This is a genomic window from Burkholderia sp. Bp8991 (assembly GCF_003853795.1).
GTDB lineage: Bacteria > Pseudomonadota > Gammaproteobacteria > Burkholderiales > Burkholderiaceae > Burkholderia.
This window is the reverse complement of sequence record NZ_QTQJ01000003.1, coordinates 230,687-288,357: the sequence shown is the minus strand read 5'-3', so window position 1 is coordinate 288,357 and position 57,671 is coordinate 230,687. Positions and strand designations below refer to the sequence as shown.

Annotated in this window: 46 protein-coding genes (2 of these 46 running past the window's edge); 20 read left to right on the top strand and 26 right to left on the bottom strand. The window is 66.2% G+C overall.

The genetic code is table 11. From position 1 onward, the window contains the following. On the bottom strand, positions 1-1,525 hold the beginning of the coding sequence (locus DIE02_RS05030) for a DEAD/DEAH box helicase (RefSeq protein ID WP_124484992.1). It extends 2,981 nt beyond the left edge of the window; 1,525 of the gene's 4,506 nt are visible here — the first part of the coding sequence; its start codon is at positions 1,523-1,525; the stop codon falls past the left edge of the window. 291 nt (positions 1,526-1,816) lie between these two features. Beyond that, a complete protein-coding gene (locus DIE02_RS05020; protein WP_044842922.1) occupies positions 1,817-2,341 on the bottom strand; it encodes a metal-dependent hydrolase in 525 nt (174 codons plus the stop codon). A gap of 401 nt (positions 2,342-2,742) precedes the next feature. On the opposite strand from DIE02_RS05020, the gene ggt reads away from it, so the two are divergent. After that, on the top strand, positions 2,743-4,464 hold the full coding sequence (ggt, locus tag DIE02_RS05015) for a gamma-glutamyltransferase (RefSeq protein WP_124484990.1): 1,722 nt from the start codon (positions 2,743-2,745) through the stop codon (positions 4,462-4,464). A 124-nt stretch (positions 4,465-4,588) separates the two neighbouring features. On the opposite strand, the gene DIE02_RS05010 is transcribed toward ggt, so the two are convergent. Then, complete coding sequence (locus DIE02_RS05010; RefSeq protein ID WP_124485085.1) at positions 4,589-5,512, bottom strand: alpha/beta fold hydrolase; 924 nt, start codon at positions 5,510-5,512, stop codon at positions 4,589-4,591. Positions 5,513-5,847: 335 nt separating this feature from the next. On the opposite strand from DIE02_RS05010, the gene DIE02_RS05005 reads away from it, so the two are divergent. Beyond that, positions 5,848-6,297, top strand: coding sequence for a helix-turn-helix domain-containing protein (locus DIE02_RS05005; protein ID WP_124484989.1), 450 nt, complete (start codon positions 5,848-5,850; stop codon positions 6,295-6,297). Between the two features lie 212 nt (positions 6,298-6,509). Continuing rightward, a complete protein-coding gene (ppk2, locus tag DIE02_RS05000; RefSeq protein ID WP_124484988.1) occupies positions 6,510-7,460 on the top strand; it encodes a polyphosphate kinase 2 in 951 nt (316 codons plus the stop codon). Positions 7,461-7,515: 55 nt separating this feature from the next. Here the strand turns inward: ppk2 and DIE02_RS04995 are convergent, their stop codons facing one another. Then, positions 7,516-7,803 carry an H-NS family nucleoid-associated regulatory protein gene (locus DIE02_RS04995; protein WP_124485084.1) on the bottom strand — a complete coding sequence of 96 codons (288 nt, stop codon included), beginning with the start codon at positions 7,801-7,803 and terminating at the stop codon, positions 7,516-7,518. 221 nt (positions 7,804-8,024) lie between these two features. Next, a complete protein-coding gene (locus DIE02_RS04990) occupies positions 8,025-8,612 on the bottom strand; it encodes a YigZ family protein (RefSeq protein WP_124484987.1) in 588 nt (195 codons plus the stop codon). A 785-nt stretch (positions 8,613-9,397) separates the two neighbouring features. On the opposite strand from DIE02_RS04990, the gene DIE02_RS04985 reads away from it, so the two are divergent. Continuing rightward, positions 9,398-10,459 (top strand): porin, encoded by a 1,062-nt coding sequence (locus tag DIE02_RS04985; RefSeq protein WP_409362217.1) that lies wholly within the window; start codon positions 9,398-9,400, stop codon positions 10,457-10,459. Positions 10,460-10,579: 120 nt separating this feature from the next. Further along, positions 10,580-11,500, top strand: a complete 921-nt coding sequence (locus tag DIE02_RS04980; protein ID WP_124484985.1) for a LysR family transcriptional regulator — start codon at positions 10,580-10,582, stop codon at positions 11,498-11,500. A gap of 156 nt (positions 11,501-11,656) precedes the next feature. Here DIE02_RS04980 and DIE02_RS04975 read toward each other — a convergent pair whose 3' ends face one another. From DIE02_RS04975 to DIE02_RS04940, 8 genes are all read right to left on the bottom strand, one after another. Beyond that, a complete protein-coding gene (locus DIE02_RS04975) occupies positions 11,657-11,950 on the bottom strand; it encodes a putative quinol monooxygenase (protein ID WP_124484984.1) in 294 nt (97 codons plus the stop codon). 133 nt (positions 11,951-12,083) lie between these two features. After that, on the bottom strand, positions 12,084-13,256 hold the full coding sequence (pqqE, locus tag DIE02_RS04970) for a pyrroloquinoline quinone biosynthesis protein PqqE (RefSeq protein ID WP_185702585.1): 1,173 nt from the start codon (positions 13,254-13,256) through the stop codon (positions 12,084-12,086). After that, a complete protein-coding gene (gene pqqD, locus DIE02_RS04965) occupies positions 13,228-13,503 on the bottom strand; it encodes a pyrroloquinoline quinone biosynthesis peptide chaperone PqqD (RefSeq protein ID WP_044842933.1) in 276 nt (91 codons plus the stop codon). Before pqqD ends, pqqE begins: the two co-directional genes overlap by 29 nt. After that, positions 13,500-14,252, bottom strand: a complete 753-nt coding sequence (gene pqqC / locus DIE02_RS04960) for a pyrroloquinoline-quinone synthase PqqC (protein WP_044843142.1) — start codon at positions 14,250-14,252, stop codon at positions 13,500-13,502. The genes pqqD and pqqC overlap by 4 nt, the downstream gene beginning before the upstream one ends. Positions 14,253-14,355: 103 nt before the next feature. After that, positions 14,356-15,267 carry a pyrroloquinoline quinone biosynthesis protein PqqB gene (gene pqqB / locus DIE02_RS04955; protein WP_124484983.1) on the bottom strand — a complete coding sequence of 304 codons (912 nt, stop codon included), beginning with the start codon at positions 15,265-15,267 and terminating at the stop codon, positions 14,356-14,358. An 84-nt stretch (positions 15,268-15,351) separates the two neighbouring features. Continuing rightward, positions 15,352-15,423 (bottom strand): pyrroloquinoline quinone precursor peptide PqqA, encoded by a 72-nt coding sequence (pqqA, locus tag DIE02_RS04950; protein ID WP_124485082.1) that lies wholly within the window; start codon positions 15,421-15,423, stop codon positions 15,352-15,354. A gap of 399 nt (positions 15,424-15,822) precedes the next feature. After that, positions 15,823-18,024, bottom strand: a complete 2,202-nt coding sequence (locus tag DIE02_RS04945; protein WP_124484982.1) for a glycoside hydrolase family 3 C-terminal domain-containing protein — start codon at positions 18,022-18,024, stop codon at positions 15,823-15,825. 508 nt (positions 18,025-18,532) lie between these two features. Beyond that, on the bottom strand, positions 18,533-19,792 hold the full coding sequence (locus tag DIE02_RS04940; protein WP_124484981.1) for an oligosaccharide flippase family protein: 1,260 nt from the start codon (positions 19,790-19,792) through the stop codon (positions 18,533-18,535). A 575-nt stretch (positions 19,793-20,367) separates the two neighbouring features. Between DIE02_RS04940 and DIE02_RS04935 the strand changes: the two genes are divergently transcribed. Further along, the gene (locus DIE02_RS04935; protein ID WP_124484980.1) at positions 20,368-22,224 is read left to right on the top strand and encodes a serine aminopeptidase domain-containing protein; all 1,857 of its coding nucleotides are present in this window, start codon (positions 20,368-20,370) and stop codon (positions 22,222-22,224) included. Positions 22,225-22,385: 161 nt separating this feature from the next. Here DIE02_RS04935 and DIE02_RS04930 read toward each other — a convergent pair whose 3' ends face one another. Continuing rightward, a complete protein-coding gene (locus tag DIE02_RS04930) occupies positions 22,386-22,946 on the bottom strand; it encodes a hypothetical protein (protein WP_260427230.1) in 561 nt (186 codons plus the stop codon). On the opposite strand from DIE02_RS04930, the gene DIE02_RS04925 reads away from it, so the two are divergent. From DIE02_RS04925 to DIE02_RS04890, 8 genes are all read left to right on the top strand, one after another. Continuing rightward, positions 22,933-24,159 carry a polysaccharide biosynthesis/export family protein gene (locus DIE02_RS04925; RefSeq protein ID WP_124484979.1) on the top strand — a complete coding sequence of 409 codons (1,227 nt, stop codon included), beginning with the start codon at positions 22,933-22,935 and terminating at the stop codon, positions 24,157-24,159. The two genes, DIE02_RS04930 and DIE02_RS04925, sit on opposite strands and share 14 nt — an antisense overlap. Before the next feature lie 58 nt (positions 24,160-24,217). After that, positions 24,218-26,491, top strand: a complete 2,274-nt coding sequence (locus DIE02_RS04920) for a polysaccharide biosynthesis tyrosine autokinase (RefSeq protein WP_124484978.1) — start codon at positions 24,218-24,220, stop codon at positions 26,489-26,491. Beyond that, complete coding sequence (locus DIE02_RS04915) at positions 26,488-27,822, top strand: oligosaccharide repeat unit polymerase (protein ID WP_124484977.1); 1,335 nt, start codon at positions 26,488-26,490, stop codon at positions 27,820-27,822. Before DIE02_RS04920 ends, DIE02_RS04915 begins: the two co-directional genes overlap by 4 nt. Positions 27,823-28,202: 380 nt before the next feature. Then, a complete protein-coding gene (locus DIE02_RS04910) occupies positions 28,203-28,448 on the top strand; it encodes an acyl carrier protein (RefSeq protein ID WP_059666713.1) in 246 nt (81 codons plus the stop codon). A gap of 55 nt (positions 28,449-28,503) precedes the next feature. Continuing rightward, complete coding sequence (locus tag DIE02_RS04905) at positions 28,504-30,447, top strand: HAD family hydrolase (protein WP_124484976.1); 1,944 nt, start codon at positions 28,504-28,506, stop codon at positions 30,445-30,447. A 237-nt stretch (positions 30,448-30,684) separates the two neighbouring features. Continuing rightward, positions 30,685-31,605, top strand: coding sequence for an SGNH/GDSL hydrolase family protein (locus DIE02_RS04900; protein ID WP_221623412.1), 921 nt, complete (start codon positions 30,685-30,687; stop codon positions 31,603-31,605). 52 nt (positions 31,606-31,657) lie between these two features. Continuing rightward, entirely contained in the window at positions 31,658-33,088 is a 1,431-nt protein-coding gene (locus DIE02_RS04895) for an MBOAT family O-acyltransferase (protein WP_124484974.1), read from the top strand. 111 nt (positions 33,089-33,199) lie between these two features. Further along, positions 33,200-34,369 (top strand): acyltransferase, encoded by a 1,170-nt coding sequence (locus DIE02_RS04890; protein ID WP_124484973.1) that lies wholly within the window; start codon positions 33,200-33,202, stop codon positions 34,367-34,369. Between the two features lie 59 nt (positions 34,370-34,428). Here DIE02_RS04890 and DIE02_RS04885 read toward each other — a convergent pair whose 3' ends face one another. The 3 genes from DIE02_RS04885 to DIE02_RS04875 form a co-directional block, all read right to left on the bottom strand. After that, positions 34,429-35,508, bottom strand: a complete 1,080-nt coding sequence (locus tag DIE02_RS04885; protein WP_124484972.1) for a glycosyltransferase family 1 protein — start codon at positions 35,506-35,508, stop codon at positions 34,429-34,431. Positions 35,509-35,535: 27 nt separating this feature from the next. Further along, complete coding sequence (locus DIE02_RS04880) at positions 35,536-36,684, bottom strand: glycosyltransferase (RefSeq protein ID WP_124484971.1); 1,149 nt, start codon at positions 36,682-36,684, stop codon at positions 35,536-35,538. Positions 36,685-37,123: 439 nt separating this feature from the next. Beyond that, positions 37,124-38,173 (bottom strand): glycosyltransferase family 2 protein, encoded by a 1,050-nt coding sequence (locus tag DIE02_RS04875; RefSeq protein WP_124484970.1) that lies wholly within the window; start codon positions 38,171-38,173, stop codon positions 37,124-37,126. Between the two features lie 434 nt (positions 38,174-38,607). Here DIE02_RS04875 and DIE02_RS04870 point away from each other — a divergent pair, with 434 nt between their 5' ends. After that, on the top strand, positions 38,608-39,897 hold the full coding sequence (locus tag DIE02_RS04870) for a right-handed parallel beta-helix repeat-containing protein (RefSeq protein WP_124528841.1): 1,290 nt from the start codon (positions 38,608-38,610) through the stop codon (positions 39,895-39,897). A 114-nt stretch (positions 39,898-40,011) separates the two neighbouring features. Here DIE02_RS04870 and DIE02_RS04865 read toward each other — a convergent pair whose 3' ends face one another. Both DIE02_RS04865 and DIE02_RS04860 read right to left on the bottom strand, forming a co-directional pair. After that, a complete protein-coding gene (locus tag DIE02_RS04865) occupies positions 40,012-41,586 on the bottom strand; it encodes a mannose-1-phosphate guanylyltransferase/mannose-6-phosphate isomerase (RefSeq protein WP_124484969.1) in 1,575 nt (524 codons plus the stop codon). Continuing rightward, complete coding sequence (locus DIE02_RS04860; RefSeq protein WP_124485079.1) at positions 41,583-42,167, bottom strand: drug:proton antiporter; 585 nt, start codon at positions 42,165-42,167, stop codon at positions 41,583-41,585. Before DIE02_RS04860 ends, DIE02_RS04865 begins: the two co-directional genes overlap by 4 nt. Before the next feature lie 1,297 nt (positions 42,168-43,464). Between DIE02_RS04860 and DIE02_RS04855 the strand changes: the two genes are divergently transcribed. Beyond that, a complete protein-coding gene (locus DIE02_RS04855; RefSeq protein WP_185500279.1) occupies positions 43,465-44,856 on the top strand; it encodes a sigma-54 dependent transcriptional regulator in 1,392 nt (463 codons plus the stop codon). 63 nt (positions 44,857-44,919) lie between these two features. Here DIE02_RS04855 and DIE02_RS04850 read toward each other — a convergent pair whose 3' ends face one another. The 6 genes from DIE02_RS04850 to DIE02_RS04825 all read right to left on the bottom strand — a co-directional run bounded on the left by DIE02_RS04850 (position 44,920) and on the right by DIE02_RS04825 (position 51,806). Continuing rightward, positions 44,920-47,391: a glycosyl hydrolase 2 galactose-binding domain-containing protein gene (locus tag DIE02_RS04850; RefSeq protein WP_185702581.1), complete on the bottom strand. Its 2,472-nt coding sequence runs from the start codon at positions 47,389-47,391 to the stop codon at positions 44,920-44,922. Beyond that, positions 47,391-48,446, bottom strand: coding sequence for a DUF1839 family protein (locus DIE02_RS04845; RefSeq protein WP_124484966.1), 1,056 nt, complete (start codon positions 48,444-48,446; stop codon positions 47,391-47,393). Before DIE02_RS04845 ends, DIE02_RS04850 begins: the two co-directional genes overlap by 1 nt. After that, positions 48,443-49,414 (bottom strand): amino acid--[acyl-carrier-protein] ligase, encoded by a 972-nt coding sequence (locus tag DIE02_RS04840; RefSeq protein WP_124484965.1) that lies wholly within the window; start codon positions 49,412-49,414, stop codon positions 48,443-48,445. The genes DIE02_RS04845 and DIE02_RS04840 overlap by 4 nt, the downstream gene beginning before the upstream one ends. Next, positions 49,411-50,607: an acyl-CoA dehydrogenase family protein gene (locus DIE02_RS04835; protein ID WP_124484964.1), complete on the bottom strand. Its 1,197-nt coding sequence runs from the start codon at positions 50,605-50,607 to the stop codon at positions 49,411-49,413. The genes DIE02_RS04840 and DIE02_RS04835 overlap by 4 nt, the downstream gene beginning before the upstream one ends. Then, positions 50,604-50,855 (bottom strand): acyl carrier protein, encoded by a 252-nt coding sequence (locus tag DIE02_RS04830; RefSeq protein WP_044842951.1) that lies wholly within the window; start codon positions 50,853-50,855, stop codon positions 50,604-50,606. The genes DIE02_RS04835 and DIE02_RS04830 overlap by 4 nt, the downstream gene beginning before the upstream one ends. A gap of 168 nt (positions 50,856-51,023) precedes the next feature. After that, the gene (locus tag DIE02_RS04825) at positions 51,024-51,806 is read right to left on the bottom strand and encodes a Crp/Fnr family transcriptional regulator (RefSeq protein WP_185702579.1); all 783 of its coding nucleotides are present in this window, start codon (positions 51,804-51,806) and stop codon (positions 51,024-51,026) included. 904 nt (positions 51,807-52,710) lie between these two features. On the opposite strand from DIE02_RS04825, the gene DIE02_RS04820 reads away from it, so the two are divergent. Both DIE02_RS04820 and DIE02_RS04815 read left to right on the top strand, forming a co-directional pair. Continuing rightward, positions 52,711-53,493 carry a Crp/Fnr family transcriptional regulator gene (locus tag DIE02_RS04820; protein WP_124484962.1) on the top strand — a complete coding sequence of 261 codons (783 nt, stop codon included), beginning with the start codon at positions 52,711-52,713 and terminating at the stop codon, positions 53,491-53,493. A 32-nt stretch (positions 53,494-53,525) separates the two neighbouring features. Continuing rightward, positions 53,526-54,917, top strand: a complete 1,392-nt coding sequence (locus DIE02_RS04815; RefSeq protein ID WP_185702577.1) for an undecaprenyl-phosphate glucose phosphotransferase — start codon at positions 53,526-53,528, stop codon at positions 54,915-54,917. Between the two features lie 73 nt (positions 54,918-54,990). On the opposite strand, the gene DIE02_RS35415 is transcribed toward DIE02_RS04815, so the two are convergent. Then, positions 54,991-55,164 (bottom strand): hypothetical protein, encoded by a 174-nt coding sequence (locus DIE02_RS35415; protein WP_185702575.1) that lies wholly within the window; start codon positions 55,162-55,164, stop codon positions 54,991-54,993. A gap of 342 nt (positions 55,165-55,506) precedes the next feature. Between DIE02_RS35415 and DIE02_RS04810 the strand changes: the two genes are divergently transcribed. Together DIE02_RS04810 and polX are read left to right on the top strand one after the other, a co-directional pair. Beyond that, complete coding sequence (locus DIE02_RS04810) at positions 55,507-55,899, top strand: TraR/DksA C4-type zinc finger protein (RefSeq protein ID WP_124484959.1); 393 nt, start codon at positions 55,507-55,509, stop codon at positions 55,897-55,899. A 167-nt stretch (positions 55,900-56,066) separates the two neighbouring features. Then, on the top strand, positions 56,067-57,671 hold the 5' portion of the coding sequence (gene polX / locus DIE02_RS04805) for a DNA polymerase/3'-5' exonuclease PolX (RefSeq protein WP_124484958.1). 189 nt of this gene lie beyond the right edge of the window; 1,605 of the gene's 1,794 nt are visible here — the first part of the coding sequence; the start codon lies at positions 56,067-56,069; its stop codon lies off the right edge, out of view.

The window sequence follows — 57,671 nt, the reverse complement described above, 5'->3', positions numbered from 1 at the left end:
CGGGAATCGTGCCGCCCGACGTCGTCGCGGTCATCATCGCGTTGCGGCGCCCGCGCACCGTGCCGCCGACCACGTCGCGATGCAGGTATGCACCGCGCACGCCGCGACGGCTCGTGAAGCCTTCGGCGAGCATCTTCATCACGTCGTCGAAGCGTTCGCGCGACAGGCGTGCGTAGGGCGCCGCGCGCGTGAAGCTCGCGTACAGCGCGTCCTCCTGCCATTCCGCGCAGGCGACTTCGGCGACGATCTGCTGCGCGAGCACGTCGAGCGGTGCCTCGGGAATCCGCAACGCGTCGAGCTCGCCGCGTTGCACGCAATCGAGCAGCGCCGCGCATTCGACCAGCTCGTCGCGCGACAGCGGGAACAGGCGGCCCTTCGGCACGCCGCCGACATGGTGCCCCGAGCGTCCGACACGCTGCAGGAACGGTGCGATCCCGCGCGGCGAACCGACCTGGCACACGAGATCGACGTCGCCGATGTCGATGCCGAGTTCGAGCGACGCGGTCGCGACGAGCAGCTTCAGCTCGCCGCGCTTGAGCCGCTGTTCGGCGTCGAAGCGATGCTCCTTCGCGAGACTGCCGTGGTGGGCGGCGATCGCGTCCTTGCCGAGACGGTCGGCGAGATGGCGTGCCATGCGTTCCGCAGTGCGCCGCGTGTTCACGAACACGAGCGTCGTGCGATGCGCGGCGGCAAGCGCGGCGATCCGGTCGTACACCTGTTCCCACACGTCGGTCGCCATCACCGGCTCGAGCGGCACGTTCGGCAGTTCGAGCGCGAGGTCGCGTTCGCGGGTGTGACCGGTATCGACGATCGTGCAGTCGCGCGGCGCATCGGCCGGGCCGCCGACCAGGAAGCGCGCGACCGCGTCGATCGGTTTCTGCGTGGCCGACAACCCGATGCGCGGCAACGCGCGGCCCGTCAACGCGTCGAGGCGTTCGAGCGACAACGCGAGATGGCTGCCGCGCTTGGACGACGCAAGCGCGTGGATCTCGTCGACGATCACCGAACGCACGTTCGACAGCATTTGCCGCCCCGACGTGGACGACAGCAGCACGTACAGGGATTCGGGCGTCGTCACGAGGATGTGCGGCGCGCGCTTGCGCAGCGCCGCGCGTTCGGCCTGCGTGGTGTCGCCGGTGCGCACGGCGGTGCGGATCGCCGGCACCGGCAGGCCGAGCTGCGCGAGCGAGTCGGCGATGCCGGCGAGCGGCGCGTCGAGGTTCACGTGGATGTCGTTCGACAGCGCCTTCAGCGGCGACACATAGACGACGAGCGTCGCGTCGGGCAGCGCGCCGTCGTGCGCGAGCGCATCGCGCACGAGGTCGTCGAGTGCGCACAGGAACGCGGTGAGCGTCTTGCCGGAGCCGGTCGGCGCGGCGACGAGCGTCGACCGGCCGGCCTTGATGTGCGGCCATGCGAGTGCCTGCGCGCCGGTCGGCGCGGCAAACGTGCGGCGGAACCACGCGGCGACGGCCGGGTGGAACACGTCGAGCGCGTGGGCGGGGCGGGTGGCGGTGACGTCCATCGGAGCGTTGAAATGGGGTGCGAGCGCGCGGGCGGCCGCGTGCGAATCGTCAGTGTGCCAGACGTCGCGTGCGCGTGCCGGGCACCGCGCGCGGCGGGAATGCGCGCGCCGGAGATTCAGATGAGGCGCGGCGCCGGCATTTCAACGGGCGTGCGTGCGTAACGGAACCCGCTCGTTCGCGGGTGCTGGATCGAGGAGAGAAGGAAGTCGGGTTCGACGCGCGCCGGGCGGGTGCGGAGCACGAGTCGTGACGACATGTATCGGCGCGCGACTATGCGCTACGACGTGTCACTACACGCGATGCAGCCAGCCGAGCCAGTGCTCGAGGAACGGCGCGCGCGTCCACAGCGATTGCGCGAGCCACAGCGTGCCGCCCCAGGCGGCGGCCACGACGATCAGGTCGCAATGTCCGCTGTTCCACAGGTTCAGCGAATGGCGCCGCCAGATCCACGGCACGCCGAGCGGATTCGGCCAGTCGGCGAGCAGGTGCATCACGCCGCCGCACGCGAAGCCGAACAGCGGCGCCGCCCACAGCGGATGCGGATGATGCGTGAGCCCGTGCCAGCCGAGCGCGAGCAACGCGATCCAGCCGATGCCCCAGTGCGTGATGGTGCGGTGCGTGATCCACAAGCGGCGCTTGCGGGTCCACCACGCGACTTCGAGCCAGTCGGGCGCGGTGCCGCCCGCGACGCCGGCCGCGAACGCGGCGAGCAGGCCCGCGTGCCAGGGGCCGGTCGCGCCGGTTTGCGCGACGAGGACGGCGGCGGCGACGCCGGCCGCGAAGCCGGACGCGTGATGCGCATTGTGTGATGCCATAGGAAACGAGACGAAGAAGCGTGAAGCGGCTGCGGACGAGCGCGAACAATCGGGCGCGAAAGCGGGGCGCTATCTTCTCAGATCGGCCTGCTCAGCGGGCGGTTCGATCGCATTTTTTTACATGTGCCGGAGCCGCGCATGCGGCGCGTGCCGTGATTTCCGATCGCGCGGGTGCGCTGCGAATCCGCCGCATGCCATTTCGACTGATCCGCCGGCTCATTTTTTGCTCCGCCGTGTGACCGACCGTACACGATCCACGGCAATTCGTAGTGTGCCGCGAGTTTTCCGGCCGCATTCCCCGATTCACTACGAAACCGGCATAGGGCTGACCGTGCGCCAGCGGCTATAAGCGGATCAGGGGCTATTTCCAGCCCGCCGGAGACCTACATGGGGGACATGCAATGTCTATGCTGAATCGCTTCAAATCATCCGCCGTCGTGCTCGCGACGATGGCCGGCATCGGCTTCCTGCCGAACACGCCGGCCTACGCGAAAGGGCCGCAGCCGGCGGTCCTGACGAGCTCGGCGGTCGCGGTGGCCGACAAGTACAGCGCGGACGCCGCGGAGCGGATCTTCAAGGAAGGCGGCAACGCGATCGACGCGGCCGTCGCGATCGCGTTCACGCTCGCCGTCACGTACCCGGAAGCCGGCAACATCGGCGGCGGCGGTTTCATGACGATCTACAAGGACGGCAAGCCGTATTTCATCGACTATCGCGAGCGCGCGCCGCTCGCCGCGACGAAGGACATGTATCTCGACAAGGACGGCAACGTCGTCAAGGGCATGAGCCTGTACGGCCCGCGCGCGGCCGGCGTGCCGGGTACGGTCGCCGGCATGTGGGAAGCGCAGAAGCGTTTCGGCAAGCTGAAGTGGAAGCAGGTGCTCGCGCCGGCGATCCACTATGCGCGCGACGGCTTCGTCGTCGACGAGCAGCTGGCGCAGCGCGGCGTCGACGCGTCGAAGGAATTCGGCGGCAAGACCAACTTCGACAAGTACTTCGCGTCGATGAAGGCCGGCACGAACTTCAAGCAGCCCGATCTCGCGGCGGTGCTCACGCGCATTGCGGATGGCGGCGCGGAAGGATTCTACAAGGGCAAGACGGCCGAGTTGATCGCCGCGTCAATGAAGACCGGCGACGGCAACGGGCTGATCACCACCGAGGATCTCGCGCAATACCGCGCGGTGTGGCGCCAGCCGGTGCAGGCGAAGTGGAACGGCTATGACGTGATCACCGCGCCGCCGCCGAGCTCGGGCGGCATCGGCCTCGTGCAGCTGCTGAAGATGAAGGCCGATCTCAAGCAGGAGTTCGAGGGCGTGAAGCTCAACTCGCCGCAATACATCCACCTCGTCGCGGAAATCGAGAAGCGCGTGTTCGCGGATCGCGCGCAGTATCTCGGTGACCCCGACTTCTACAAGGTGCCGGTCGCGCGGCTGACCGATGACGCGTACATCGCGAGGCGCGCAGCCGAAGTGAGCCCGACGCAGATCGCCGACACCAAGAGCGTGCAGCCGGGCCTCGGCACGTCGATGCCGGAGAAGGCGGAGACGACGCACTTCTCGGTCGTCGACAAGTGGGGCAACGCGGTGTCGAACACGTACACGATCAACGGCTATTTCGGTTCGGGGGTGGTCGCCGACGGCACCGGGATCGTGCTGAACGACGAGATGGACGACTTCTCCGCGAAGCCGGGTGTCGCGAACATGTTCGGCGTCGTCGGCAGCGACGCGAACGCGATCGAGCCGAAGAAGCGTCCGCTGTCGTCGATGTCGCCGACGATCATGACGAAGGACGGCAAGGTGTCGCTCGTGATCGGCACGCCGGGCGGCTCGCGGATCTTCACGTCGATCTTCCAGGTGATCAACAACATCTACGACTTCGGGATGCCGTTGAAGGAGGCGGTCGGCGCGATGCGTTTCCACCATCAGCTGCTGCCGCCGAACACGATCTTCTGGGAGCCGTACCACCCGATCGAAGGCGAACTCGCGAAGCAGATCGAGGCACGCGGCTACACGCTGACGGGGCAGGACTTCAGCGGCGACATCCAGGTGATCAAGATCGACGGCAGGACGCCGGAGGCGATGGCCGATCCGCGTGGGCGCGGGGTCACGCGGATCATTCGGTGACGTCGAGTAGCGGGTGAGTGACGCGTGCGCGAAAGCGGTCGCGCACGCGGTTCCGCGGCCGGCATGCAGTCCGGTGCCGGGCGGGCAGCCGCGTCGGATGGCTCGGACGCGCGGTGCAACGCGCTCAGGCGGTGGCGCGGATGAATCCGGCGATCCGGTCGGTCACCGCGTCGGGCGCATCCTCGAAGCAATAGTGCCCGACGCCGGCCAGCCGCTCGACGGGCGCCGACGGAAACAGCGCAGTGAACAGCGGCAGGAAGTGCTCGGCGCCGAGGGTGCGATCGGCGTCTCCCCAGATCGCGAGCGCGGGCTTGTCGCGTATCGCGCGTACCGCTGCAGCATCGGGCTCCTCGAATCGATGCGTGCCGTCGGCAAATCCGCGCGCCCATCCGATTGCGCCGATACAGTCGGCCGGTTGCGCGAACGGCGCACCGTATGCGGCGATCCAGGTATCGTCGATGACGGCATGATTCTCGAAACCGTTGAGCTTCAGCGTACTCAGGATGTTGAAGCCTAGCTGCCCGAGCACCGTTTCGAGTGTGTCGTCTGCCGCCGCGCGCACGATCCACTGGAACCACGGTGCGTCGCGACCGTTCGCGGTCACGCGCTCGACCAGATCGGGCTGGCCGAACGGCGTCGGCCCGTTCGCCGACACGATGCGCCGGATCCGGTCAGGGCGCCGCGCGGCGAGCCCCATGCCGACCGGGCCGCCGAAGTCGTGCATCACGAGCGTCAAGCGCTCGAGGTCGAGCGCGAGAACGAAGCGCTCCAGGTTGTCGATATGGTCCTGCAACCCGTAGTTGCGATCCTGCGGCGTCGCGCTTTTGCCGAATCCCATGTGGTCGGGCACGACGATGCGGTGTGTCGGGCTCAGTGCCGCGATCAGGTGGCGGAACAAGTAACCCCAGGTGGGTTCGCCATGCAGGCACAGAACCGTTTCGCCGTCGCGCGGGCCTTCATCCACGTAGTGCATCTGGAAACCGGGCGCGTCGCTGAAGTGCGGAGCGAATGGAAAGGTGCCGTCGAACGTGGCATCGGATGAAATCATCGAGCGCTCCTTCGTATGGTCGTGGATAGTGGTTTCATGTTGAAACCATTTGGAGCGTAGGACATGAGGTTTCAAGTTGCAACTGAATGAATGATCAGGACACGATCGAACGCCTCGACGACGGGATGACTTCAGGTAAGAAAAATCGAAAATTCGGCAATTTTTGGCATCGAAATGCATGACCAGACTAACCCCGACTAACCAATTCCGATGAGGAACCCGGTTTCGTTCGTGCTCCTCGAACAATGGACGCACGGCGATTGATTTTCAGTATTGTTGGTTTTATATTGAAACCTTAATTGCCCATGGCACCATCCGCCGTTCGACCTCCATCGATGAGCAGACGAACCACCCACGAAGATTCCCTTTGCGGCGTTGCCCGCCCGCTGGATGCGATTGGCGACTGGTGGTCGCTGCTGATCGTCCGCGACGCATTCGACGGGCTGCGCCGTTTCGGCGAATTCCAGAAAAATCTCGGCCTGGCGAAGAACATCCTCGCCGCGCGTTTGCGCAACCTCGTCGCGCACGGAATCATGGACATGGTGCCGGCCGCGGACGGCGGCGCACATCACGAATACGTACTGACCGAAAAGGGGCGAGGCCTGTTTCCGCTGCTCGTCGCGCTGCGGCAGTGGGGCGAGGATTTCTTCTTCGAACCGGACGAGGCGCACGTGCTTCTCGTCGACCGCAAGACCGGCTTGCCCGTCAGGAAACTGGAGCTTCGCTCGCAGGACGGCCGCGTGCTCGGGCCCGAGGACACGGTCGTGCTGCCGCCGCCCGGTTGATGCATCGCCAGCGGGCGGGCGTCACCGCGTCAGCGGCGCATGTGCGCTCCCGTTCTGCTCGGGAGCGGTTAGACCGCGTTCAAGTACGCTCTCGGCGAGCGCGGCCCGGATTCCGCTTCTGAGGGGCGGATCGACCCCTTTTTCATCAATTTGACGCGAGACGCTGGGATAATGGTGGTGTTTGGCTGCGCCAATTGAAGGAAGGAGGCCCCATGGGCGATAACGATACCCGCACCGAGTCCGACGACTTCACCGATACGGCATCGCTCGAATCGCGCCAGCGCCGTTTTGAGGAAGACCTCGTCGACGCGTACGACGAAGAACTCGAAATGGAGCTCGACGACCGCCGCTTCGACAACGACGAGGATCTGCTGTTCTCGCCGGAGCGCCGCGAAGCGCGCAAGCAGTATTTCCGCGAGCTGTTCCGGCTGCAGGGCGAACTCGTGAAGCTGCAGGACTGGGTCGTGAGCACGGGGCACCGGCTCGTCGTGATTTTCGAGGGGCGCGACGCGGCAGGCAAGGGCGGTGCGATCAAGCGCATCACGCAGCGCCTGAACCCGCGCGTGTGCCGCGTGGCGGCGCTGCCGGCCCCGAACAATCGCGAACGCACGCAATGGTATTTCCAGCGCTATGTCGCGCATCTGCCGGCCGGCGGCGAGATCGTGCTGTTCGATCGCAGCTGGTACAACCGCGCAGGCGTCGAGCGCGTGATGAATTTCTGCACCGACGACGAATACGAGGAGTTTTTCCGCTCGGTGCCCGAGTTCGAGAAAATGCTCGTGCGCAGCGGGATCCAGATCGTCAAGTACTGGTTCTCGATCACCGACCATGAGCAGGAGCTGCGCTTCCAGAGCCGGATCGAGGATCCGTTGAAGCAGTGGAAGCTGAGCCCGATGGATCTCGAGAGCCGCCGCCGCTGGGAAGCGTATACGGCCGCGAAGGAAGAGATGATGCTGCGCACGCACATCCCCGAGGCGCCGTGGTGGGTCGTGCAGGCGGTCGACAAGAAGCGCGCGCGCCTGAACTGCATCCATCACCTGCTGACCCAGGTGCCGTATCACGAGGTGCCGCGGCCGACGATCGATCTGCCTCAGCGCGAGCATCACGAGGACTACATTCGCCGTCCGACGCCGGACAGCATGATCGTCCCGGACGTTTATTGAGCGGTTCGGGTCGACTGCATCGACCACGGAGGCGCGCCGTGCAACGCGGCGCGCGTTAATCCCGGATCAGGAACGCGGCGCGGTCGCGCCCGGCGATCCAGGCGGGCGCACGACCGCGGCCGCTCCAGGTCGCGCCCGTCGCCGGATCGCGATATTTCGTGCCCATCGTGAACAGCTTTACGCGATCGCTGTAACCCTGCCCGAAGATTTCCCGCGCGGTCAGCGCATGGTCCGTCACGAGCTGGCGTACCTGCACCAGTGCCGCTTGGCGTTCGCGGCGGCGCGCCACCCGGATGCGTCGATCGAGTTCCGCGAGCTGGGCTTGCAGTTTTTGCAGTTGCATGCGTCCGATATCCCCGTAGCTGAATTCTGATTGTTGGCGATCGTTGGCGACGCGCGGTGTGCCGCATGTCTGCACGCCCGGCCAGGCGTTTGCAGGACGCGTCGCGAGGAACACGGGGGAGATTAAGCTTCGGCGCGCGGGTTTTCTATCGGACGCATCTGAATTTTCACGGGAATCTGTGTGAAACCCGTGGCGGCGAGGCCGGGCGGGTTGCCCGATCCTCACAGGTCGGGGAAGCCCGAGCGCCCCTGCGTCAGGTCGAACAGTTCGGTCTTCGCTGCTGCCTCGGCCGTTTCCGGCAGCTTGATCACGAGCTTCACCGTCATCCCGTACGCGCTGTCCACCAGCGCGTAACCCGCCTGCTCGATCCAGCGGCGCACCCGCGCTTCGTCCGGGTAGCCGATTTCGATCGCGATCCGCGTGTGGCGAATGCGTTCGACGCGCTCGGCGTCGAGCAGCGCCGACGCGATCGCATCGGTATAGGCGCGCACCAGGCCGCCCGCGCCGAGCTTCACGCCGCCGTAGTAGCGGACTACCGCGCCGAGCACGCCGTCGAGATCGTGATGACGCAGCACTTCGAGGATCGGTCGGCCGGCAGTGCCCGACGGTTCGCCGTCGTCGGACATGCCGGACTGGCCGCCGGCGAGCAGGGCCCAGCACACGTGGGTGGCCGCCGGGTGTTCGTCGCGCAGGCGCTGCAGCGCCTGCATCGCGGCATCGCGGTCCTCGACGGGGATCGCGAACGCGATGAAGCGGCTCTTGCGGATCTCGAGTTCCCGGGTGTAGAGGGTGGCAAGCGAGTAAGTCATGTTCCGGGAAACGGTGAATGTATAGGAATCAAGGAGATAGGGGCTCCTGTGCGGCGCGCTTCCGATGGCAGGCGATGCATGCCGCAGCAGGCCCGGCAGGGCGCCTGAACGGGATGAGCAACGGGGCACGACGGAATTTTACCGTGGCGCGCGTCGAGAGATTCGGCGCGGTTGCCGCGCCGGCCGCTCCGGAGCGTGAAAACGCGTGCGACGAACGCGACCGCCGGGTGACGATCGCTTAATGGAGCGCTTCGCCCGGGTTCAAACATCGGACGTGACGCGCGGTCTGGACTTTCCGGAGGACGAAAGCCGGAGGAAGGAGTTCCGGGCCTGGCAAGTGGGGACCTGGCGTGCGCCGGTCGGCTCGACCTGAGCGCGAAGCATCGGGCGCGGCGGAGGGTGTCGCGATCGCATGCGCAATCGATTCTCGTCGGCGACGGATCGCGGCTCGGATCGTGGCTCGAATCGCGGCTCGGATGGCGGCTCGAATCGCGGCGCATCTGCCGATGCACCGAACGAGTGTAGGCGAACCGCGATGCATTGCGTAGCCGGGAGATGCAGAACATTGTGTTCTCGCGGGCCGAACGTCGAAGCGTCATTCCGTGCGCTAGACTCGTGCCGTCGATGCGTGCCGCCTGTCGCGCGATCGGGCATGACGGCGGCGTGCGCGTGCGTACCTGCATTGCGCGGGATGATTGAAAGGTCCGGTCGTTGTGATTCGGATTGCGAAGCAATGAAGAAGGCGGTTCATGTTCGGAAAGCGTCTCTATGCCCCGGCCCTGTTGATGATTGCGCATGTGCCGATCGCGTGCGCGCAGAGCAGTGTCACGTTGTTCGGCGCGCTCGACGTGGGACTGAGTTACGTCAGTAACGAAGGTGGCCACGGCAATGCGAAATTCGACGACGGGATTTTTACGCCGAGCCTGCTCGGCTTGCGCGGAAGCGAAGATGTCGGTGGCGGCTCAAAGGTCATTTTCCAGCTGGTCAGCCAGATTTCACCGGGTACCGGCGCGCTGATCGGCAATGGCCTGTTCGCGCGTACCGCGTACGTCGGTGTGCAGAACGACCGGCTGGGCACGCTGACGTTCGGCAACCAGTATGAATTCATGGCCGATACGCTGTTCTTCAGCGGCACTGACGCGGCGGCCGATGTCGCCGGACTGTACAACCTGCGCAACGGACCCTTTCGCAAGCTCGCGCTGCCCGGCAACCCGACCGGCGCGTTCGACTGGGACCGGATGGCGGGCAGTCAGCGTGTAGCGAACGCCGTCAAGTTCGTGAGCTCGGTCATCCATGGGCTGAAGGCGGGCGCGCTTTATGCGTTCGGCGGCGTGCCGGGCTCGATCGGCGCGGGCAATACGGTGAGCGCCAGTCTCGACTACGAGGCCGGACCGTTCGGCGCCGCCGCCGCGTACACCAACGAGAAATATGGCGCACAGCCGGGCTCCGTCGCGACGAGTGTGCGTAACTCGGGCGCAGGGGCGCACTACCGGATCGGACGGGCGAACCTGAGCGCGCTGGTGACGACCGTTCATAACGCTGCGTCCGGTGGCTCGGTGTGGATGGCCGAGTCGGGCGGTACCTGGCAACTCTCCGGTCCGGTCAGGATCGGCGCGGATTACATATACATGAAGGGCAATGCGGCGCTCGACAACGACCACGCTCACCAGGTCACGGCGACGGTGCAGTACACGCTGTCGAAGCGAACGATGGTGTACGCGACCGGTGTGTGGCAGCGGGCAAGCAGCGGTGCCCGGGCGCAAATCAACGGTGTGATGGATCCGGATGGCGCGTCGTCCGGCGCGAACCAGGCCATTGCCCGCATCGGCCTTCATACGCTTTTCTAGCGGTGTGCACGTCGCGCAGCCGGTATCGGCGGCGGTGCTCATGCAGCGCGAACGCTGCAGGGCGCGGCACCGGTATCGGCAGGAACCGGCCGGATCGGCCAACCGGAGGCTTGCTGTCTGATGCAGATACTTCCTGACCTCGAGGCGTGGGCGATTTTCGCGCACGTGCTCGAAACGGGCTCTTTCGTCAGGGCCGCGGAGGCGCTCGACCTCTCGCAGCCGACCGTGTCGAAAGCCATTTCCCGACTCGAACGCCGGCTCGGCACGGCGCTCTTTTATCGAAACTCGCGTCAGGTTTCGCTGACGGCCGCCGGCGAAATCGCCAAATCGCGAGCGATTCGCATTCTCAGCGAAGCCGCGGCGGCGGAGACCGAGGCGTCGTCGCACGCGACGGAACTGCGCGGTCTGGTGCGCGTTGCCGTGCCGATGTCGTTCGCGAGCCGCCACGTCGCGCCGTTGATCCCCGCCTTTCTCGAACGCTATCCGCAGGTGGAGATCGACCTTTGCGTCACCGACCGCATCGTCGATGTGGTCGGCGGCGGGTTCGACGTGGCGGTGCTCATCGCGGAACTCGCCGATTCGTCGCTGCGGGCGCGCCGGCTCTGTGCGGTGAATCACCCGCTGGTGGCTTCGCCGGCCTATCTGAAACGTTGGGGGCGACCGACGCATCCCCGCGACCTGGCCCGGCATGCGTGTCTCGTCTACACGGGGTTGGCGACGCCCGAGCTATGGCAATTCCGTCATGCGTGCGGAGACGCGTTCGCGGTCACGGTGCGCGGCATCATCCGCAGCAACAGCGCCGACGTGATCGTTCCCGCGCTGCTGGCTGGCCGGGGCGTCGCGTTGCAACCCGAGTTCGTCGTCAGGGACGCGTTGATGCGAGGCGAACTGGTGGACGTATTGCCCGAGTGGCGGATCGATCCGGTGGGCGTGAATCTCGTGACGCCGCCGAGCAGCTTGCGGCCGTTGCGCGTGACCGCGTTCCTGGACTATCTGGCGGAGCGCCTCGCTGCCGCGCCATGGGCGGTAGCCGGCGCGTGACGGGCCGTCGGTGCGGAACGTTGCAAAAACGGATTCGATGGGTTGCCGGACACCGCGTCGCTCCTCGCTGAATCCGGGGCGACGACGCGGCGCGCGGCGAGATGTCCGGCGTCGCACGCACGCGCACGAAACGGTGGTCAGCGCGGGAAAGGAGGGTCAGGCGAGGCGAGACAGTTTGAAGACTTCCGAGCGCTCGACATTCTTCACGCCGTTGGCGTGGAAATTCAGGATGTGTGCGCCTTGCGTGTGATGCTTTTCGCGCAGGGCGGGATCTGCCCAATGTTCGACAAAAACGAACCGGCGCGGATCTTCGCTGTCGACATGCACCTCGTAGCGCAGATTGCCTTCTTCATTCTGCGACGGACCGGCAAGGGCGATCAGGTCTTCGCGCAATTGCGCCTCCTGCCCCGCCTTGGCGTACAGCACGGCGACGATATGAAGGTCGTTCATGGTCTGCTCCGGTAATGGGTCTGACGATCGCTTTCGATCGAACGAATTATAGTGAGCCGGCCCGACGCGATGCGCGAACATTGCGTTCCAAATCAGGAAACACCGGCGATCGGCGGCGAGCGCGCGGCGCCGTTCAGGTCTTCGTCAATTCACGCGAATTGCGTACGTTGCGAAACACGAGTTGCGTCATGGGTTGCAGCGGCGCGAGCGCGGCCTCGCGTGCTTTCTCGATCAGGCCGTGATGAGGCGACTTGCCGCAGACGGGATCGGTGAGGCTTGCATCGCCCGTCATCAGATACGCCTGGCATCGGCACCCGCCGAAGTCCTTCTTCTTCTCGTCGCACGACTTGCAGGGTTCGGGCATCCAGTCGTCGCCGCGGAAGCGGTTGAAGCCGGACGATTCGTACCAGATGTGTCGCAGGTCGTGATCGCGCACGTTCGGAAAGGCGATCGGCAGTTGCCGCGCGCCGTGGCACGGCAGTGCGGTGCCGTCCGGCGTGACGATCAGGAACAGGCTGCCCCAGCCGCTCATGCAGGGCTTCGGCCGCTCCTCGTAATAGTCGGGCGTGACGAAGATCAGCCTGCATGGGTTGTTCGCGGCGGCGAGCTTCGCCCGATACGCGTTCGTGATGCGCTCCGCGCGCTCGAGCTGTGCGCGGGTGGGGAGCAGCGCCTGACGGTTCAGGTAGGCCCATCCGTAATACTGGCACGTCGCGAGCTCGACGTAGTTCGCGTCGAGCGCGATGCACAGCTCGATGATGCGGTCGATGTCGTCGATGTTGTGGCGGTGCGTGACGAAGTTCAGCACCATCGGATAGCCGTGCGCCTTGACCGCGCGGGCCATCGCGAGCTTGTGGGCGAATGCCTTTTCCGATCCGGCCAGCATGTCGTTGACCGTCGCGTCGCTCGCCTGGAAGCTGATCTGGATGTGATCGAGGCCGGCTTGGCGAAACGCATCGATCTTCTGCTCGGTCAGGCCGATACCCGACGTGATCAGGTTCGTGTAGTAACCGAGGCGGCGCGCCTCGCCGATCAGTGCGGCAAGATCCGGACGGACGAGCGGTTCGCCGCCCGAGAAGCCGATCTGCACGGCGCCCATCTCGCGCGCTTCGGCCATGACCCTGAACCATTGTGCCGTGTCGAGCTCCGCGCCCTGGCGCGAGAAATCGAGCGGATTCGAGCAGTATGGGCACTGCAGCGGGCACCGGTACGTCAGTTCGGCCAGCAGCCACAGCGGCAATCCGGTTGCCGGCCGCGCGGCGTCGGGCGTCACCGGTTCACGCGAGTTCGATCCAGTGTTGGGCACGGGCGGTCTCCATGAAATCCTCGACGTCGGTACCGAGTTCGGGCACGTCGGGGAATTGCCGTTCGAGATGCGCAACGATGTCCGCGACGGTGCGCGTGCCATCGATCAGCCCGCCGATCGCACTCGCGCTTTCGTTGAATCTGACCATGCCTTCGGGGTACAGCAGCACGTGCGCATGCTGGGCCGGCTCGAACTGGAAGCGAAAACCCGGCCGCCAGCGCGGCACGCGATTCCTGTCGAAATTCATGGTGCGATTCCCTTGTGCCAGACCGGCTGGTCGGTGACGGTGTGATAAGGCGGCCGATGCAGTTCGTAGGCCATCGACATCGCGTCGAGCATCGTCCACAGCACGTCGAGCTTGAACTGCAGGATATCCAGCATCCGCTGCTGGCTCTCGTAGGTCGTGTAATGCCGCAGCGTGATGTCGAGCCCGTGCTCGACGTCGCGGCGCGCCTGACCGAGGCGCGTGCGGAAATACGCGTAGCCGTCCGGATCGATCCACGGGTAGTGGCGCGGCCAGGTGTCGAGGCGCGACTGGTGGATCTGCGGCGCAAACAGTTCCGTGAGCGAGCTGCTCGCAGCTTCCTGCCAGTTCGCGCGGCGCGCGAAATTCACGTAGGCGTCCACGGCGAAACGCACGCCGGGCAGCACGCGTTCCTGCGAGCGCAACTGCGCGCGGTCCAACCCGACCGCTTCACCGAGCCTCAGCCACGCCTCGATACCGCCTTCGTCGCCGGCGGTTCCGTCGTGATCGATCAGGCGCTGGACCCACTGGCGGCGAACCTCGCGGTCGGGGCAATTCGCGAGGATCGCCGCGTCCTTCAGCGGAATGCTGACCTGATAATAGAAGCGGTTCGCGACCCAGCCCTGGATCTGCTCCCGGGTCGCGCGGCCTTCGAACATCGCGACGTGGTACGGGTGGTGGATGTGATAGAAGGCGCCCTTGGCACGCAGCGCCTGCTCGAACTGGGCGGGAGTGAGAGCGGGTTGGCTCATCGACGGTTCCATGACGTTGGGGACAGTGGAAGGGCGTGCGTCGTACCGCAATCGACGTCGTATGCATCACGATGCGCGTCGCGGAAGCGGGACCATGCGCTTTTTATAGCACGATGTCCATCCCGTCAAAGGCGACCTCGATCCCGCGCCGCCGCAATTCCGCGCGTTCGGGAGAACCTTCGTCGAGGATCGGATTGGTGTTGTTGACGTGAATCAAGACCTTGCGCGGGCCCGGCACCCGGGCCAGCACGTCGAGCATGCCGCCCGGACCGTTCAGTGCGAGATGACCCATTTCGCGACCGGTACGTACACCGACGCCGCGTCGCAGCATCTCGTCGTCGTCCCACAGCGTGCCGTCCACGAGCACGCAGTCCGCGTCGTTCATCCGTTGCAGCAGCGCGTCGTCCACCGTGCCGAGCCCGGGTGCATGGAACAACGTGCCGCCGGTGCGGCGATCCTCGACGAGCAGGCCGATGTTGTCGCCGGGATGCGGATCGAAGCGATGCGGCGAGTAGGGTGGCGCCGCACTGCTCAGCGGCAGCGGCGTGAAGCGCAGGTTCGGGCAGGCCGGCACGGTGAAGCTGTCGCCGAGCACGATGCGGTTCCAGACCAGCCCGCCGTTCCAGTGCGCGAGCATGTTGAACAGCGGAAAGCCGCTGATGAGGTCATGGTGGACCATGTCGGTACACCACAGCTGCAGCGGACAGCCTTCGCGCAGGCTCAGCAGGCCGGCGGTATGGTCGATCTGGCTGTCCATCAGCACGACGGCGGCGATGCCGGTGTCGCGCAGCGCGCGGCCCGGCTGCAACGGCGGGAAGGCTTGCAGCTGCGCGCGAATGTCGGGGGACGCGTTGCACAACACCCAGTTCGCGCCGTCGTCGGACAGCGCGATCGACGACTGGGTGCGGGCCTGCGCGTCGATCGTGCCCGCGCGAAAACCCGCGCAGTTCGCACAGTTGCAGTTCCATTGCGGAAAGCCGCCGCCCGCGGCGGATCCGAGGATGTGTATGAGCATGACGGTGCGACGAGGGGCCGGGGTGCGAAGCAAAGAAAAAGCCTCGGCAGACCGAGGCTTTCCTTTCCGGATGGCGTGCCCGAATCAGCGATTCGACACGTACATCGTGACTTCGAAACCGAGTCGCAGATCAGTGTAGGCAGGTTTGGTCCACATGGGAGAACTCCTTTGCAATGACGACTGACGACGAAGCGCGCCCGCGGACCTGCCGACATGTTCTACTCCGACGATCGGCGACGAGACCGTGCTGCGGCTTCACTACGCTATCACATTCGTGCGGTGGGCGGCCGGCACGAAGTCCGGTAAATCGCACGTTCACATCCTAGCCGAACGGGGCGCACGAGCAAGTCAATCCGGGCATGGATGGCATTCCCGGTTTTCATTCATGTGCGCATCGCGCACGCATTGCCGACACCTGGTCGACAATGTGAACGAAACGCGGCGATTGTGCATCGTTTGCCGGCCGGTGGCGCCTCTTTAATCGTACGAATCGACGCGTTGTGCGCGGGTGCCGGGCGGCGTTCCACCCGACACCGGCATCGTCAGGCCGGCTGCCTAGCTACCCTGCAGCCGGATATCGCGCGACGACGCGCCGACATACACCGTCCCGCCCGGCACGACCTTCCAGCCATTGCGCGACGTATCCCACACGCTCTGCATCCGCGGCGACACGGTCACGCGGACATGCCGTGCCTCGCCCGGGTTCAGCCGGATCTTTTCCCAGCCGACCAGCCGCTTCGGCGGCTCGTCCTTGTACGGCACGCCGAGATAGACCTGCGGCGTTTCCGCGCCGGCGACGCGGCCGTCGTTGCGTACGGTAAACGCGACGCTCAGCGAGCCGTCCCGTTGCCGCGACACCGACAACCCGGAATACGCGAAGTGCGTGTACGACAGCCCGTGGCCGAATTCGAACATCGGCTTGATGTTGCGAGCGTCGTACCAGCGGTAGCCCATGTTCAGCTTCTCCGCGTAGACGGGGTCGTTGTCGAATGCGCCGCCTTGCCCCCACGTCGGCGTGTCCTGGTCGCGCGCCGGGAACGTGACGGGCAGCTTGCCGGACGGGTTGACCGCGCCGAACAGCACGTTCGCGATGGCCTTGCCGCCGCCTTCGCCCGGATACCACGCCTCGACGATTGCCGACACGTTGTCCTTCCACGGCATCAGCACCGGGTTGCCGCTCTGGACGACGACGATCGTGTGCGGGTTCGCCCGCGCGACCGCTTCGACGAGCGCATCCTGATTCGACGGATTCGCGAGGCTCAGGCTTTGCAGATCGCCGAAATCCTCGCCGGCCGGCTGCGCGACCACGACGATCGCGACGTCCGAGCGGCCCGCGAGCGCCGCGGCCTGGTCGATTTCCTGCTGCGTGTACGCGCGGAACGGCGACTGCTGGTCGCTGTTGCCCGCGAACGTGACTTGTGCCGCCGGCGCGAGTGCGCGGATCGCCGCGACGATCGGCACGTCGACCTTGAGCCACGGATTGCGCCACCAGCTGCAGCCGGTCGACGCCCCGAACGTCAGGCCGCCGCAGCCCGCGAACGAACCGGTGACCGGATCGCGCGTGTTGCCCGAGCCGCCGCCCGACAGCACGGCCGCGTCGGCGTGGCCGCCGATCACCGCGATGCGCGACGAGGCCGCCGCCGCCAACGGCAACTGGTTGCCGTCGTTCTTAAGCAGTACGATCGACTGCTCGGCGACGCTCTGCGCGAACCGGTTCGCGGCCGCGAAATCGATCGTGCCGCCGCCCTTGGCCGGATCGTCCATCACGCCGACGCGGATCATCACCGCGAGCTTGCGGCGCACCATGTCGTCGAGGCGCGCGGTCGATACCGAGCCGTTCGCGATCGCCTGCTTGACGGCCGCCGGCGTCAGGTAGACCGACGGGCCGACGTCTTCTTCCTCGTCGAGCCCGGCGTTGATCGCGGTGGCCGTGCTGTGCGTCGCGCCCCAGTCGGATTGCACCTGGCCCTGGAAGCCCCATTCGTTCTTCAGCACGTCGTTCAGCAGATGCGTGTTCTCGCACGCGTATGCGCCGTTCAGGCGGTTGTAGCTGCACATCACGCTGCCGGGCTGCCCGCGCTTCGCGGCGATCTCGAACGGCAGCAGGTAGAGCTCGCGCAGCGTGCGTTCGTCGATCTGCGTGTTGCCGCCCATCCGGCCATGCTCCTGTTCGTTGCCGGCATAGTGCTTGATGGTCGCGATGACCTTCTGCCGCTGCGTGGCGAGCGTGCGCTCCGCGAGCAGGTCGCCTGCGAGCAGCGGATCCTCGCCGAGATACTCGAACAGCCGGCCGCCGCGCGGCTCGCGCGCGAGGTTGGTGCCGCCGCCGAGACCCATGCCGAACCCTTGCGCGCGCAACTGGATCGCGACCTGCTTGCCGTAGTCGTACGACAGGCGGCGATCCCAGCTCGCGGCGACGGCGATCGTGGCGGGGAAGGTCGTGCTCGCGAGCGACGTGCTGCCGGAGCCGGTCGCGGAGTCGACCATGTTGAGATCGGGAATGCCGAGCCGCGGCACGCCCTGGATGTAGCCGGCACCGCCGTTCGGCACCTTCGACATTTCGTATTGCGAATGGATGAACTGCAGTTTCTCGTCGAGCGTCATCTTGCGCACGAGGACGTCGGCGCGCCGCTGCGCGGCGGACGACGCGAATGCGTCGGCGGCGTCGCCCTGTGAATTGAAATCGGCGTTGCCTGCGTAGGCGGTGGTGCAGAGGGTCGCTGCCAGCACGACGGCCGGCCAGTGTTTGTCCCGCATGTTGCTCTCCATGATCGTATTGCCGGTTGTTGTTCGGATGATGTCTGGAGCTGCGCACGTCCGGTGGATTCGCACCGGACGCATTCGGCTGGCGATGCAGGGTGGTTGCGCGTCGGCATGCCAGGCCAGGCGGGGAATCGTTACGGCCGGTTGGGCCCGATCGGACAACGCGGACGGCGACGCGGACCGTCCGACACTGCCGAATCGGATGTAGCGATTCTCTGCAGTGGCCAATCGTACGAATGTAGTTTGACTACAGCATCGGTGTTTCTACTTATACGTATGATCTTTTTTCGATGCGGGTGTGCGATGTGGGGAAAAGCCGGTAAGCGTTCCTGATTGTGCGTGTGCAGCAGGGTAAGAAGTACCCGCGGGCGGTCGTTTCGAGGGGAGGCGGATTGGGGGCGGCGACGGGGGCGTGTGGGGGAGTCGTTGCGTGTGCATCGAATGGAACCCCGTCGAATTCCCGTCGCCTCGGGGAAAACCGGCAGCACGGACGCTGCGCCAGCTAACCGCGCCGAGCGACGGGACTGCCCGGCAGTGGAATCCCGGCACGATAGACGACGGTCGCGAGCGCCGCTGCGACCGCAGCCTCGGCCGTCAGCACGGCGGCGGCGGCGCCCAGTTCGGCGAAGTACTTCGCGAGCACCGGCACGAGCACGATGTTCAGAATGCCCGATGACATCAGGACACGCGTGAATTCGGACTTCATTCCAAGCGGCAGCATCGTCTGCACACCGAAGAGGTCGGTCATTCCGGCCATGAATGGAATGAAGGCCATCCAGCGCAGCACCTGGACCGTCGGTTCGTACGAAGGGCCGTACAGGATGCGCACGGCGAGCGGCGCGCCGAAGAAGATCGCGAGCGAGATGCCGAGCACCATCGCGACCTGCACCACGAACAGCTTGCGCAGGAACGAGAACGCGTCGTTTCGCGCATGCCGCATCAGATAGCTGATGCGAGGATAGGTGGCGGCCTTCAGCGGCTGGAGCATGCTGAGCGCCGCGCGGATCAGCTTGTCGCCGGCGGCGAAGTAGCCGGCTGCGACGTTGCCCGACACGAAGCCGAGCAGCACGGTGTTGGTCGACGCATAGAACGCGATCGACGTCGATGCGAGGAACACCTGCCAGCCGCCTTTCAGCGATTCGGCGATGTCGGCGAAACCTACGCGAACGAAGTCGATTTCGCGCTGGGCATACAGATAGACGGCCAGTACGAGCGCGGACAGCGTCGGGACGGCCGCGTTGACGATCATCGCGCGGTCGATGTCCGCCGGGCTATGCACGAGCGCGAACATCGCGGGCAGGCTCAGGATGCGGCCAACGAACAGGATCACGCTCAGCGCGCGCAACTTCTCCATGCCCTGGAAATACCAGCCCGGCGTGAACGCCACGCCGGCCACCATCCCGAAGCCGATCAGCAGCAGGTCGCGGTCTTCGCCGAAGCGGCCGACCAGCACGATCAGCCCGACCAGCACGATGAAACAGATCACCGCGATGCCGATCTGCGCATACAGCGTCGCCCAGAAGATGCGGGAGCGTTCGGCGCGGTCGTCGCGCGCGAGCGCGATGCGCGGCGTGGCGGTCAGGTCGAAGCTGTAGCTCGTGCAGTTGGTGAGGTACGCGATGACCGCGAGCGAGAACGCGAGCTGCCCGTAGCCTTCCGGGCCCAGCGCGTGCGTGAGCAACGGTGCGATCAGCAGCGGCACCGCATACATCGAAATCTGCAGCGTCAGCAGCAGCAGGAAATTCTTCTTGAGGTTTGACATTCGCTTGGTCGGCGCCGTGGGTGTCGCAGGGTGGCGAGGTGCGGGCCGCCGTGCGCTCGCGCGGCCGGTCGGCGCTGATCCGGCTGCGTGGGTTCGCGGCCCGTTCCAGCTGGCGCCGGTTTCGTCCGGCGATGCCGGACACGGCCACATCGCATGGCGGTCATGATACGGGGCTAGCGAGACGACTGTGTTCGCGAGCCTACCTTTCGCGGATTCGGCGCACACGCGCGGCGCGAATCCCGACAGCGGGCGCCTCGTTGTATCGCCACGGTAATGAATGCATTTGTAAGCTGGCGCACCGAAGGGCGCTCGGGCCGAGTGCTCTAATCGAACGACTGTTTGCGTGCGCGGCAGACATGGCTTGACGACGACTCGGGCCGGCAACCTGCCGCCGCCAGGCAACGGGGCAGGGCAACGCATCGCGAAGGGACGGGTTGCGCAGGGGCGCGGCGGAGGTCCGTTGCGTGAAGGCCGTGCGCCGTAGAGCGGTCACACGACCGTGGAGTGGCCGATTCCGGTGTGCCGCCGGACGCGTGTCCGCATCCGATAACAAATACCGAGCCGAGGAGTACCGATTGAAGCCGATAACGTTCGGCAGCTGCGTGGGGTGGCTGCACGAAGGACATACGACACAAGGCGTGATCCTGTGCGAATCGCTGGGTCACGAGGCATCGTGGACGCACAAGCTCATGCGGGCGATCGCGGAGCGGCTGGCCCGCGAGGGTGTCACGGTATTGCGATTCAACTACCCGTGCACCGGCGACTCGGCGGGCGACGATCGCGACGCCGGTCGGTATGTCGCGAGCATCGCCAGCATTCACGACGCGATCGACCTGTTGCGCGATCAGGTTGGCGTAACCACGCTGACGCTCGTCGGGATCCGTGCGGGAGCGTTGTTCGCGATGCTGGCCGCCGCGGGCGTGGGCCCGCGCCCGGCGCCGCGCGTCGACGCCCTGGTGGCGCTGGCGCCGGTCGTGCGCGGTCGCGCCTACCTGCGCGAGCTGTCGTTCGTGCATCGCCAGTGGCTCGATATCACGTCGCCCGCGATCCGCGCCGCGCATCGCGACGAACCGTGCATGAACGTGCTCGGACACCGGTTTCCCGACGACTTCGTCGATGCGCTGAAGGCGGTCGATCTGTGCGACGTCGTGCGCGATGCGCCGACGTTGCCTGGCGCGATGCTGCTGATCCAGCCCGATCAGGGCGACGGGCCGGCATTGCGCGAAGCGCTGTTCGAGCGCGGTGTGGACGTGGCGAGCGATGCATTCCGCGAATGGCCGACGACGATGCTGGACGGCACGCGCTCGCGCTTGCCGCTCGCGGCGATCGACACGCTCGCGAACTGGATCGCCGAACGCGCGCCGCGTATGTCGGCTGGCGCCGAAACCCCGATGCAAACGGATTCGGCGTGGAATGGCGAGTCGGCCGTCGCGCTGGACCTGCACGACATGACCGAGCAGGTCGTCGCGGTCGGTCCGGACCGGCTCGTCGGCGTGCTGTGCCGTCCCGCCGACACGCGGCCTGCGAATCCGGTCGGCCCGGCGCTCGTGATCGCGAACACGTCGACGAACCCGCGCAGCGGCGAAGGGCGCTTCAGCGTGCGCCTCGCGCGCGCGCTGGCACGCACCGGCGTGACGACACTGCGGATCGACGTGCATGGCGTCGGCGATAGCGGGCCCGCCGCGCTGGACGACCAGTCGGGCGTCGTGTATTCGGCGCGGTCGAGCGACGACGTGGCCGCTGCCGCGGACTGGCTGCGCGCGCTCGGTCACCCGGAGGTGGCCGCGGCGGGCATTTGTTCCGGCGCCTATGCGGCGTTGCATGCGGCCGTGAAGACGCCGTCGCTCGGCGGCGTGATCGCGATCAATCTCGCCCGCTTCGTGTGGCCGGCCGGACTCTCGCTCGAGGCAGTGCAGAAGCAGCGGAACAACTCGGTGCGCGGTTACTGGCTTTCGGTGCGCGACTGGCAGAAATGGAAGCGCCTCGTGCGGGATCGGCGCGACCTGCGGCCGATCGTGCGGGCGGTGGCCGCGAATGCGATCGCGCGGGTCAGCGTGCCGGCGAAGGCGCTTGTCGCGCGCGCCGGCTGGAAGCCGGGCATCGGCACGCCGCGCGGCGTGATGCACGAGCTTGCGCAGCGCAACGTATGGACGACGCTGGTGTACGGCGCGCTCGATCCCGGCATCGACGATGTCCGGCGTCACTTCGGTGCAATCGAGCGCGCGTTCCGGTGCTCGCGTCACGTGCGTCTGTACCTCGAGCCGCAGGTCGACCATGCGGTGTACGGCGCGGTGGGCACGGACATCGTGATCGACCGGTGCATGCAGGCGCTCGGTCGCGACTCGATCCGGCCGGTCGCGCGCGTCGCCGATCCGGCCGCACCGGAAGCGGCCGCGCGATCGTACACGAGCGTGTCCGTCGGCCGGTCGTGATGCGCGCCGCGTCGCACGCGGCGGCGCATCGGGGTGCGATCCCCTCTACGCATGAAGATCGGCGTTCGGTGGGGTCCCTCACAGACGTGCCGTTCGCCGTGGTGTCCAATTCCGTATCGGTGCATCTCCGGTCATGCCGAGGCATGACCGGCCGGGATGCTTCAGTCCGGATCGTCCGGTTGCTCATAGGGCGACTTCGCGTAGGGCGACGCATACAACCTGTCGCTGCGCCATACGTCGTCGGCGGGTGCACTGGCCGCTTGCGGGCGATGCGGCCGCCCCGGCACGAGCGGCCGGCGCAGCGCGCCGCGAGCGCGCGTTTCGGGCTGGACGGCGGTGCTGGCGACGGGACGCGCGGAAGCGGACATCGCGACTCCGGAGGCGGCTGCAGCGGGTTCGACGGCGTCGCTTGTCGCGGCGGCTTGCGCCGATCGCTGCAGCGGTACGGGCGGGAGCGCCGCCGCCGATGCGAACGTCGGTGCGTTGGCCGGGACGGCGGGCAACGTCTGCGCATCGACGGCGCAGACGATGCCGGCCGAGGCGATGCAGACGAGTAACGAAAGCGACGAAGAGCAGTTCATGACGAATCGTACGGTTTGACGTGCGGTGTAGAGGGAGGCGTGGCACCGTGATGCGAGCCGCGCCGGCAAGCGTAATGCCGGAATTCGCCGCGTTCGGCGGGTTACCGCACAGTTTTGGAAGGGCACGATGTCAATCACCACGCAACCCGAATCGACGCACGGAGCGTTGCAGGCACGCATGGCCGGCACCCGTCGCGCACCGTGGCTGTCGCGCATGGCGATCGTGGCGGCCGCGTGCGCATTGAGCGCATGTGCGTTGTCGCCGGGCATGACGTACCGGGCGCCTGCCGACCGTGACGCGAATGCGCGCGTGAGCGCCGATGCATCGGGCGCGGGCGGCCTCGACGGTGTGCAGAACGTGTCGAGCGAGGAGCTGATCGAAATCACGCCGGCGTTCGTCGCGCAGCAGCATGCGAGCCGGCCGGCCGATGTCGATGCGGAAATCCGCCAGCTGTTCGGCAAGCCGAAGCCGTACACGATCGGCCCCGGCGACGTGCTCGGCATCGTCGTATGGGACCACCCCGAACTGAACCTGCCGACGACGCAGGCGACGGCGGGCGGCGACGGTGTCGGTGCCAGTTCGGTCGCGACCGGCTACACGGTCGACGCAAACGGCAACGTGCAGTTCGCGTATGCCGGCCTCGTGCACGTGGCGGGGCTGACCGAGGCGCAGGCGCGCGCGCTGCTGACGAAGCGTCTCGGCGAATATGTGCGCAAGCCGCAGATCGCGCTGCGCGTGCAGACCTATCGCAGCAAGCGTGTCTATCTCGATGGCGAGGTGCGCACGCCGGGTCTGCAGATCGTCAACGACATGCCGATGACGTTGCCCGAGGCGATCGACCGCGCGGGCGGCTTTACCCCGACGGCCGATCGCTCGCAGGTCTCGGTGACGCGCGGCGACAAGACCGTGAACGTGAGCCTGCCGGCGCTGATCGCCGCGGGCGTGAACCCGTCGAACATCCTGCTGCGCGACGGCGATCTCGTGCGCGTGCGCGCGGCGAGCGACGCGAAGGTGTTCGTGCTCGGCGAGGTGTCGCGGCCCGCGACGCTGACGCTGACCGACGGCCGGATGAGCCTCGGCGAAGCACTCGGCGACACGGGCGGCGCGAGCCAGTACACGTCGGACGCGCGCCAGGTGTTCGTCGTGCGTCGTGGCCCGGACAACCGCCCGCGGGTGTACCACCTCGACGGCAGTTCGCCCGCGTCGTTCGCGCTGGCCGATCAGTTTCCGCTCGAGCGTCGCGATGTCGTGTTCGTCGATGCGTCGTCGCTGGTGCGCTGGAGCCGCGTCGTCAACCTGCTGATTCCGTCGTCCGCGCAGGGTGCGCTGACGGCCAAGGCGATTTCGCCGTGACCCTCATGACCCATTTCGTCATCGCGACCGCGCGTCGCGCCTACGGGACTGATGCCGTATGACTTCCTCGACCCTGCCCGACCCGCACAGCGGGCCCGCCCTGCGGCCGTCCTATCCGGTGCGCCGCTACTGGGGCATGCTGTACGGCGGCCGGCGCCTGATCCTTGGCACGGCGCTCGCGGGCGCACTCGTTGGCGCCGTGTATGCGCTGTGTGCGGCCCCCGTCTACCGGACCGACATCCTGTTCCAGGTCGAGCAAAGCCCGACTGACTCGAAATCGACTTCGCCGACCGGTGATCCGTCGTCGGTATTCGACCTGAAGACGGATGCGTCGACCGAGATCGAAGTGTTGAAATCCCGCGCGGTGCTCGATCGCGCGATCGACAGCACCAATCTGGCCGTCGACGCCAGGCCGCATTACCTGCCGCTGATCGGCTGGCGGTTCGTGAACGCGGCCGACGGGCTGTCGTCGCCGCTGCCGGGCGGCTATGTGTACGGCACCGAGCGCATCGACGTGCCGACCTTCGACGTGCCGAAGCGCCTGCTCGGCAAGCGGTTCGCGCTGACCGTCGGCGACGACGGCGCCTACACGCTGCAGCGTACGGGCTGGTTCGGCCGCAAGGGGCCGGCATGGCAGGGCCGCATCGGGCAGCCGCTACATGTCGAGACGCCGCAGGGGCCGCTCGACATATTCGTGCGCGGCGTGGCCGGCAAGCCCGGCGCACGTTTCGACCTGACGCGCTACAGCGACGAGGAGGCGACGGCCTGGCTGCAGAAGAACGCGCTGATCTCGGAGCGCGGCAAGCAGTCGAACATGGTCGGCGTGACGCTTGACGGCACCGATCCCGTGCACGACAGCCGCGTGCTGAACGCGATCGGCGACGCATACCTGGCGCAGAACACGCAGCGCAAGTCCGAGGCGGCCGACAAGCTGATCCGCTTCATGGACGCCCAGTTGCCGCAGCTCAAGGCGCAGCTCGAAAAGGCGGAAAGCCGCTTCAACGCGTTCCGGGCCTCGCACGGGACGGTCAATACGAGCGACGAGGCGCTGGCGTTGCGCCAGCAGTCGGTCGACATCGAGACGCGCGTGCAGACGCTGCAGCAGCGGCGCGAGGAATTGCTGACGCGCTTCATGCCGAAGCATCCGGCCGTGGTGGCCGTCGATGCTCAGCTCTCCGACGCGCAGCGTTCGCTCGACACGACACGCAAGCAGATCCAGCAGCTGCCGACCGTCGAACAGGGCGTGCTGCAGTTGCAGCGCGACGTGGCCGTCGACACGGCGCTGTACACGAACCTGCTCAACACGCGCCAGCAGATGATCCTCGCGCGGGCCAGCAAGACCGGCACCGTGCGGATCGTCGATACGGCGAAGGTCGCCGAGCAGCCGATCGGCCCGCATCGCGGGGTCGCCGTGATCGCCCTGCTGATGGTGGGCCTGCTGGCAGGCGCGGCAATCGTGATCGTCCGGCAGCGCATCGTCGGCACGATCGGCGATGCCGAGGAAATCGAATGGACGACGGGACTGCCCGTGTTCGCGACCGTGCCGCACAGCCCGGGCGCGGCGCAAGCGGAGCTGCGCCCGAAGGCCGGACGGCGTGGCGCGCGCGCGCAGGTGCCGTCGGTCGCCGTGCAGGACGCGGCGCTCGAAAGCCTGCGCAATTTCCGTGCGGCACTGCAACTGTCGATGCAGGACGCGTCGAATCCCGTCGTGTTGATTTCCGGGCCGACGACGGGTGTCGGCAAGTCGTTCGTCGCCGCGAATATCGCGTCGCTCGTCGGCGCGGCGAAGCGGCGAGTCCTGCTGATCGATGCCGACCTGCGCAAGGGGTCGCTGCACGAACGATTCCGCTACAGCCGCGCACCGGGCCTGTCGGACGTGGTGGCTGGCACCCATCGGCTCGACGAGGCGATCAAGCGCGGCATCGTGCCGGGCCTCGATTTCATCGCGATGGGCAGCGTCGTGCCCGATCCGGGCGAGCTGCTGCTGCAGCCCGCGCTCGCCGAACTGATCGAGCAGGTCGCATCGCGCTACGACATGGTCGTGATCGACGGCCCGCCGTTGCTGCCGGTGGCCGATGCGCTGGTGCTCGGCCGCCTCGCGGGAACCGTGTTCCTCGTCGCGCGCAGCGGCGTGACGACACTGGCGGAACTCGACGAAAGCGCACGACGGCTCGAACAGGCGCATATCGACGTGCGCGGCGTGGTCCTGAACGATTACAAGGGCGCGCCGGGACGGTACGACTACGGCTATGCGGATACGAACACGCATCAGGCCGCGGCGGTCGCCAAGGGAATGGCGGTATCGCGACAACAGATGGAACGGGCTTCATGAGACGGCGGCGTGCGGGCGACGGCAGGCTCCGTCCGCGACAGAGCGGGGCGACGGCGCGCAGGGCGGCGCGTGTCCGTCGCGAGGCAGGTGCTTACACAGGTTACTGGTGGGAAGATCCCGCCCGCCTCGTGCTGATCTTCATCCTGCCGTTGTACGGGATGTTGTCGCTGAGTCTGCTGGTCAATCAGAAATCGATCGCGCGGCTCTACTTCGACGGCTATTACGCATTGGTCGGCGCGTTGTTCCTGCTGGTCGTCGTGGTGACGGCGTGGCTGGCGACGACCGAGGCGCAGTCGCGCCGGGGGCCGCCGGCCGCGCCAGCCGAGTTGCCCGCCGGCGTACTCGATTTCGTGTTCGTGCTCGCGCTGTTCGGCAATCTCATGCTGCTGGGCGGGATTCTCGCGCGTCCGGCGTTGTTGCTGGCGTTCCTGCACGGCGAAGCGAATGCGTATGTCATGCTCGAGCAGAAAGGGCACTTCACGGGCCTGAGCTCGTTCACGCAGGCAGCCGCGCCGTACGTCGCGTTGTATTTCTACGTGTTCAAGACGCCGGTCAAAGGGGTGAACCGCTACAAGGTTTACCTGGGCGTGCTCGCGGTGCTGACGCTGCTGCGCAGCTTCATCTTTGCCGAGCGGCTCGCGTTGATCGAGGTGGCGCTGCCATGCGCGCTCATGATCGTGCGGTTCCGGCTCGGCGGCCGGTTCTCGCGACTGCTGACGCTCGGGCCGTACGCCGCGATTCCGTTGCTGTTCGGGCTCTTCATCGCGAACGAGTACAACCGGTCGTGGGAAGCCTATTACGTCACCATCTACGACAACCTTTTCGATTTCGCGCTCGAACGTCTCGGCCTCTATTACTCGACGGCGCTGAACAACGGTGCGGGGATACTGAGCGTGCTCGGCTGGGACCGCGGCCATCCGATGTTCACTTTCGACTGGCTGCTGCATTTTCCGATCATCGGCGCACCGTTGCAGCCGTGGCTCGACTCGACCGACAGCATCACCGTGTTCCTGAACAGCTACGCCGACCCGGAATTCAACAATCCCTCCGGGATCTTCGTTCACTTTTACGAATGGAGCTGGTTCGGGCTGCTCGATGCGGTTGTCCTCGGCTGGGTGTTCGGACGGAGCTACGCAGGCTGGCGGAGCGGAGCCGGGTTCTGGTGTTGCGCGCATGCCGTGCTCTACGTTTCGATCATGGAGATTCTTCGAATTCCGAATTTGTTCAGCGGACGGAATTTCGTGCCGATTGTCTTGCTGATCGCCGTGTTCCGCTATTTCGTCAAGCGACCGGCATCGGTCCCGCCGGCCACCCATCCTGCCGCACCGTGAGGCGCACGCGGGCGCGCTGACGTGTCGATCGACGGCCTGGTTCGCAGCGTATCGCAGCACGAATGCCGCCGATGACCAGTCGACGTTCGGCCTCGCGTCGCGGTGCCTGTCGTGCGCGAAACGGCGGGCAGCCGCGTGCCCGTTCGACATCGCGTTCGCGAGTCGAAACCTGCGTTCCAGCCAGGTCACCTCCCGGAAAAGTAGCTTTTCGCACGTTAATGATTCGATCGCCGGGCTAGCATTTGCACGATGGTCGAGGTTGTCGTGCCGCTGCGGACCACGGACCGCTGACCGATGCAATGCGATGACCTGCACGCGAACAACCTCGACCGAGCACATCGCATCGTTCATTTTTCCCTACGTCAAAGGATGCCTTCGCCGTGAGCCAATCTGCCGTCTATGCCAAGTTGACCGACGTGTTGCGTGACGTATTCGACGACGACGAGCTGGTGGCAACGCCTCAACTGACCGCCGCTGACGTCGACGGCTGGGACAGCCTGTCGCACATCCGCCTGGTTCTGAGCGTCGAGCGCGCTTTCGGAATCAAGCTTGCCGCAGCCGATATTTCCGGCCTCAAGAACGTCGGTGAATTTGCAGATCTGATCAGCAAGCGCCACGCCGCATGATGCAGGTCGGCCCGCATGTCCCGTCCAGAACCCGCTTTGCCGAGAGCGCCCTTCGATGAAAGATGATTTGTACACTGCGCTGGCCTGGTTGCCGCGCCCGCCTGACGATTTCTCCGCGCGATGCCGCACGCTCGTCGAATCGATCGACGATGATCCGGGTGCCGGATTGGGCCGCCGCTTACGCCAACTGGCCAACTGCGCGCTCGGCGAAAATCAGTTGATCAAGCTGGGGCGCGCGATCGTTGCCTTGCAGGGCGCGGGGCGCACGCTCGCGCCGCTCACGCCGTTCCGGCTCGGGCTGGTCGGCAACGGCACGCTCGATCATCTCGTGTTGCCGCTCGTCGCCAGCGCCGCGCGTCACGGCGTCGCGCTGGAGATCGTGTCGGGGCACTACGGGCAGGTCATGCAGGAAGCCCTTGCGCCGGATTCGACGATCAATCGCGCGCAAGTCGATGCCGTGCTGGTGGCCCTGGACTACCGTGGGCTGCCGCTTAACGCGCAACCGGGCGACGAGGAAGCGGCGCAGCACAGCGTGGCCGCGGCACTGGATCAGATCGATGCACTGCGCGCCGGCTTCAGGCAGCACGGCAATGCGCCGTCGATCGTCCAGACGCTCGCGCCGCCGTCCGACACGCTGTTCGGCAATCGGGATGCGCTGATTGCCGGCACGCCGCTCAATCTCGTCGAACGTTTCAATCGAGCGCTCGCGCAGCGTGTTGCGGAATCGAACGACATCCTGTTCGACGTTGCGCATGTCGCGGGGACGGTCGGACTGGCGAACTGGCATTCGCCCGCTCAATGGAATCTAGCCAAGTATCCGTTTGCCGGCGACTACGTGCCGCTCTATGCGGATCACGTGGGCCGGCTGCTGGGCGCGGCGCGCGGCAAGAGCCGGCGTGTGCTGGTACTCGATCTCGACAACACCCTTTGGGGCGGGGTGATCGGCGACGACTTGCTCGAAGGCATCAAGGTGGCGCAGGGCGATGCGGTCGGCGAAGCCCATCTCGCTGTACAGCAGCTCGCGCTTTCGCTGAGGGCGCGCGGCATCGTGCTCGCGGTGTCGTCGAAGAACAACGACGATACGGCGCGTCTGCCGTTTCAAAAGCACCCTGAAATGCTGTTGCGTGAGCAACACTTTGCGGTGTTCCAGGCCAACTGGAACGACAAGGCTACCAATATTCGCGCGATTGCCGACGAGCTGTCGCTCGGTATCGATTCGATGGTGTTCCTCGACGACAATCCGGTCGAGCGGAAGCTGGTCCGTACGACGTTGCCCGAAGTCGCCGTTCCCGAGTTGCCCGATGATCCTTCGCTGTACGCGCGGACCCTTGCCGCCGCGGGCTATTTCGAGTCCCTCGCGTTCTTGCCGGAAGATCAGAAGCGCGCCGATATGTACCAGGACAATGCGCGCCGCGTGGCGCTGCGCAGTCAGGCCGGCGACATGGATGCGTACCTGCGTTCGCTCGACATGAAGATCGATTTCGCACCGTTCGACGATACCGGACGGGCACGCATTGTTCAGTTGATCAACAAGTCGAACCAGTTCAATTTGACGACGCGCCGCTATACCGACGCGGAGATCCACGCGCTCGAAGGCGACGGGCGGGTTTTCACGCTGCAGGTTCGCCTGACGGATACGTTCGGCGACAACGGCATGATCTCGGTCGTGATTTGCCGGCCCGACGAACGTGCGCCGAGTACCTGGCAGATCGATTCGTGGCTGATGAGCTGCCGCGTGCTGGGGCGCCAGGTCGAGCAGATGGTGTTGCGCGAAGTGCTGCAGCATGCGCGCCAGCGCGATGTCACGCGCGTGATCGGGCGTTATATCCCGACCGACCGCAATGCGCTGGTCAAGGATCATTATGCGAAGCTCGGTTTCGAAGCCGTGAGCGAAGAGCCGGACGGCACGACGGTCTGGGAAATGGCCAGCGACCGCGAGATCGCGCCGGGTCATTTCGCCGTGACGCGGGCGGGTTTCGATACGATTGCTGCCGCCTGAATCATGAAAAACACCGTATCACTCACGTCGTTGCGCGAGACGGATGACGTTGCGGCTTCTCGCAAGCTGCCGCGCCGTGACTATGTATTGCTGCCGTTGATCGTCGTGGCGACGGTGGTCTGCCTTTTCGTTGCCGCCGAATTCGCGACGAGGGCGATCTGGAGCGCGGGTACGCGCGGGGGCGAATGCCATGTGGCCGATGCCAGGGAGGGCATGCGCAACGTCCCGAACTGCACGATGACGGTCAAGACTCCGGAAACGCCGTGGATCACTTACCACTACAACGCTTGCGGTTTCCGCTCGACCGAGGGTTGCGGACCGAAGCCGGCCGGTACGCGACGCGTTGCGTTGCTCGGCACGTCGTTTGCCGAAGGAACGAGCCTCCCGTACGACCAATCGTTCGCGGCGCTGGCGGAACATGACCTGAGCAGGATGTGTGGCGCACCGGTGGAGGTCCAGAATCTCGGTGTCTACGAACTGCCGTTCCGCAAGGTGCTGAACCGGATCGGGCCGGCGCTGGCCTTGCAGCCGGATGCAGCGGTACTCACGGTTGCGCCGTTCGATCTGGAAAAGATCAATCTGCCGGACGTCGCGGATGCGCCCGCGGCTACCGTCGCGCCGGAACCGCGCAGCGACCTGATGGCGCGTGCCAAGGGCTGGCTGAGCGGCAGCCGTGCCGTCGCCGTCGCACAGCACTACATGTTCGAAAATCCGGACATTCAGGTGCCGATGTATCTGAAATACGGCGACAAGGCCGATTTCCTTCGGCCGCCATTTTCGACCGCCTGGCGCGAGCGGCTCGAGACGTTCGACAAAGTGGCCGCAACGGTCGCGGACAGGTTTCGCGCGACGGGCGTGCCGGTGGCGCTGATGCTGATTCCGCAACGGACGCAGGCCGGGCTCCTGGCCGCGAAATCGCTGCCGACGGGCATCGATCCATTGGCGCTCGATCACGCGATGGCCGAAATCGCCGCGAAGCACGGCATGCGCTACATCGATCTGGCCTCGAGCCTGAAGCAGTCGGCGAACCCGGCCGATTACTACTATCCGGTCGACAACCATCTGAACGCCGCCGGCGCGCGCGTTGTCGCGCGAAGCATGGTGACGGCGCTTATCGCCGGCGGGGAACCCGCGTTGTCGGCATGCGGGTCACATTGAACCTGGCGGCGCATGCCGCCGCCATCGTTTCGAACCGTTTCCAGGCCGCCCGATGAATATTCCATCCTTCCAGTTCTTCGCCTTTGCAGCCGTCGCCGCGCTGATCTTCAACCTGTCTCGCTCGCTGACCTGGCAAAACGCGGTATTTCTCGTCGTCAATCTGCTGTTCCTGGCGACGTTTTCCCGCGATCCGGTCGCGTGGATTCCGTTCGCCGCATTCCTGCTCGTCGGTTATCTGAGCGTCCGGGGCATGCAAACGAAGCAGTGGCTGGCTGCGTTCGCGCCGATCGTTGCGATCGTGATCGCGCTGTTCTTCTGGCTCAAACGCTATACGTTCGTGCCGTCCGCGTTGCTGCTGTCGCACCCTTACGCGACGATCGGCGTGTCCTACATCTTTTTCCGGATGCTCCATCTCATCATCGACGCTCGCAGTCCGGGCCTGTCGGTTCGCGTGACGCCGGTGGTGTATCTGAATTACGTGCTCAACTTCACGTCGCTCGTGTCGGGGCCGATTCAACGCTTTCAGGATTACAGCGTGACGCAGACGAGCGAGCGGCCGGGACCGGATGCAATCGACTACGGCGTCGCGCTCGAGCGCATCATCGTGGGATTCTTCAAGGTGGCGATCGTGTCGGCGGCACTGTCGCACCTCCATCATCAGGCGCTTGCGCAACTGTCGCCGATGCAACCGCTCGGCGAGCGCATGCTGACCGGGCTGGCGATCGCCGCGATCTACCCGGTCTATCTGTATTTCAACTTCTCCGGCTACACGGACACGGTCGTCGGTGTCGCGCGCTTCTTCGGGATCTCACTGCCGGAGAATTTCGACCGGCCGTTCTCGTCGACCAACTTCATCGGATTCTGGAGTCGCTGGCACATCACGCTTTCCGGCTGGCTCAAGACCTACGTATACAACCCGCTGCTGATGACACTCATGCGTCGCTTTCCGTCGCGCTCACTGGAGCCGTATCTGGGTGTCGTCGCGTTCTTCGTGACGTTCTTCCTGGTCGGCGCCTGGCACGGCCAGACGTCGATGTTTCTGTTCTTCGGTGTCCTGCAGGGCGGGGGCGTCAGCGTCAACAAGCTGTATCAGATCCGCATGACCAAATGGCTTGGCAAGAAACGGTACGTCGCGCTGTGCAACACGCCGCTCTACGCCCATTGCGCGCGCGGGCTGACGTTCACGTTTTTCGCATTCAGCCTGTTGTGGTTCTGGTCGACCTGGAGCGAAATCCAGACCATCGCGACGACGCTCGGCCCGGCGCTCGTCGCGTTCGTATGGCTGCTGGTATTCGTGGGCGCGACGGTGACGCTTGCCGTGCTCAACGCGGTATACGAGCGTGTGACGCAAGGCGGCATGGCCGGACTGTTCCTGTCGCGTTACGCCCGTACCTCGTGGTGCACGGTATTGGCGGTCGTGACCGTGCTGGTGCTGGTCATTTCCGATTCGCCCGCGCCGGACATCGTCTACAAGACTTTCTGACCCGCGGCGGCGGCACGGCGATCGTAGGGTGCTGGGTCACCGGAAACCTGAAGTGTTCGCCGACGCGCGCCGAACCTGCAAGATCGATATTTCCCGGAGCCACTCACTTTCATGGCCAGTCACAAGCAGAAGTTCGAAATCCTGGACGGCTTGCGAGGCATCGCTGCGATAAGCGTGATGTTCATGCATTTCCTGCAGGAACTATCGAGCACGATCCTGCAGGGTGCCTATCTTTCCGTCGACATGTTTTTCATGCTGAGCGGCTTCATTCTTTCGTATTCCTATGGTGAAAGATTACGCCAGGACGCATGGCGTGGCGAGTATCTGAAGCGCAGGTTAATACGCCTGTACCCGATGATTTTCATCGGGTTCGCGATCGGCTTCGCGAGCCTGATCGTCATGCAGGCCAATTCGTCCGCCCGGTTCTCATTGGGCAACCTGGCGGCCGCCACCGGCCAGAATTTTTTTCTCGTTCCATACCTCGGTCGCTTTTCGGTGTCGGGTTTCGTCGGCGCGGCGAATCACAGCTTGCCGTCCGTCAATGATCCTGGCGTATTCCCGCTGAATCCGCCTGCCTGGTCGCTGTTCTTCGAGTTGTTCGCGAGCGTCATCCTGATCGCGGCAATCAAGATGACCGCGCGGAATCTGTCGAGATGGGCCTACGCCTGTCTCGTCGCATTCCTCGTATATGGGTTCCTCGCCAGTCTCGATAACGCCAAGCTGGCGATCATGATGAACCAGGGCTGGGCGGCGGATAACTTCATCGGCGGCTTCTTCAGGGTGGGCTACGGGTTCTTGTTGGGCATCGCGATTGGAAAGATGTACGAATCGGATCTTCCGGCGAAGCCGCATTGGTTCGTCGCCAGGCTCATAAAGAACGACTACATGCTGTTTGTCGTTTTCCTGCTGGTCGTCGCGTTTCCGTCGTCGATCAAGGGGATGTATTCAGTGGCTATCCTGCTGTTCGTCGCACCTGCGCTGGTTTACCGGGGGGCCATGCTCGCGCCGAGCGGCAAGACGATTGCAAGGCTCAGCGCGTTCCTCGGCTGGATCTCGTATCCGCTTTATTGCGTGCACTATCCGATCGGAAGGCTGGTGTTCGCGTATGCGCCACAGGCCGACATCCACGTTGTCCGAACCGCGATGATCGCCGCGTCTCTTTCGATCGTGTCCGCCGCCATCCTGGCGAAATTTGTTGAAGAACCGATCAGGTCGTATCTGGGCAAGCGCATGTTCGGAAATCATCGGGCCGCCACCGGCAACCCGGTCAACGTCGGGTAAACGGAGCAGTTCGCGCAGCACGCCGGCGTCGTTGTGGCGCCGGAGTGCGGGAGTCGCTTTTACAGCCCCTTGAAGATCTCCGTCATCATCTCGGCGCTTCGGCTCCAGCGATATTTCTCCGCGTGCAGGCTTCCCTTGCGTTTGAGCTCGGCCCTGAGCTCGGCGGAATCGAGCAGGCTCCGCAATTTCTGCGCGATGTCGTCCTGCGAAAACGGATCGCAGTACAGCGCCGCATCGGCACAGACTTCCGGCAGTGCGGCCGATTTGCCGACAACCGCCGGACAGCCGTAGCGCATCGCCTCGAGAGGCGGTATGCCGAAGCCTTCGTAGATCGACGGATAAAGGAAGCACGCTGCGTTCTGATACAGCGCCTTCAATTGCTCGTCGCTGACGTAGCCCACGTACTTGATGTTCGGCTCGGATGCCGAGAGATGATCCTGCTTGCCGAACACGGTGGCGTTCTGCATGCCGACGATGACGAGATCGACCGACGGATCGTCGATCTGCCGGAATGCCGCGATCAGCCGCCCGAAGTTCTTGGTCGGATTCATGCTGCTGACCGCGAGCACGAAGCGGCCGGGCGTCAGCGCATGCTTGGCGAGCACGCTCGCGTCCGCTTCCAGGGCATCGAGATGATCCGCACCGAGCGGCACGACGCTGATCTTCTCCGCGGAGACGCCGCAGTGATGCGCGAGGCGATCCCGCGAGAAATAGGAGTTGGTCAGCACGCAAACGGAGGTTCGCGCCAGGATCCAGAACATGATCCGGTACCACACGCGAAATGGCCGGGAGAAATGCGCGGGCGTGTCGAACACCGCCGCATCGTGCATGTAGATGATCTGGTTGCCGATGAAAATGGATGCCGAATTGCTGAGATTGACGATGCGGCCGCGGCGAGCGAACAGCGGGAGCACCAGCTGCTCCCAGACCACGCCCTTGTAAAGGCCGACCTTGACCGTCCTCGCACCGCTTACCTCGACGCCGGGCTGCGGAGGCACCAGCACGGTCACCGGATCCTGAGGCTGAAACTTGATCAGTGCGGCGATCAGCTCGCGCGCGACGCGCTGCACGCCGGTCGTCTTCTGCGTGGTGAATCGGCCGTTGTATACGAGTTGCTTCGGTTTCTTGAAAGCGATCATGTCGATAAGGGGATGTCGAAATCGGAGTCAGGCTTTGACGTGATCGGGAACAACCGGCTTGAAGTCGTGCGTGTCGACTCGGGCCCCGTCGGTGTCGAGTCCGTAAAGGGCGTGCCACTGACGGAAGATCGCGTTCATCGAAAATCGCTGAATCGCCCGTTGCCGGGCAACTGCACCCATTTCCTCGCGAAGCTGCCGGTCGTCGCGCAGCAGGGTCAGATATGCGGCCATCTCGTCGGCGTTCGACGCGACATAGCCGGTCACGCCGTGAATCACCACGTCGCGATTGCCCACGACATCCGTCACCACGGCCGGTATGCCGGCGACCTGCGCTTCGATCAATGCGACCGGCATGCCTTCCCATCGGGAGGTCTGGACGTAGATATCCAGTTCCGACGTCAGCGCGAGCGCGCGTGCGCGGGTGACCCAGCCGCTGCAGACGACTGCCCGGCGCTGGCCGGGGTCCGGAATCTCGGCGGCGTCGCCGCCGATCCAGAGAAACTCGACGTCCACGCCGTGCAGCGTGTCGGCAAGGCGCACGAATGCTTCATGATTTTTCTGGAACGACGCCCGGCCGCTCATCCCGATGACGACTTTGCGATCGTCGCGCGTTCGACGCGGTGGGATCTCCGCCGCATTGACGCCGTTTTCCACCAGGACTGCCGACTTCGCCCGGACCTTTCCCCGGATCTCGGCGAGTTCGCTGCCGGAGCACGCGACGATGGTTCCGCCGATGTGCGCCGCGATGCGCTCGAAGCTCAGGTAGGCATACTGCTTCATGCGCGACACGTCGCGGCGCAGGAACGAGAGTCCGTGCGGCGAGTAGAGGACCTTCGCATTCGGGGCGGCGATCCGGGCGGCGATTCGCCCCAGCACGCCGGCCTTCGACGAGTGCAGATGAATCGCGGTCGGCTTGCTGTCGCGCAGGTTCCGGACCAGCGCACGCAAGCTCCGCAGATCCTGTTTGACGCTCACCTCGCGCGCCATGTCGACGTACACGAGCTTCACGTCAGGCAGGAACAGCGTTGAAAAATCGGTCGGGGTTTCCGGTCGGATCGAATGCAGAACCGTCACGTCGACGCCGGTCGCCGCGGCATGGTTGGCGAGATGGGTCAGCATCGAAAGCACGCCGCCACCAAACGCTTCGGCGATATGAACGATCTTTTCTTGGGTCATCTTTCGGTCTAGCGATCCGATCGCACATTCATCGCCCGTTGTGACGATGAGCCGCCCGCGAATCGTGTTGTCTCGGTGTCGAGTTCGTTAAACTATGCATTCCTGATTGATAAATGCATGGCTGCCGTGGCCATTGGATCCTGCTGTCGCAGTCGCTTGTTCGAGCTGACGAGGCAGCCGGATGGTTTCCGCCGATGGAATATCGGGTCGACGTTGCCGGAGCGTGCCGAACACGACGCAGCGTGACGAACCAATGCCGCGTTCTCCGTGTCGGCTCGATTCATCCGAACATCGGATACCGGCGTTCGACTACGACGACTGGAGACGAGACAACGACGAAATCCGGTCAGTGCGCGTGAATCCACTGGTCCGGATCATTGTGCAGCGCATGCGCGACCCGCTGGGTGCGATGGCTTACCGAAGGCGCGACTCGGCGACGCTATCGAGCGTCGGCGTGATGGCCGGATGACTTCCGCACGCGCGCGAGCGGATTGGAGATATAGCGAATCGCACGGTTGCTGAGCGTTGCCGACGGCAGCAAGCATGCGAGTGACAGCCCGGCCACGGCCGTTTTCTTGGCGGGCCCCCAGAACGGGTTGCGCAGCACGGTTTGCCAGTAGCGCCCGGATTCGCACAGGAACCAGCGCCAGCGCCGCACGAGTGGGGCGTGATAGAGCGTGCTTGCGAAGCGGGCCTTCTCGATCGCGAAGTCGAGCGGCGCGATCGGCAATGCTTCGTGCAGCCGTGTGCCGGCAAGCATGCGCAGCGTCGCCCATCGGCGTTCGGCTTTCAGCGCGCCTGTCGCGGCGTCTTCCGAATTGGTGAGGGCGAGGGCCGGCGTGTCGGCGGACGGGGGCGTCCCCGGCTGCTGATGGACGCGATAGCCGCCGAGCGTTGCATCGATCATGTGTACGGCGCCGAGCAACGCGATACCGTAGATCGCATAGAAATCCGCGCCATGCAGGTTGTCCGGGGTGACGGGTACCGGAAAGATGCGCTTGAGTGCATCGACCCGATACGCGTTGCCCGATGCGGGCGGCGACGGGTACAGCCAGCCCGCGCGCAACAGGCGGCCGCAATCGGTGTCGACGGCCGACTGCGGCACGCTCGCCCCGGTCATTGCACCGTCCTGCGCGATCACGTCGAGCCGGAAATGCACCTTCACGAAGTCGCCGGACGCGAACGCGGCGAGCACGCGGGCCGCGGCGTCGGCATAGAGCAGGTCGTCAGCGTCGAGCAGGATCACGTAGCGCGTCGTGACATGTTCGAGCGCGCGGTTGTATGCGGCGACCTGACCGCGATTCTCCTGGAACACCGCCGTCACGCGCTCGCCGTACGAGCGAATGATGTCGCGCGAATCGTCGGTCGAACCGTCGTCGACGACCAGCACGCGTACACCGTGCGCGCCCTGCGCGAGCGCCGAATCGATCGCGTCGCGCAGGTATGCGCCGTGGTTGTAGTTGCAGATTGCGATGGTCAGGTCGGTCATGAACGGATTCTGGACGAGCGAAGTGCGGACGATCCGGGGGGCCGGCGGGCAGGGTTCGGTGCCCCGGCGCACGGCACGCCGAGACCGCGACGCGGGATCGGGTGCGACCGGTGCTGTCGGGCGATCCCGGCGCACGGTCGCGTCGCATGGTGGCCATGATACGTGTCGCAGGCCGGCACTCGGTTCGCGAGCCTACCGTTCCGCGATTCGCTTCATTGGAAGCGCGATGAATCGTCAACGGCATGTCGGATCCGCCGCGCAGGCGGGATGTATTGGTCTGTTGACGCACTGAAACGCGGCGGGTTCGAATGATCCAATCGAACGTAGTACACCGCCTGTTTCGGCGGTATCGCGGGCCGACAACTCGGCCGGCATGCAGCGATTCGGGCGCGCCGGCGGACGAGCGCGAAGTCATTCCAGGGAGTCGACTCGACATGCATAGATCACACGGCCCGATTCTTGCGCGTGCGGCGCTTGCCGCGATGTGCGTGGCAGGCGGGCTGGCTTGGCCGGGCAGTGCCGCGGCGGCATCCGGCACGCCTGCGCCTGGTGTGTTTCATTTGGCTGTACCGGATGCGTACGTTCGTCCCGCTGCGGACGCGGCCGATCAGGCCGACATGCTGCAACATGCGCTGGACGCGTTGCAGCCTGGCCAGCGACTGGTGTTCGCGCCGGGGCGGTATGTGGTCGGCCGGTCGCTGGTCGTGCGTCAGCGGAATGTGGTGTTGTCGGGCTACGGCGCGACGCTGATCGCGACAACCCCCGGCGACCAGACGGTCGAGATGCGCGGCGAGGGTACGACGCTCGTCGGTTTTCGGCTCACCGGAACCGGCACGACACGCCTCACGACGCCGGAGTCTTCGAAGGTCGAGGTGACGGGGCGCGGCGTGCAGGTGCTCGACAACGTCATCGACGGTGGCGCGGGCGGCGGGATCTTCGTGTTCGGCGGCGCTGACGTCGCGATCGTCGGCAACGAGGTGCTGTCGACGCTGGCCGACGGCATTCACATGACGCACGGCTCGCACAACGTGCTCGTGCAGGGCAACGTCGTGCGCGGGACCGGCGACGACATGATCGCCGTCGTGAGTTACCAGGCGGAAGGCGTGCTGACGCGCAACGTGCTGATTACCGGCAACTCGCTGGAGGGCAACCCGTGGGGCCGGGGCATCACGGTGGTCGGCGGTGCGAACGTCACCATCTCGAACAATATCGTGCGCAACGTACAGGTGAGCTCGGGCATTCTCGTCGCGCAGGAAGACAGCAATCGAACTGCCGGCTCGTCCGACATCCGTATCGAGGGCAACTCGATCGCGGATATCCAGACAGCGACGGGCCGGGCCGATCCTCGTCCGGTCACGCAGCAGGCGGCGATCGAGGTCAGCACGTGGTCGGGTTCGGTGTCGCGCGTGACCGTGATCGGCAACCGCGTGTCGCATGCGCGATTCGACGGCATTCGCCTGTGGGGAAACGTGTCGGGCGTGCGGCTCGCGGACAATCAACTGTCGGGGATCGGCGGAATGCCGGTCCGTGTCGACCCCGCGCACGATTGCGCGACCGGCCGACCGGCGGGGGCGTCGGGAGCGCAGGCGAGGGGCGCGCCGTGTGCGGCCGCGCGTCAGCCGCTGTCGGCGGCAGGTGACGCGATCGGCGCGGATACGTCGTTGTTGCCGCGCGTGCGCGAATCGGTCAGGCAAGCGCGCTGGTCGCAAGGCGGCATCGACTGATCGTGCGTCGCGTGGGCCGCGGTTCGGCGACGCCATGCGGCGAATAGGCGGCCACCCCTTGTTCGCGCGGCGGCGCGCATCGCCATCGCGCACACCGCCTCGATCCGCATGCGCTTACCGGATGACGTTGCGTTCCGCGGTTTCCTCGTCCGGTTCGCGCGAGGCGAGCGACGGTCGCTGCCGTGCGTTCTCGACGACCGGCCTTCCATACTGATCATCAAACCGCACGATATCGTCTTCGCCGAGATAATCACCCGACTGCACCTCGATGATCTCGAGCGGAATCCGGCCGGGATTCTCGAGGCGGTGGACCTCGCCGACAGCGATATAGGTCGATTCGTTTTCGCTGAGCAGGAAGGTCTCGTTGCCGCGCGTGACCTTCGCGGTGCCGCGCACGACGATCCAGTGCTCGGCGCGGTGATAGTGCATCTGCAGCGACAGCCGCTTGCCGGGTTCGACGACGATCCGCTTCACCTGGAACCGCTCGCCGAGATCGATCGAATCGTAGTGACCCCACGGCCGCTGCACCTTGCGATGTTCGCTCGCCTGCGGGCGCTGCTCGGTCTTCAGGCGCGCGACGATGTTCTTCACGCGCTGCACGTCGTGCTTGTTCGCGACCAGCACCGCATCTGGCGTCTCGATCACGACGACGTCCTTCATCCCGACGCACGCGATCAGCCGGCCCTCCGAGCGCACGAGACTGTCCTGCGTGTCCTCGAACACGATCGGGCCGCGCGCGACGTTGCCCTGATCGTCCTTCGGCATGATTTCCCAGATCGCATCCCAGGTCCCGACGTCCGACCAGCCTGCGGACAGCGGTACCACGATCCCTTCGATGCCGAGTTCGGGGTGCTCCGCGAGGCGTTCCATGACCGCGTAGTCGATCGAGTCGGACGGGCACGCGTCGAAGGCCGCCGCGTCGATCCGGAAGAACGGATGCTCGGCGGTGCCCGCGCGCCATGCCGCGTCGCAGGCCGCATGGATGTCGGGTGCGAGCGCGCGGATCGCCTTCAGCCAGGTCGATGCGCGCGTGACGAAAATCCCGCTGTTCCACCAGTAATCGCCCGAATGCAGGTACCGCTCGGCGAGCGCGGCGTTCGGCTTCTCGACGAAGCGCCCGATCGCATAGCCGCCTTGTCCACCGAGGCGGCCGGCGCGCGGTTCGCCGACCTGGATGTAGCCGTAGCCGGTTTCCGCGCGGCGCGGCAGCACGCCGAGCGTGACGACCGCGCCTTCCTGCGCGTAGCGCGCCGCGCGCCCGACCGCTTCCTGGAATGCGGCGACGTCGCCGATCACGTGATCGGCCGGCATGACCGCGAGGATGGGATCGTCCGCGAGCACGCTGGCGTCGAGCGCCGCGAGCGTCAGCGCGGGCGCCGTATTGCGCGCGGCCGGTTCGAGCAGGATGCGGGCGGGGGCCGCGCGCCCGAGCACCTGCGCGGCGCTCATGATGCGATGCTGTTCGCCGCACACCAGCAGCAGCGTGTCGCCGAGCGCCGCGTTCGCGATGCCGTTCAGGCGGCGCGCGGTCGCCGACAGCGGCGATTCGTTCGAGGTCAGCTCGATCAGCTGTTTCGGATACTGCTCGCGCGACAGCGGCCAGAGGCGCGTGCCGGAACCACCGGCGAGTATGACGGGCAGGACGCAGGGCAACTCGGGATCGGGAACCGGGCGAAGGTTGGCGTTCATCGATTGGCTCCGGTATCGGCGGGCAGCCGGTTGTGTACGCGGCCGTCGACGCGCGTGTCCTCGTTGCGCGATCGCGGCGCCGAGACGGTCCGGGACAGCAACTGACGCAGCGCGCCGGCGGCGCGGTCGGCGGGCCGGACGAGACCGACGAACGGCGCGCCCTGTTCGAGATAGGGACCGTAGGCCTTGCGGAATCCGAAACGTTTGTAGAAGGACTGGCGTTGCGCGGGAACGTGCGTGCGCACCGCCACGTCGGGCCATGCGGCCTGCGCGGCCGTGAGCGCACGCTGCATGAGTTGCTCGAGGGTGCGGTCGTCGCGACATGCCTCGCTCGTCAGCACCTTGTCGATCACGACGTCCGGATCGGCGTCGTCGCCGGGCAGCACGCGCGCGTAGGCGACGACTTCCGTCGTGTCGCCCTTGTGCATGCACGCGAACACGTGCAGCGCATGCGCATCCTTGCCGTCGATGTCGAGATACGTATGCGCATCCTCGACCACCAGCACTGCGTTGCGCGAGCGCAGGATTGCATAGAGATCGACGGCGCTCAGATGTTCGAATTCACAACAATGCCATTCCATGATGCGGTCCTCGTGTGAAGCCTTCAGCACGCCGAGCCGCATGAACGCGTTTGTCCGGTGCGGCTCGCCGATGTCCATGATGCGGATGCGGGGCGCGCCGGTCTGTTCGAAAGCGTACTCACACTCCCGTTATGCCCGTTTCGTGCGGGCGATGCCGGCAGCGCGAAACGGGCCGTGACGTGAGCGGGGCACTGTGCGGTATCACACAGTGGCCGCATGCCGGCTTTCCCATAATTGATTCGTCGCGACTGTCCGCTGCGAACCGCGCAGCGGGCAGTCCGCATCGAACGCGATTGAAGAATCGGGGGCTGTACTTGAGATTGCGATCGTTCACGGCGGGTCGGCCGCGCATCGCGACCGGCTGCTCGCAGGCCGGCATCTGCCGCATCGTCGATGTCCTCGCGATGCGCGCATCCCTCATCCGGACGCGATCGTTTCGGCGCGCCGGCCAACACGCGCATACTTGCGACGGTGCGCTGCCGGATGCTTTCGCGCTGCATGCGGCCCTGCACCAGCACAGTGCCCGTCGCGCCGGCCTGTCGGCAGCGATCATGGGTGGCGCGACACGCATGGACGCCATGCTGCATCGCGTCAGGAGACGGACGGCACGACCGGCTGCTTCGTTACGATGTTGTAACCAACACGCGCGGTTCGCCCGCGTTCGATGCGTGATGGCGGTGTCGCACGGGGCGCGCGATTATCCACGGATGCAAAACGCTTCCCGGATTATTTGCGCGATTCAAGCGAGAATCGCGGGCAATGGAAGGCGCCGATCTTGCGGAAAAGTGGTATTTGGCACTGATAGACGGGAATGGTCGTGGATAATCAAATCTGAGGCGCTAAACGCGCGCCGTGCGCGCCGGGGCGGCAGCGTAATCGGCTGAATCGATTTTATCTTTTAGTAACAAGGCCATCTCGATACGGGGTGTAGATTCAGGAACGGATGAAATGAGGCCACCATTCCGAAAGCGGGTTGGCGGCCATCCGGTTCAGCATCGGGCGCGGCTGTCGTGTACGACGCGACGCAAATGCGGACGGAAATCCCGTTTGCCGACGCGCTCCGCCTGACGGCGCGTCGTATGAAAGCCGGAACGCCGCGGCTCCCGCGGCCGCGCGTTCCCTTCGAGTTCGATGACAACGAGGCCGGATGACATTCGGCTCGACCTCCGGGGGCTCTCGCCGTGTGCAGTTTCGATCTTCGCCAAAGCTGCGGAAACGCAGCGCGGACAGGTGGCCATGCGCCGCCGGCCGCAGCGCACGCGAACGGTTCGCGGAGTGGAGAAAGTGATGGTTCGCTATGAATATGCCAATAACGCGCGATAAGAGCGCCGGCGGGGAGAGGATTACCGGGCAGCGTCCTCTGATTTACTGGACCCAGTCGCCGTCCGTCATGCTGCGCAAGGAACTCGCGCGACGCGACTGGAAAGTGACGCTCGTCGCGCACGCCAGCGAATTGCGCGATACCTCCGGCGAAATCACCTGCGGCATCCTCGACCTGAGCGGCGGTCACGCCGACGCGATCGGCAGCATCGCGTCGACCTGCGCGTCGATGCGCGACGTCGTGTGGGTCGCGCTCGTCGAGACCGGCCAGACCGCCTCGCCGAACGTGCGCGCGCTGTTGCGCGACTATTGCTTCGACTACATCACGTTGCCCGCGTCGCACCAACGCATTGCCGATACGGTCGGCCATGCGTACGGAATGGAATGCCTGTTCGCGCGCGATCGGGAACGCCTCGAATCGCAGGAGAACGGCATCGTCGGCACCTGCAGCGCGATGCTGCGGCTGTTCGATACGGTGCGGCGCTTCGCGCGCACCGACGCGCCCGTGTTCGTGTTCGGCGAGACGGGAACCGGCAAGGAACTGACGGCCGTCGCGATCCATCGTCATTCGGAACGGCGCAACGGCCCGTTCGTCGCGGTCAACTGCGGAGCGATCCCGCCCCACCTGCTGCAATCGGAACTGTTCGGTTATGAGCGCGGCGCGTTTACCGGCGCGAACGCGCGCAAGATCGGCTACGTCGAAGCCGCAAACGGCGGCACGCTGCTGCTCGACGAAATCGGCGACCTGCCGCACGAGAGCCAGGCGAGCCTGCTGCGCTTCCTGCAGGAGCGCGCGATCCATCGCCTCGGCGGCAGCGACCCGGTGCCGGTCGACGTGCGGATCGTCTCCGCGACGCACGTCGACCTGCGCGAAGCGATGGAAGAAGGGCGTTTCCGCGCGGACCTGTTCCACCGCCTTTGCGTGATGCGCATCGACCAGCCGCCGCTGCGCGCGCGCGGCAAGGACATCGAGCTGCTCGCGCATCACATGCTCGAACGCTTTCGTGGCGACGCGCGCCATCGCGTGCGCGGCTTTTCGACGGATGCGATCACGGCGCTCTACAAGCATGACTGGCCGGGCAACGTGCGCGAACTGATCAACCGCGTGCGGCGCGCGGTCGTGATGACGGAAGGGCGCCTGATCACCGCGCAGGACCTCGAGCTCGAATACTGTCTCGACGCGGCGTCGCCGTCGGTGGCCGACATCCGCAAGTCGATCGAGCGCGAAGCGATCGAAACCGCGCTGCTGCGCACGCGCGGACGCGTCGCCGCATCCGCGCGCGAGCTCGGCGTGTCGCGTGCAACGCTCTATCGCTGGATGGAAGCGTACGGCATCGAGCGGCCGCGCAGCACGGGGTCGTCGGACTGACGCGCGCGGTGCGGCCGCGCGAGCGTGTGCGCGTGCGTGATCCCGGTCCCGCGCCCGCTCGCGTCAGCCGGTCAACGCCGCACGCACGGTTCGCGCGGCGTTGACTGCGCGGATTTCGACGGTCGGTGGCGCGCCGGAGGCAGCATGGGCGCCGGTGTTCGCGAGCGGCACGAGCGCGACACGCGCCGGCGTGCCGGGCGCGAGATCGAACCAGTCGTCGCGCGGCACGAAGCCCGGTGCATCGATCTGCACGTGACGTGCGACGTGGCGCGTTCCGATGTCGACGTGCCACGTGTCGCCGGTGCGCGACACGCATGCCTCGATGCCGGGTTCGCGACGGGCGAACACGGCCGGGTGCGTGCGGGACGGGAAGTAGAACGCCTGCGACAGCAGCGTGCCGTCGTCGGCGCGCAGTGTCGCGACGACGGTATCGTGCTCGCACGGGCCGAAGCGATACGCGTAGGTCCAGTCGAAGAAGCGGCCGAGCAATTCGGCCGAATCGAGCCGCACCGTGTCGTGCGCGGCGATCCGGACCGGAGCGCCGGCACGCGCGAGCGGCGTGCGGCCGTCGCGCAGCGCGACCAGCTCGACGGCCGCCGACAGCGGCGCCGGCCGCTCGTTGATCACGTGCACGTCGAGCCCGTTCAGCCCTTCGTCGACGAGCAGGACCTGCACGGGCTGAAGTACCTGGCGCAGCGCATACCACGCCGATTTCGGCCGATGCGCCGCATCGAGCAAGCCCCATCCGGCGCCCGCCATCACATCCTGGAACTGCCAGACGAGCGCACCCGCGCAGCGTGAGCCGGTGCGCCGCCACTCCGAGAACGTGTCCCGCATCAGTTCCGCGATCACCGCGCGCGACAGCTCGAAGTAGCGCGACGGATCCTCGCGCCGCAGGCGGTCGGGCGCCACGTCGTACAACGTCTGCAGATAATGATCGCGAATATCGTCGAAATCCCACGACGTGCCGGGGTCGCGCGGCACGGCCGCTTTCCACCGCGGCTCGTGCACGCCCGGCCAGCCGAGGCTGGCGAGCATCGCATCGCACGGCACGTTCGCGAACGCGAGGCATTCGCTCGCGAAGCGCACGTCGGCGCGACGCGCGTCGTCGAGCGGGCGAAGGTACGCGCCGACACCGTAATAGTGCGACACGCGCTCGCGCGGCATGAACGGCAGCACGCCGCCGTCGGGCGAGTCGGGGACGTACAGCGCGTCGGGCCGCCGTGCCGCCCCGTGGTCGGCGAGGCGCTCGGCGGTCAGTTCGAGGAAGCGCTGCTTCGGCCCGAGACCCGACATCGCGCCCTGCTGCGCAATCTCGCTGCCGCCGCACAGCACCGCGAGCGACGGCGACGCGCGTACGCGCGTGAGGAACTGCTCGGCTTCGCGACCGACGGCGTCCGCGAAGGCGCGATCGTCGAGCGCATAGTCGAAGTTCGCGAACATGAAGTCCTGCCAGACGAGCAGTCCGAGCCGGTCGCACCACGCATGGAATGCGTCGGCCTCGTAGGTCATCGTGCCGCCGACGCGAATCATGTTGAAGCCGGCGTCGCGCGCGTATCCGAGCAGGCGGCCGTAGGTCGCGTCGTCGGCGTGCAGCGCGAGCGGTGCGGCGCTGCTCCAGCATGCGCCGCGCGCGAACACGCGCACGCCGTTGACGCGCAACCCGAACCCCTTGCCGTCGTCGCCCGCGTCCGGTTCGATCGTGCGAAAGCCCGTCGCGCCGAGCGGCCGCCGTTCGGCACCGATGTGCAATGCGACGTCGTAAAGCACCGGTTCGCCATGCGTGTGCGGCCACCAGCGGCGCACGTTCGGCACCGCGACGGTCGCATGGAGCCGGTCGGCGCCGCGGCGTTCGAGCGTCGCGTGGTGCTCGCCGCACGACAGCCGGGCCGCAAACGCCTCGGGCAGCGGCCCGGCGAATGTGAGTGCCGCATCGAGCCAGCCGGTATCGCCGTCGATGCGGGCGTGCAGGTCGCAATGAACGAGAACGGGACCGTCGGCAGGGTCCAGCACGTCGACGGGCCGCCACGGACCGGTCGGCACGCAGCGCGGAAACCAGCCGGGCATGTGCCCGAGCAGCGACGTGCGAACGGTGCGCAACGTCGCCGGTTCGGCGAGCCGCGTGCGCCAGCGTGCGCGGCGCGGTGCGCGCACATCGCGCAGGTGCGGCGCGAGGGCGCGGAAGCAGACGGTCAACCGGTGCGTGCCGTCGAGCGACACGGGCACGTCGTGCGCGACGAACATGCTGTCCGAGCGCAGGATCGGCGTGTCGTCGAGCCATGCCTCGGCGAGCGTCGCGAGGCCGTGAAAGCGCAGCACGCGCGGCCCGTGGCCGTGCAGTTCGACGCGATACCAGTGGTCGCGCTCGTCGAGCGACGCGGTATCGTCGGCCCGGCCGGCCAGTGCGAGCGCCTGCGCGACCGTGCCGGGGACGGGTGCGGCGATCCAGCCGTCGGCCGGAAGATCGAGCGGCCCGCGCGCGCCACCCGCGGGCGTGGCGAGCAGCGACCACGCGAGCGCGGCATGCGCGCGCATCACCGCACCAACGGCACGGCGGCCGCGTCGACGCGCACGGGCGCCGCGTGCTGCAGCGGCGGGGCGATCTGCCGCGCGCAGTCGATCAGGTCGGCGTAAGCCGCTTCGATCGCTTCGAGCGTCGCGTCGCCGCGCTCTTCCTTGCCGCGCGCACACGCCCGCGCCAGCCGGAACTCCAGCACCATCGCCTCGGATGCGATGCGGTCGCAGGCGGTACGAATCTCGGCGAACGGCCCGACGCAGCCGCTCGCCTGCAGCCAGCGCGCGTAATGGCCGAACAGTTCGAAGTTCGCGCCGAGTTGCCGCACCGAATTGAACGAGTACGCGTGGAAGCGTTCGAGCGGGGAATCGGCGAGCGATTTCGCATCGAGCTGCAGCTGGCGTCGGAACGCCGTGACCGGATTGACGACCGGCAGCCGGCGCAGATGCCGCTGCAGCGACGCGAGCGAGACCTCGCACAGCGCGCGCTCGTCGAGCGGTGCGAAACGCCGCTTCGCGCACTCGACGTACGGCGGCAGCGGCATCGGCGAACAGCCGCCGACGAGCCCGTTGTAGTCGAAGTCCTCGGCCACGTAATAGCCGCTGTTGTGGAAGTAGCCTATCTGGCGGCGCGTGCGATCGATCGAGTCGATGCCGATCGTCGTCTTCGTATGCTGCGTACGGTAGCTGCTGCCGCGCGTGTCCGGCAGGAACCACGCGTCGACCTCGACGATCATCAGATGACCGCGCGCGACCTGCGTCTCGATGTGCTGGTCGAGCGGCTCGTAGATCGAGTGTTCCTGCACGACGATGCCGTACAGCCGCTCCAGTTCGTCGTGCGGAAACTTGAAGAACGTGAACTGGTCACCCTCGAAGTCGAGCGCGATCGTAAACGGCAGCGCCGCGTATGGGTTGAGGCCCCACCAGCGGAGCACCTCGAGCCACATGTCGACATAGCAGTTGGTCTGTTTCCAGACCATCTCCTGACTGTGCAGCGGGTGCGGCCGATAGTGGCGTGCGCGGTGGCGCACGTCCTCGAACGACGCGTCCTCGCCGTCGCGGGACACGAATTTCATCGCGTACCCCACAGCACGTCGCGAACGTCGGCCGGCCATGCGTCGAGCTCGAAACCGTGATGACGGAACAGCGCGAGCGTCAGCCGCTCGAGGCCGAAGCCGACGCAGCCCGTATGCGCGACGTCGCCCGTCGCGGTGCGGATGTCCCACAGCAGCCCGAAGTGATCCATGTGGTAGTTGAAGCTCAGGCACGCGGTCTGGCGGTCGTCGTGCTCGATCGGGATCAGCAGCTCGAACTTCAGGTTCTGCTCGCGCTGGCTGTTCGCGACGATCTTGCCGCCGCGCCCGAAGAACGGATCGTTCGCGAGATCGATCGCGTTCGGCAGTTGCAGCGCCTCGATCATCCGTGTGCCGCGCTCCATCCACGTCGCGCGGAACGCGACGATCTGCTCGGGCGTGCCGATGCGTATGTATTCGCGCATCCGGAACAGCTGCATGCGGGTCGGGTCGAGCGACGGCTCGTGGCGGAAGCAATACGAGAACACGTCGACGATGCGGCCGTCGTCGGGCAGCGCACCGGCGCGCGCGACGACCGGATAGACCGGATAGCAGGCGGCCGGCGTCATCACGACGTAGGTCGGCTTCTGGCTTTCGGTCCAGTCCTCGCCGCGGTCGAGACACTGCAGCAAGCGCTGGTGCCGCTGTTCGTCGCCGCAGAATGCATGCACGCTGCCCGCGAGTTGCGGGAAGCTCTTCATGTATTCGCTGCGCTCGAATTCGGTGCGGCTCATCGCCGGCGGGAAGCGCAGCACTTCGGCCTGCTGGTCGGCGCCGAGGCGCGTGACGAAGGCGTCGAGCGCTTCGACGACGCGCTCGAACCGCTCGCTGCGGCCGAACAGGCCCTGGATGCCGGTCGACACGAGCAGTCCCGCATCGATCAGCTCGTCGCGTAGCGGATTGACGCCCGCGCGGTCGAGCGGCGCGTCGGACGGGGTGGCGGCGGAAGGCACGGAGAGGCGATCGTTCACGAATGTTTCTCCAGCGTCGCGGGACGCAGTGCGAGCAGCAGGCTCGAGGTATTGGCGGCAATGCGGTCGTTGCTGATCATCAGCGGCGCCGCGTGCAGGTCGCGCAGGTGGCGGCCGATGCTGAACGGCGTGCCGTGCTTGTAGCCGGCCATCCCGCAGATCATCATCGCCTGCTGGGCGACTTCGAGCGCGGTCGACGACACATAGGTCTTCAGCGTGTTGATCTCGGCGGCCCAGGCCATGCCGGCCGACCACGAGCGGGGCGACGCGCTGGCATAGAGGCGCAGCACGCTGTCGACGCGGGCCTGCATCGCCTGCATCAGCGCAAGCGATTCGGCGATGCGCCGCGACGCGGGCGACGGCGCACCGTCGGTCTGGCGCGCCTGCGTGCGGAAGAACTGGTGCGCGCGATGGAACGCGTCGCCGGCCACGCCGATCCACACCGCCGCCCACAGGATGTGCGAAACCGGCACCATCGTCTGTTCGGCGATCTGCGCGAACGGCACGGGCAGGCACTGCACGGTCGTGCCCTGTGCATCGAGCACGAAGCCGTTGCTGCACGTGCCGCGCATGCCGAGCGTGTCCCATTCGCCGCGGCGCGTGAGCGTATAGCCGTCGCGCAGCACCGTGACGAGCACCTGCTCGGACGCCGGCGCGTCGGCGTCGCGCCGCGCGGTCGCGAGGATGCCGTCCGCGTAGTCGCCGTACGAGATCGTCGGCGCGGATTTGTGCAGCCGGAATTCGCCGCCGTTGGCCTCGAGCGCGCACTGGCTCGCGCGCAGGTTGCCGCCGACGCCGTCCTCCGACGTCGCCGACGCGAGCAGCCACTGATGGCGCACGAGCTGTTGCAGGAACAGCTTGTGCCAGCCCTGGTCGGCCGCGTGATTGACGATGCAGGCCACCTGGATCTGGTGCATCGCGAACACCATCGCCGACGACGCGCAGGCCTGGCCGAGGATCGAGCATGCCGATGCGACGTCGGCCAGCGACGCGCCGGCGCCGCCGAGCCGGGTCGGGACCATTGCGCTCAGCAGGCGGCGCGCACGCATGGCCTCGATCGCCTCGACAGGGCAGCGCGCGTCCCGGTCGACCGCATCCGCGTGCTGGGCGGCGATTTGCGCGACGGCGTGCGCGGCCTCGTCGAGCCGGCGTGGTTCGTCGTCGGCCGCGAGTTCGGGAAGCAGCGCGCTCATGCGGAATGCTCGGCGCGCTGCAGGGTCGCAATGGTGTCCGCGAGCGCGTCGACGCTGCGGAACAGATTGCGGTTCAGCATCTCGTCGGGAATCTCGATGTTGAACTGCTTCTCGATCGCGAGCATCAGCTGGATCGTATCGAGCGAGGAGAGGCCCGCTTCGTAGAGGTCATCCCCGTCACCGATCGAGTCGATCGCGGCTTCGAGGTGGGCGACGTGCTTGAGGATGGTTCTGATTTCGTTTTTCACGTGCTGCTCCGGCGTGTGAGGTGTCGTCCGCAAGGGCGGACGCGCGCAGCGCGCTGACATCCCCCCGGCAGTCCGGCATCAGTAGACCATTCGCACGCCCGGCGTTCTGTTCGCCACCCTACAATCGGCTGACTCGCGTCGCACGCGTGCGACGACACGCCGTGCGCATCACGCGCGTGCCGCGGCGCTCACGCCCGAGTCGGCCGACAGGATGCGCTTCATCTCGTCGCGCACGATCGCGCGGCAGCCGCACGACATTTTCTCGAGGCCCGCAAGGTCGGCAAGCTCGATCGAGCTCCGGTACTGACGGATCAGGCCGAGTTTCTGGATCTCCCCGGCCGCATCCGTGACCGTCTCGCGCCGCACGCCGAGCATCTGCGCGAGCATGCTGTGGGTGATCTGGATCTCGATGCTGCGCGACCGGTCGTACGCGAGCAGGAACCATCTGCATAACTGATGTTTGAGCACGTGATGTCGGCTGCAGAACGTGATCTGCGAGACCTGGGCCATCAGCAGCCGCACGCAGACGAACACCAGATGGCGAATCACCGGCGACGCGTCGAACGCGGCGGCGAAGATGCGCCGGTCGAGCCGGTAGACGAAGCCGTCGCGGCATGCGACGGCACGGCACGGCATCCGGCCGCTGCCGCCGATCACGTCGTCGCAGACGACGCTCTCGCTGCCGATCTCGGCCACTTCCAGCGTCATGCCGCCGGACGACACGTACTGCAGCGAAATCGCCGTCGTGACGGGCAGGTAGACCGCGGTGAGCATTTCACCCGGTTCGCACAGCACCTGGCCCGATTTCAGGTGAACGAGTTGGAGGTTGGCAATCAGCGTCGCGCGTTCGTCGCGGTCGAGGGCCGCGAGGAACGGGTTGGCGTCGAAGCTGTGGGAAAGCTCGATCATGCCGCTCGCATGGGCGACGGCGTCATTGGCCTGGTGGGTCACGGCGGATCCTCGTAGGGAGCGATCGCACATCGCGCGACGCCATCCACGGGGATTTAGCACGCACGTGCGGATTCGTGTTCATAGAAATTCGAATGCCGATGGCGGAAAAGGCTAGCACGCAATTCAATTCGATAAATTGCGCATTACGTCACTTCACAATGTTTGACGATTTGGGGTAAATGAAAAGGTTATAGGTATTTGAAGATCGTCTTCGTATGAATTAATTGCACTGGAGGGTGAATCGCGAATTCGGTGCTGATCGAGAATCAATCCGGCAACGAAGTGCATCGTACAAGAAAAATATCTAGAATGCATTGAACATTATTTAACAATTTAGATTCGCGGGTATGATTTATTAATTGAATCATGGTGTTGCGTGAGATATGTGCGTTTGATTACAGTGTTGTAAATTAATCCGGCGATTCATATTTGAGACAGTTTCAAACGACCATTCGAGCGTGCGGCACGCGACTCTGGCCCGTTTGAGACATCATGGAAACAATTGAAAACGGGGTGTAAGTTATTGAACGATAAGACTCCCGCGCCGCTGCCGGTTCCACTGCCGGCCCCACGCTCAATGATCAGTCGAATTGCCGACTGCGTCCGCGACGCAAGCGGGTGTCCGGAAATGAGACGTTTTTTGCGGTTTTCGACCGGCTATTCGGGGGCGCTAAATCGCAAGTCATTTATATATTAAGGATGGAGCGGGTATTGGCACGTAAATCGCTTATCGAAACGGGCGTGTCGAAACGGGACTGCCGATTCGATCCAGCGGCGAGACGCTGTGGGTCGATTGGATCGAGGGTTGTGGGCCGCAACCCGCGTCGCCGTCCGGGCGCGCATCGCGATAACGAATTCCGCTGACGCGGCTGCATGCGGCGCGGACGATAAAAGGGATACAGACATGCTTCATCTTCACTCGAGCTACTCGGCGAATGCCATCCTCGATGCCCTTCCGGAGGACAGCATCCGTGCCATCGCACCGCACCTCGAACTGGTCCGGATCAAGGCCGGCATGCTCGACCGTGTCGGGGAACCGATGCGCCACCTGCATTTCCCGACCACCGCCATGATGTCGGTGCAGCACCTGATGGAGGACGGAGCGATGGTCGAGGTCGCCGTGGTCGGCCGCGAAGGTGTGGTCGGTCTGGCGACGCTCGTCGGCGGCACCGCGGTATCGAATCGCGTCGAAGTCCGTATCGGCGGGATGGCCTACCGCGTGCCGACCTGCGTGATGCGCTCGGAATTCGAACGTTCGCCGGCGACGTATCGGCTGCTGCTGAACTACTGCCAGGCGACGATGGCGCAGATTTCGCGCAGCGCGTTGTGCAACCGGCATCACTCGGTCAGCGAGCAGTTGAGCCGCTGGCTGCTGCTCGCGCATGACCGGATCGACGGCGACGAACTGGCCGTCACGCAGCAGACGATCGCGAACATGCTCGGCGTGCGTCGCGAAGGCGTGACGGAAGCGGCCGGCAACCTGCAGGAAGCCGGGCTGATCCGTCAGCGTCGCGGCCGCATCACCGTGCTCGATCGCGACGGTCTCGAGCGCCAGGCATGCGAGTGCTACGAGCTGATTCGCGCGGACTATCGCCGGCTGCTCGGCACGCGGGCCGGTGCGCGTGCGTTGCCGGTGCGGCCGCGCATGCAGGACCTGCACGGCGGTTTCCCCGCGCACGGTGTGTGACGATGCATGCGATGGCGGGTGGAACGAATGCGATGCGACGCGCCGCGATCGCCGCGGTCGATGTTGCGCTGGTGCTGGCAGGTGCGCTCGCCGCGCAGGCTGCGATGGGGCTCGCGTGGCACGATCTGTCGGACGCGCAGCGCGGCACGGTCGCATTGCTGTGCGTGCTGACCGTCGCGCTGTTGCCGCGCAGCGTGCGCGTGACGCGCGGCGCGGCGTCGCCGCACGACGGCGGTGCCGTGCTGACGCGCACGGTGGTGGCCGTCGTGTGCGTGGGCACGCTGACGGTGGCCGGCACGATGTGGATCATGAACCGCGGCGGCACGGTCACGACGCGCTGGATCGCGCGGACGGTGCTGTCCGGCGACGCGGCACTGCTGCTCGGCAGGCTGGCACTCTGCGCGCTGGCGATGAAGCGTGGCGATCCGCGCACGCGGCAGCGGCGGGTTGCGGTCGTCGGGGCGACCGCTTACGGACGGATGGCGATCGAGCGCATGCAGCTCGAACCGGCCGGGCCGTTCGCGGCTGCCTGCGTGTTCGACGACGATGCACCGGCCGCGGCCACGACTGACGGGATCGGCGGCGTGCCGGTGATCGACGACTGGGGCGCGTTGCGGCGCATGATCCGCGGCGGCGAGATCGACGAAGTGTGGCTCACGCTGCCGATGTCGCACGAGTCACGCATCCAGCGCATCGTGCGCGAACTGCGCGACGAGTTCGTCGAGCTGCGGCTGTTGCCGGACGTGCGGCAGATGGCGGTCGTCGAGCGATCTGCGACCGATGTGCTCGGCATGCCGGCCATCAACCTCGCGACCACGCCGCGTTCCGCGCCGGAACTGTGGGCGAAGTTCGCGTTCGACCGGCTGTTCGCCGGCGCCGTGCTGATTCCGCTGCTGCCGCTGCTCGCGGCGCTGGCGATCGCGGTGAAGCTGTCGTCGCCGGGGCCCGTCTTGTTCAGGCAGCGCCGCAAGGGCGCCGACGGGCGCGAGTTCCATATCCTCAAGTTCAGGACGATGCGCGTGCATCGCGTACAGCCCGGTATCGTGCGACAGGCCTCGCGCAACGATGCGCGCATCACGCCGGTCGGCGCGTTCCTGCGACGCACGTCGCTCGACGAGTTGCCGCAGTTCTTCAACGTGCTGTTCGGCCAGATGTCGGTGGTCGGCCCGCGTCCGCACGCGATCGAACACGACGACTTCTACCGGCAACTGATCGACTGCTACATGTATCGCTATCGCGTCCGGCCGGGAATCACGGGATGGGCGCAGGTGAACGGCTATCGCGGCGAGACACGCAAGGTCGAGGCGATGGCCGCGCGCGTGAAGTTCGACCTGTTCTACATGCAGAACTGGAGCTTCTGGTTCGACATGAAGATCATCCTGATGACGGTCGTGCGCGGCTTCGTCGGGCGCAACGCATTTTGATGAATAGGATTGCGAAGTATCGAGCGTCGACTCGTGCTTCCGGCCTCGATACGACGCGTCCCGCAACCGCGCTTCAGCTGTCCGCCGGCGGCTGAGCGGCTGCCGGCAACGCAGCGGGCGAGACGGCGGGGCTGGCGTCGGGCGCGGCTTGCGCGCTCGACGGCTGGATGGCGTGCTGGATCGTCGGCACGACCATCGTCGGGAACAGGGCCGCAAGGGCCACCCAGATGACGACGCCGAACAACATGACGTTCTCCCGGAAAGCCGCGGATTCGCCGCGCATGCTCTCAATCTACGACGCAACTTTTTACAGGGGATTGATCGACCTCAACGGCGGCTGCGTCAGACGAATGCTGCTCCGCGGGGTTTTCGCATCGGTCCCCGGTTTCTGATGCGCGATGCGGGCGCTGACGCCGGTCAACACATGCGTGTGCATTGGGTTTATGCTGCGTCGAATGCGTCCCGCACTTCATGTGGCCGGACGCGCATCCGGGCACGACGAGCCGGGCATCCCGGGCCGCCGTGCACCGGCGCGACAACCGCGCGCCGCATGCCTCATTGCGCGGAACCCGGAAAAGGAGGGACGGCGATGGCGCTCGATCGAGAACAACGGCAGAAGCTGCAGCGACGGCTGACCGAGAGCGAGCAGGCGTTGCGTGCGGAGATCCGGGCGAGCGAGGACCAGCGCGCGTCGGAGTCCTATGCGGAGCTTGCCGGCGCGGCGCCGGACGAGGGCGACGAGGCCAATGCCGATCTGTTCGTCGACATGGATCACGCGCTGATCGGGATGAAGCTGGCCGAGTTGCGCGCGATCGGGCGCGCGCAGCAGCGCATGCGCGACGGCAGCTACGGCGAGTGCATCGATTGCGATGCACCGGTCGGCTACGAGCGACTGCTCGCGCGCCCGACCGCCGAGCGTTGCACGCATTGCCAGTCGATATACGAGCGGCGCTACGCGACGACACCGCGCGCATCGCTGTGACGTCGGTGCAGGGGCCACGCAAGCAGCGAGCCCCGCGCGGCACGACACGGGCAATCGGCGCAGGATGACCAACGGGCACCCGCCGCCGTCGACATGCGGCGCCGGGCGGGCCGACGCCGGCACGCCGGCGCACGGCGCCATCCACGTGGAAGGGAGCCACGCCGATCATGCCGATCCACAATGCCGAGTGCGCGGCCGTCTTCACGGAAATCGCCGACATGCTCGAGATCCAGGGCGCCAACCCGTTCCGCGTGCGTGCCTACCGCAACGCGGCCCGTACGATCGCCGACTACGGGCGCGACATTCCGGCGATGATCGCGAGCGGCAGCGATCTCGGCCGGATTCCATCGATCGGTGCCGATCTCGCGGCGAAGCTGCGCGAGATCGCCGCGACCGGTACCTGCGAACTGCAGCAAACGCTGCGCCATGCGTTGCCGGGCGCGATCGTCGAACTGCTCGACGTGCCGGGGCTCGGCGCGAAACGCGTCAAGGCGCTGCATGACGCACTGCACGTCGACTCGCTCGAGCAACTGCGCGTCGAAGCGAAGAGCGGGCACGTGCGCGCGCTGCCGGGTTTCGGCGCGAAGACCGAAGCGCACCTGCTCGACGCGCTCGACGAGCGCCTGAAGCGCGAGCCGCAGCGCTTTCTGCTGCCGGATGCCGCGCAATCGCTGATGCCGTTGCTCGAGCGCTTGCGCAAGGTGGGCGGCGTCGGCGAAGCGGTGCCGGCCGGCAGCTTTCGCCGCTGCCGCGAGACGGTCGGTGATCTCGACATCCTCGTGACCGCACGCGATCCGGCCGCCGTGGCCGATGCGTTCGTCGGCTATGGCGAGGTCGCACGCGTGCTCGCGAACGGCAAGACGCGTTCGAGCGTCGTGCTCGGCAACGGGCTGCAGGTCGACCTGCGCGTCGTCGACGCCGACGCGTTCGGCGCGGCGCTCGTCTACTTCACGGGATCGAAAGCGCACAACATCGCGCTGCGCCGGATCGCGCAGGCCGGCGGGCTGAAGATCAACGAATACGGCGTATTCCGCGGCGACGAGCGGATCGCGGGCGCGACGGAGGCATCCGTCTACGAGGCGATCGGCCTTCACTGGGTGCCGCCCGAGTTGCGCGAGGGCCGCGGCGAGATCGACGCGTCGCGCGTCGGCGCGCTGCCGGCGCTGGTCGAACGCAAGCACGTTCATGGCGATCTGCATGCGCATACCGACGCGTCGGCAGGGCGCGACAGCCTGCGCGCGATGGCGGACGCGGCGCGTGCGCGCGGGCTCGCGTATCTGGCCGTCACCGATCGCATGCCGGAGTCCGGCGGCGGCCGTACCGATGCCGACTGGCTCGTACGGCAGATCGACGAGATCGACCGCCTCAATGCGTCATTCGACGACTTCGTGCTGCTGAAGGGCGTCGAGGCGGGCATTTGCGAGGACGGCAGCCTCGATGTGGCCGACGACGTGCTCGGCCGGCTCGATCTCGTGGTCGGCGCGGTACGTGACCGCTTCGACCTGCCGGGCGACGCGCAGACCGAGCGGATGCTGCGCGCGATCGATCACCCGTATTTCACGATCCTCGCGCATCCGACCGGCCGGCTGCTCGGCGAACGCGACGCATGCGAACTCGACGTGCCGCGCGTGCTCGCCGCGGCCGCCGCGCGCCACTGCTTCGTCGAACTCGACGGCGACCCGCGGCGGCTCGATCTGCCGGACGTCTGGTGCCGCGAAGCCGCCAAGGCCGGCGTCGCGGTGGCGATCGGCTCGGACGCGCGGTGCGCGGAC

What these genes read in the sequence shown, in the direction of transcription:
- DIE02_RS04810 (WP_124484959.1), top strand. Translation starts at nt 55,507, where the DNA reads ATGGCGCTCGATCGAGAACAACGGCAGAAGCTGCAGCGACGGCTGACC.
- pqqD (WP_044842933.1), bottom strand. Translation starts at nt 13,503, where the DNA reads ATGAATTTCGACAGGAATCGCGTGCCGCGCTGGCGGCCGGGTTTTCGC.
- DIE02_RS35415 (WP_185702575.1), bottom strand. Translation starts at nt 55,164, where the DNA reads ATGTTGTTCGGCGTCGTCATCTGGGTGGCCCTTGCGGCCCTGTTCCCG.
- ggt (WP_124484990.1), top strand. Translation starts at nt 2,743, where the DNA reads ATGTCTATGCTGAATCGCTTCAAATCATCCGCCGTCGTGCTCGCGACG.
- DIE02_RS04875 (WP_124484970.1), bottom strand. Translation starts at nt 38,173, where the DNA reads ATGACCGACCTGACCATCGCAATCTGCAACTACAACCACGGCGCATAC.
- DIE02_RS04945 (WP_124484982.1), bottom strand. Translation starts at nt 18,024, where the DNA reads ATGCGGGACAAACACTGGCCGGCCGTCGTGCTGGCAGCGACCCTCTGC.
- DIE02_RS05005 (WP_124484989.1), top strand. Translation starts at nt 5,848, where the DNA reads ATGAGCAGACGAACCACCCACGAAGATTCCCTTTGCGGCGTTGCCCGC.
- DIE02_RS04995 (WP_124485084.1), bottom strand. Translation starts at nt 7,803, where the DNA reads ATGCAACTGCAAAAACTGCAAGCCCAGCTCGCGGAACTCGATCGACGC.
- DIE02_RS04990 (WP_124484987.1), bottom strand. Translation starts at nt 8,612, where the DNA reads ATGACTTACTCGCTTGCCACCCTCTACACCCGGGAACTCGAGATCCGC.
- DIE02_RS04815 (WP_185702577.1), top strand. Translation starts at nt 53,526, where the DNA reads ATGCGACGCGCCGCGATCGCCGCGGTCGATGTTGCGCTGGTGCTGGCA.
- DIE02_RS04885 (WP_124484972.1), bottom strand. Translation starts at nt 35,508, where the DNA reads ATGATCGCTTTCAAGAAACCGAAGCAACTCGTATACAACGGCCGATTC.
- DIE02_RS04880 (WP_124484971.1), bottom strand. Translation starts at nt 36,684, where the DNA reads ATGACCCAAGAAAAGATCGTTCATATCGCCGAAGCGTTTGGTGGCGGC.
- DIE02_RS04925 (WP_124484979.1), top strand. Translation starts at nt 22,933, where the DNA reads ATGTCAATCACCACGCAACCCGAATCGACGCACGGAGCGTTGCAGGCA.
- pqqC (WP_044843142.1), bottom strand. Translation starts at nt 14,252, where the DNA reads ATGAGCCAACCCGCTCTCACTCCCGCCCAGTTCGAGCAGGCGCTGCGT.
- DIE02_RS05020 (WP_044842922.1), bottom strand. Translation starts at nt 2,341, where the DNA reads ATGGCATCACACAATGCGCATCACGCGTCCGGCTTCGCGGCCGGCGTC.
- DIE02_RS04980 (WP_124484985.1), top strand. Translation starts at nt 10,580, where the DNA reads ATGCAGATACTTCCTGACCTCGAGGCGTGGGCGATTTTCGCGCACGTG.
- DIE02_RS04905 (WP_124484976.1), top strand. Translation starts at nt 28,504, where the DNA reads ATGAAAGATGATTTGTACACTGCGCTGGCCTGGTTGCCGCGCCCGCCT.
- DIE02_RS04835 (WP_124484964.1), bottom strand. Translation starts at nt 50,607, where the DNA reads ATGAGCGCGCTGCTTCCCGAACTCGCGGCCGACGACGAACCACGCCGG.
- DIE02_RS04850 (WP_185702581.1), bottom strand. Translation starts at nt 47,391, where the DNA reads ATGCGCGCGCATGCCGCGCTCGCGTGGTCGCTGCTCGCCACGCCCGCG.
- DIE02_RS04985 (WP_409362217.1), top strand. Translation starts at nt 9,398, where the DNA reads ATGATTGCGCATGTGCCGATCGCGTGCGCGCAGAGCAGTGTCACGTTG.
- DIE02_RS05010 (WP_124485085.1), bottom strand. Translation starts at nt 5,512, where the DNA reads ATGATTTCATCCGATGCCACGTTCGACGGCACCTTTCCATTCGCTCCG.
- DIE02_RS04820 (WP_124484962.1), top strand. Translation starts at nt 52,711, where the DNA reads ATGCTTCATCTTCACTCGAGCTACTCGGCGAATGCCATCCTCGATGCC.
- DIE02_RS04895 (WP_124484974.1), top strand. Translation starts at nt 31,658, where the DNA reads ATGAATATTCCATCCTTCCAGTTCTTCGCCTTTGCAGCCGTCGCCGCG.
- ppk2 (WP_124484988.1), top strand. Translation starts at nt 6,510, where the DNA reads ATGGGCGATAACGATACCCGCACCGAGTCCGACGACTTCACCGATACG.
- DIE02_RS04845 (WP_124484966.1), bottom strand. Translation starts at nt 48,446, where the DNA reads ATGAAATTCGTGTCCCGCGACGGCGAGGACGCGTCGTTCGAGGACGTG.
- DIE02_RS04915 (WP_124484977.1), top strand. Translation starts at nt 26,488, where the DNA reads ATGAGACGGCGGCGTGCGGGCGACGGCAGGCTCCGTCCGCGACAGAGC.
- DIE02_RS04870 (WP_124528841.1), top strand. Translation starts at nt 38,608, where the DNA reads ATGCATAGATCACACGGCCCGATTCTTGCGCGTGCGGCGCTTGCCGCG.
- DIE02_RS04890 (WP_124484973.1), top strand. Translation starts at nt 33,200, where the DNA reads ATGGCCAGTCACAAGCAGAAGTTCGAAATCCTGGACGGCTTGCGAGGC.
- DIE02_RS04865 (WP_124484969.1), bottom strand. Translation starts at nt 41,586, where the DNA reads ATGAACGCCAACCTTCGCCCGGTTCCCGATCCCGAGTTGCCCTGCGTC.
- pqqB (WP_124484983.1), bottom strand. Translation starts at nt 15,267, where the DNA reads ATGCTCATACACATCCTCGGATCCGCCGCGGGCGGCGGCTTTCCGCAA.
- DIE02_RS04900 (WP_221623412.1), top strand. Translation starts at nt 30,685, where the DNA reads ATGACGGTCAAGACTCCGGAAACGCCGTGGATCACTTACCACTACAAC.
- DIE02_RS04940 (WP_124484981.1), bottom strand. Translation starts at nt 19,792, where the DNA reads ATGTCAAACCTCAAGAAGAATTTCCTGCTGCTGCTGACGCTGCAGATT.
- DIE02_RS04860 (WP_124485079.1), bottom strand. Translation starts at nt 42,167, where the DNA reads ATGGAATGGCATTGTTGTGAATTCGAACATCTGAGCGCCGTCGATCTC.
- DIE02_RS04855 (WP_185500279.1), top strand. Translation starts at nt 43,465, where the DNA reads ATGAATATGCCAATAACGCGCGATAAGAGCGCCGGCGGGGAGAGGATT.
- DIE02_RS04920 (WP_124484978.1), top strand. Translation starts at nt 24,218, where the DNA reads ATGACTTCCTCGACCCTGCCCGACCCGCACAGCGGGCCCGCCCTGCGG.
- DIE02_RS04975 (WP_124484984.1), bottom strand. Translation starts at nt 11,950, where the DNA reads ATGAACGACCTTCATATCGTCGCCGTGCTGTACGCCAAGGCGGGGCAG.